Here is a 55817-nt window from a genome sequence, read left to right on the forward strand (position 1 = left end):
GACCGTCCCGGTCAGCTTCAGCGAATTGGCCTTGGGGTCAACGCTTTCGGTTCCGACGCTGGACGGCAAGGTCGGCGTGCGGGTGCCCAAGGGCACCGCCGACGGGCGCATCCTGCGGGTGCGCGGACGCGGTGTGCCCAAGCGCAGCGGCGGCAACGGAGACTTGCTGGTCACCGTGAAAGTCGCTGTGCCACCGAAATTGGAAGGCGCTGCGCAAGAGGCGCTGGAGGTGTATGCAGAGGCCGAGCGCGCCAGTGGGTTCAATCCGCGAGCGGGATGGGCGGGTAACCGCTGATGGCAAAAGACGCCAAGCGAGAGGAAGCCCGCACCTTTTTAATCTCGGTCGCGGCCGAGCTGGCCGGCATGCATGCGCAGACCTTGCGTACCTACGATCGCCTCGGGCTGGTGACACCGAGCCGCACTTCCGGTGGCGGACGGCGTTATTCGCAGCGCGACGTGGATCTGCTGCGCGAGGTGCAACGCCTGTCGCAGGACGAAGGCGTCAACCTGGCCGGCATCAAACGGATCATCGAGCTGACCAACCAGGTCGAGGCGCTGCAGTCGCGGCTGAAAGAAATGGCCGACGAGATAGCCGTGTTGCGGGGCAACCAGCGCCGCGACCTCGCGGTGGTACCCAAGAGCACGGCGCTGGTGGTGTGGCAGCCGCGTAAGGGGCGTTAGTCCGCCGGGAGTTTGTCGAGGGTCTTACGCGCTTCCTTGCGGAAGACTTCGTGTTCGTCGTTCAGGTACGCAGCGACGGCGTCGCGCACCTTGGTGGCTTTCTGGCGGACCAGGGCGCGCATCGCCGGGATTCGCATGCCGGGGTGCGGGAGTTGGCTCACAGCAAGATCTTTGGCTTCTGTGCCGGCTCGACCTCGGGGCGCGCGACTGCTAGACCCGGATGGAGAACACCGAGACCGCCGGCTCGCCGGGGCGCGCGGTGCGGTATCCGCCGCGGCGCAGCGCGTCCGTGGGCGCGGTCATCGGCTCGAAGCAGACCAGGTCTTCGCCGGGTGGGGCGAAGATCTGGGTCGCCGAATACCCCTGCTCGAAGTGCACTTCCAGCCGGCGCCCGCCGCCGGACACCGCGAACACCGCGCCCTCGGCGACCTGGTCGTACGCATCGTCAAAAGCGTTGTCGCCCAACGGCTCTTTCTTGGCGGGCTGCTGCATGAAACCACCGGTGGGCAGGCCGCGCTCGTCGAGACTCAGATGCCGCAACGGCGGTGTCTCGATGATCCACTCGCTGCGCGCCGCGTCGGGCACCCGTAGATACGGGTGAAACCCGAAGCACAACGGGACCGCGGTCTTGCCGGTGGCGGTGACGGTGGTGCGCACCGTCAGCGTCCGCTCGGACAGCCGCAGGGACACCGTCAAAAGGTGCGGATACGGAAAGCCGGCCAGCAGCTGCGGATCGGTTCCGAAGTCGACTTCGGCGGTCAGCTCGTTGGCCGACTCCGCCACCACCCGCCAACCGGGGTAAGCGGCCAGGGTGCCGTGGATCGGCAGGCCGTTCGGATCGGCGCGCACCCGGTTTTCACCCGGTGTAAGCTCGACGGTCACGTTCTCGGCGGTATAGGTGTTGCTGCTCAGCCGATTTGCCCACGGGTACAGAATCGGGATGCCCATCGTCTTACCGGCATCGATGTAGGCATCCAGACCGCGCCGCTGACCGAGCAACTCCACTCCGGAGTCGGTCAGCGAGATGCCGATCATGCCCGCGTCCGGCACGAATTGGGCGGCCACCGATGACGTGGGGTCGCGCAGGGTCACCACATGCACGCGGTCAGCCTAGCGGCGATCGCAAGCGCGGCGCAGCCGGGCGCTGCGGGTCGGCGCCATCGGTCCAGCGGCGATCGCAAGCGCGGCGCAGCCGGGCGCCGCGGGTCGGCGCCATCGGTCTAGCGGCGATCGCAAGCGCGGCGCAGCCGGGCGCTGCGGGTCGGCGCCATCGGTCTAGCGGCTCAGCGGGTCGTGCTGAATACGCTCCGGCGGGGCGCCTTTGGCGATCAGCGCGGCCTTGGTCGCCCGGACCATGGCGGGCCCACCACAGATCAGGATCTGCCGGTCGCCCCAACCGCCGTACTTGGTGACCACCTCGGGGAGTTGACCGATTTGGTGAACATGCAGGCCGCGCGGCGGCGTGACGTCGGGGTAGTCCGCGGCCCAGGCGGGGTCGCGGTTGTATTCCGACACCGGCGAGACCGACAGCCAGGGGTTGTGGGCACAGACCTGCCACAGCGTCGGCAGATCGTAAAGCTCGCAGCGGTAGCGCGCGCCGAAGAACAGGTGCACCCGCGGGTTGTCGGCGTAGCGGGACAGGTCCATGATCAGCGCCCGCAACGGTGCCAATCCGGTGCTGCCGGCCACCATCAGGACGTCGCCGCCGTCGCGATCGACCTGTAAGCCGCCGTGCGGGCTGGACAATCGCCACCGGTCGCCCGGTCGGCTTTCGTTGACGATCGCGGTGCTGACCAGGCCGCCGGGGACCTGGCGGACGTGAAACTCGATCCCGGCATCAGGGTCGACGGGGATGGCTGGACTGAGAAACCGCCACCGCCGCGGGCATTGCGGAACCTGGACGTTGACGTACTGACCCGGGTGATAGTGCATCGGGCGGTCGAGTCGCAGTCGCACCACCGCGAGGTCCCGGGACACCCGGTGATGTTCGATGACGGTGCCGTCCCACCACGCAGGTCCCCCTTCGGCATCGGCGGCCCCGCTCATCACTCCGGTGATCAAGTTCAGTGACTGGTTGGCGGCCTCGTCGACGGCATCCGTCCAAGCCCCGGGGCTATGTTGACCCAAGTGGGCGCGCAGTGTTGTCCGCAACGCGCGCCGCAGCGACTCGTAATGTGCCGGCAGCACACCGTATTTGCGGTGATCCCGGCCGAGCTGGGCGAGGAAGGCCACCGGCTCCTGGGCGCGCTGCTCCACCAGCTCGCCGTAGACCCAGTGCAGTGCGTGGCCGAAAGCGGCTCGCTGAGCGTCCATTTCGGGCGGGAACAGGTCGCGCACCGAGCCGTCGACTGCGAACCAGTGAGTGTAGAAGCGATGGACGAGCTCGCCGCCGGCGCCCGAGTCGTCCGGGGCCAGGGCGTCGCGCAGTACCCGCAACGCATCGGAGTCCTCTAATCCCACGGGGCCCGATTCTAAGCTCGCCCAGGCACGTCAGCCCTGGCCGACGGTGTTCGACGTTCCTGTGTCGGCGACATTCGGTGAGCCCCAATGGTAGGTGACGACGTTGTTCGTGCCCGTCGTGCTGATCGCATCCGTGCTGTCGATCGTGATGCGATTCCCCTTGCCGGCGACGCTCAGGCTGGTGCAGTGGCCCGTTACGGTGATTGTGTTATTCACGCCGCTCACCGAGAGATAGCCGCCGTTGCAGGGGATCGTTTTCGCGGTGCCGGACCCGCTGACCTGCAAGGTGCCGTAGTCCGGGACGTTCGTAGGCAGGCCGTGGTCGGCGAGGTCGGCGCCGGTCCCGGTCGCCGCCAAACCTGCCGCGCCCAGCCAGCCGATCACGATGACAAACCAGCAGACCATCCCCACCCGCACCCGGGTGCGTAGCGTGCCGACCCAGTTGCCAGTCTCGTCGCGGTCGAGGTCGTAGGCGAAAGCGGTCACGCACCGGGCCCGCGCCGGATCGCGCACGTCGGCCAGGATCACCCCGTCGATGTATTCGCGCCCGCGCACCACGAGCTCGTCCCGGTGGCCGTCGAGTGTGTAGGACACCTTGGTCGTGGCGTTGGGACCGCTCCAGCGCTCCCGGACGACGGTCCATCCGTGTGCCATCGGCAGGCGCGCGTTGAAATGTTGTGCGCGCGTGAGCTTTTCAGTACCCGTGACGGTTGCAACTCGGCCCCACTTGAGCAATCCGATTCGCACCCGCGCGCCGAACAGGTGCACGGCATAGATCCCGGCGAGGGCGAGCGCCGCCGCCGCGGCGAAGGCTGCGGGCCGTCGGATCCACAGCACGATCGGTGCGACCGCAACCACCAACAGCGTCCAGACGTACCACCAGCGAAACGGCAGCAGCTCGGCCAGCCGGAAGGCGGCCGGAACCCTGCGTGGGGGCGGCGCGAGGTCCATATACGTCTGATTCATGGACCAAAGACCCCTATCGCATCGAGCAGAAAAAATCTAAACTTGAGCGGAACAGACTCAACCTTGACGACGTTGAACAACGCGACAAGCATTTTCCCTATACCCGAACGGAGGCGTCGTGGACTCTTTTAACCCGACCACCAAGACGCAGGCGGCTCTGACGTCGGCGCTACAGGCGGCCAGCGCCGCCGGTAACCCCGAGATCAGGCCGGCTCACCTGCTGTTGGCGCTGCTGACACAGAACGATGGGATCGCCGCGCCGCTGCTGGAAGCTGTCGGTGTCGAGCCCGCGACCATTCGTGCCGAAGCCGAGCGCCTGCTCGAGCGGCTGCCCCAGGCCAGCGGATCCAGCTCGCAACCGCAACTGTCCCGAGAATCGCTGAGCGCTATCACCACCGCCCAGCACCTGGCCACCGAGATGGACGACGAATACGTCTCCACCGAGCACCTGATGGTGGGCCTGGCCACCGGCGACTCCGACGTCGCCAAGCTGCTGACCGGCCACGGCGCCTCGCCGCAGGCGCTGCGCGAGGCGTTCGTCAAGGTCCGCGGGAGCGCCCGCGTGACCAGTCCCGAGCCGGAGGCGACCTACCAGGCGCTGGAGAAGTACTCCACCGACCTGACCGCCCGCGCCCGCGAGGGCAAGCTCGACCCGGTCATCGGGCGCGACAACGAGATTCGCCGCGTGGTGCAGGTGCTGAGCCGCCGCACCAAGAACAACCCGGTGCTCATCGGCGAGCCCGGCGTCGGCAAGACCGCGATCGTGGAGGGCCTGGCTCAGCGCATCGTGGCCGGCGATGTGCCCGAGAGCCTTCGCGACAAGACCGTCGTCAGCCTGGACATGGGCTCGATGGTGGCCGGCGCCAAGTACCGCGGCGAGTTCGAGGAACGGCTCAAGGCCGTGCTCGACGACATCAAGAACTCCGCCGGGCAGATCATCACGTTCATCGACGAGCTGCACACCATCGTCGGCGCCGGCGCGACCGGCGAGGGCGCGATGGACGCCGGCAACATGATCAAGCCGATGCTGGCCCGCGGCGAACTGCGTCTCGTCGGCGCCACCACGCTCGACGAGTACCGCAAGTACATCGAGAAGGACGCCGCGCTGGAGCGGCGCTTCCAGCAGGTGCTGGTCGGCGAGCCGTCGGTGGAGGACACCGTCGGCATCCTGCGTGGGCTGAAGGACCGCTACGAGGTGCACCACGGTGTGCGCATCACCGACTCCGCACTGGTGGCCGCGGCCACGCTGTCCGACCGCTACATCACCGCCCGCTTCCTGCCGGACAAGGCCATCGACCTGGTCGACGAGGCCGCCAGCCGGCTGAAGATGGAGATCGACTCCCGGCCCGTCGAGATCGACGAGGTCGAGCGCCTGGTGCGCCGCCTGGAGATCGAGGAGATGGCGTTGGCCAAGGAGGAGGACGAGGCCTCCAAGGAGCGCCTGGAGAAGCTGCGCTCCGAGCTGGCCGACCAGAAGGAGAAGCTGGCCGAGCTGACCACCCGCTGGCAGAACGAGAAGAGCGCCATCGACATCGTCCGCGACCTCAAGGAGCAGCTGGAGGCATTGCGCGGGGAGTCCGAGCGCGCCGAGCGCGACGGCGACCTGGCCAAGGCGGCCGAGCTGCGTTACGGGCGCATCCCCGAGGTGGAGAAGAAGCTCGACGCCGCCCTGCCGCACGCCGAGGCCCGCGAGAACGTGATGCTCAAGGAAGAGGTCGGGCCCGACGACATCGCCGACGTGGTGTCGGCGTGGACGGGTATCCCGGCCGGACGCATGCTCGAAGGCGAGACCGCCAAGCTGCTGCGGATGGAAGACGAGCTGGGCAAGCGCGTCATCGGGCAGAAGGCGGCGGTGACCGCGGTCTCCGACGCCGTGCGCCGTTCTCGCGCCGGGGTTGCCGATCCCAACCGGCCGACCGGGTCGTTCATGTTCCTCGGGCCGACCGGTGTCGGTAAGACCGAGCTGGCCAAGGCGCTGGCGGAGTTCCTGTTCGACGACGAACGCGCGATGGTCCGTATCGACATGAGCGAATACGGCGAGAAGCATTCGGTGGCCCGGCTGGTCGGTGCTCCGCCCGGCTACATCGGCTACGACCAGGGCGGTCAGCTGACCGAGGCGGTGCGGCGGCGTCCGTACACGGTGATTCTGTTCGACGAGATCGAGAAGGCGCACCCCGACGTGTTCGACGTGCTGCTGCAGGTGCTCGACGAGGGTCGGCTGACCGACGGGCAGGGCCGCACGGTCGACTTCCGAAACACCATCCTGATCCTGACGTCCAATCTCGGGTCGGGTGGCAGCGAGGAGCAGGTGATGGCCGCGGTGCGCTCGGCGTTCAAGCCGGAGTTCATCAACCGGCTCGACGACGTGATCATCTTCCACGGCCTCGAACCCGGTGAGCTGGTGCAGATCGTCGACATCCAGCTGGCCCAGCTGCAGAAGCGGCTGGCGCAGCGCCGCCTCACTCTGCAGGTGTCGCTGCCGGCCAAGCAGTGGCTGGCCCAGCGCGGGTTCGATCCGGTGTACGGCGCCCGGCCGCTGCGCCGGCTGGTCCAGCAGGCCATCGGCGACCAGCTGGCCAAGCTGTTGCTGGCCGGCGAGGTGCACGACGGCGACACCGTTCCGGTCAACGTCAATCCGGACGGCGACGGCCTGATCCTGGGCTAATTCCCGTATCGCCGAACGTGCTCTCACGGCGAGAATTGGGCGATTATTTCGCCCTCAGAGCACGTTCGGCGGGTTCTTATCGGCGCCGGTCGCCCAGCTCGAAGTCACGGGTCTGGGCGCCGGCGTCGATTACTGCCTGCAGTAGTTGGCGGGCGGCCGGTTGCGCGAGGGTTTCGCGGAGCAGCTGATCCTCGATGCGCAGGCCGGTCGTCAGGTCTGTTGTGGCGGCGTCGGTGGCGGCATCGACCGCGCGCTTCGCGTTCGCAATCGCCACCGCGGGCGACGAGGCGATGCGGGCCGCGAGCTTGTCGACGAATCGCCGCAGCTTGTCGGCCGGCAGCGCGCGGTTTACATAGCCCCAGGCCTCGGCGGTCTCGGCGTCGATGTCCATGCAGCCGAGGATCACTTCCAGGGCGCGCGCCCGACCCACCAGCCGGGGCAGCCGCTGCGTGCCGCCGCCGCCCGGGATGATGCCGACCGCCAACTCGGGATGGCCCAGGACCGTCGCGCCGCGGGCGGCAAACCGCATGTCGAACGCCATCGCGAACTCGCAGCCCCCGCCGCGGCAGACGCCCTCGACGACGGCGATTGTGGCCTTCGGCAGTGCCCGGATCAGCTCCGTGGTCGCGTGGAACAGCGACAGCTCGTCGTGCAGCCCGACGTCCCCTCCAGTCTTGAAGGCAGGCAGATCCAGGATCAGCCCGACGTCGGCGTGGGCGATGAACATCTCCGGGTCGGCCGAATCGACGATCAGCACTCGCACCTCGTCGTCGGCCGCGACCTCGCGCGCCAGCCGGTCGAACTCGTGCAGCAGCGGCACGTCGAGAAGGTTGATCGGGGGGTGGTCGATTGTCGCCCGGCAAACGCCATCGGCCGCTGCGACGCGAATCAGCTGGTAGCCCTCGTAGACCATGGACGGAACCCTACGCGGACCAGCAAACCTTAATGTGGTTGTGACCAGGTCGCATTCTCGCTTCGGGCGGGGTAGCAGATACGCTACTTAGGATGGTCCCCCTTTGGTTCACGCTCTCCGCGCTGTGCTTCGTCGGCGCGGTGGTGTTGCTGTATGTCGACGTCGACCGTCGGCGGGGACGCAGCAGGCGTCGCAAGTCGTGGGCTCGCTCGCACGGCTTCGACTATGAGCGCGAATCGACCGACATTCTCAAGCGCTGGAAGCGCGGCGTGATGTCGACGGTGGGGGACGTTGCGGCCCACAACGTCGTGCTGGGACAGATCCGCGGCGAAGCGGTGTACATCTTCGATCTCGAGGAAGTCGCCACGGTGATCGCGCTGCACCGCAAGGTGGGCACCAACGTCGTCGTCGACCTGCGGCTCAAGGGACTGAAAGAACCGCGTGAGAGCGACATTTGGCTGCTGGGCGCGATCGGCCCGCGGATGGTGTACTCGACCAACTTGGACGCGGCCCGGCGGGCCTGCGACCGGCGGATGGTCACCTTCGCGCACACCGCGCCGGACTGCGCCGAGATCATGTGGAACGAGCAGAACTGGACGCTGGTCGCGATGCCGGTCTCCAGCACGCGCACCCAATGGGACGAGGGCCTGCGCACCGTGCGTCAGTTCAACGACCTGCTGCGGGTGTTGCCGCCGGTGCCTGCGGACAGCGACGAGCCGGCCGGACTGCGCAGCGCGGCGCCGAGCCGTCCGCTGGCCCCGGCCGGCCGGGCGGAATTGCCGCCGCGGCGTTCGGCCCAGGACGTTTCCGGGCTGCTGGGAGATGCGGGGCGCCGTGCCCCGGAGCCCACCCGACGTGACGAGGGCCGTACCGAAGCCATCCGGCGCCCCCCGCCGTCGACCGGGCGCAACGGCCAGCAGGCCAGCAACTTCCAGCGCTGAAAGTTATTGCGCCGCAATATGTCTGACCGCGACGAACTAGCCGAGCTGGTGCGTCGATTGTCGGTGGTGCACGGCCGAGTGACCCTGTCGTCGGGCAAGGAGGCCGACTACTACGTCGACCTGCGCCGGGCCACACTGCACCACCGGGCCTCGGCCCTGATCGGGGTGCTGATGCGCGAACTCACCGCCGACTGGGATTACGCGGTCGTCGGCGGTCTGACGCTGGGCGCCGATCCGGTCGCGACCGCCATCATGCACGCGCCCGGGCGCCCGATCGATGCCTTCGTGGTGCGTAAGTCCGCGAAAGCCCATGGCCTGCAACGCCTTATCGAGGGCTCGGAGGTGTCCGGTCAACGCGTGCTGGTCGTCGAGGACACCAGTACCACCGGTGGCTCGGCGCTGACGGCGGTGCACGCCGTGCAGGACGCGGGAGCCGAAGTCGTCGGCGTGGCCACCGTGGTGGACCGCGCCACCGGCGCCGCGGAGGCCATCCAGGCCGAAGGGCTGCTCTACCGCAGCGTGCTCGGCCTGGCCGATCTGGGGTTGGGCTAGGGCTTCATCGCTGTGCGCCGGTTCCTTGCGATAGCAGTCTGTTTGGCGACCTGCCTGACGGGTTGCTCGGGTTCCAACCGCGCTGTGGCGCCGTACGGAGCGCAGGGCGCGCGGCTCGGTGAATCGCTGGCGCTGCTGGGCTGGAACATGTCCGTGTCGAACCTGCGCTGGGACGGCGACTACGTGTTGGTCGACGTCGACGCCTCACCGACGGATCCCAAAGCGCCGCATGCCAAACCGGAGGACATCCGCTTCGGGCTCTACGGCGCGCTCGCCCACCCGATGGAAGTCGCCGGGCTGGGCAGCTGCGACAAAGCGATGGCCACGGCGAACGACATCCGGACGCCGCTGTCGGCACCCCCGGACCGGCTGACCGGCGCGGTGTGTCTGGGCCCACTGACCGATCGCAGCCAGGTGCGCGGCGTGTACAGCTACTCCGAGCGGGACCGGATCGCCGATACCTCCGCGGCTTACCCCGCGGCATTTCCGGTGGGACTGATGCCGACCAACGTCAACGACACCGGCCTGGTCGTCAAGACCACCAGCCTGTCGGCCTGGCACGGGGACGGTAAACCGGTGACCAATGCGCAACTCGGCGATCCGGGAGCCTTCACCGGCGCCGGCTACATGCTGCTCGGGCTGGAGGCCGAGGCCGTCGCGGCCCGGTACCGCGACGACTCCGCCCGCCGCGGCGGCCCGATGATGCTGCTCGCCTCGCCGACCGTGCCCGGCCGCGGCCTGAACCCGGCCTGCGCCGTGTACGGGTCGTCGGTGCTGATCTTGCCCGACGCCTCGCTGGACGCGGTGCGCGTCGCCGCGTCGTTGTGTACCCAAGGCGAAATCAACCAGGCGTTGCTGTATGCGACGGTCGCGATCGTCGGCACCCACGCCGGGGTATGGACGCCGCGATGAGCGAGCCCGGGCCGGGACCCACCGAATGGGCGGTACCACCGGCCGCCGGTGTCGGGCCCTGGCCGGGCGAGCCGCCCGACGACCCGCGGTACGACCCGATTCTGTTGCGCGACGGGGACACTCGCAATGTCGTCGACGCCTACCGGTATTGGACCCGGGAGGCGATCATCGCCGACATCGACCGTCGCCGGCACCCGCTGCACATCGCGATCGAAAACTTCGGCCACGACGCGAATATCGGTTCGGTGGTGCGCACCGCCAACGCGTTCGCGGTCGACACCGTGCACATCGTCGGGCGCCGCCGCTGGAATCGCCGCGGCGCCATGGTGACCGATCGCTATCAACGGCTGTGCCATCACGACAGCACCGCCGAGTTGCTGGATTTCGCGACGGCCGCCGGACTGAGCGTGGTCGCGGTGGACAACGTGCCGGGCGCCGCGCGCCTGGAGGAAGTCGCGCTGCCGCGGGAATGTCTGCTGGTGTTCGGTCAAGAGGGGCCGGGCATCACCGACGACACCCGGCTGGGCGCGGCGGTCACGGTGTCGATCGCTCAGTTCGGCTCGACCCGCAGCATCAACGCCGGCGTCGCCGCCGGGATCGCGATGCACGCCTGGATCCGGCAGCACGGGGACCTCAGCCGCGCGTGGTAATCACCGCGCCGAGTGTGCGTCCTCGACGTCGTAGCGGCAGCCGCTAGCTCCACAGCGTGACGTGGACCTTCGGGCGAAACCTCGTCACCCCGACACCGGAGCCGCGAATCATCGCCTGGATGCACCGCGGCGTGGTGATGAAGCGGACCAGCTCCGACACCGCGGGCTGACGCGCCGCGGGCGCGAGCGTCGTCGCACACCACTCACCCGAGCGATCCAGGCCCGGGCCGTTCACATGCACCAGCCTGCCCGCGGCGAGGTCCTTGGCGACCGCGAAACCGATCGTCAACGCGACACCGCCGACCCGTTGCACCTCCTCGAGCGCGGCCGCATCGCTCTGGAAGATACGCTGCTGTGACTCAGGAATTGCCAAGTCGCGCAGCATGTTTGCGATTTCGCCGCCCACGCTGCCCGCCGCCGGTCCGAGCATCCACTGCTGCTGGCGAAACAGCCCCGGCGCCGGATTGCCTGCGGCCAGTGGGCTATTCGGTGCGACCACGGTGATGATCTGATATTTGAGGAAGGGCCGCACGAAGATCGACTCGTCGGGTGCGGCGGAACTCTCACTGGCGGGCCCGATCGCAATGTCCACTGCGCGCGACGCGATCAGCTCACGGAAACGGCTCGTCGGATGCACACTCAACTCCACCGACAGGTCGTCGGCCCGCGACGAGAACAACTCGATCAGGCCGGGCGCGGCGTGTTCGGCGAACGCCGACGACGCCGCGATACGCAGCAGCCGGCGCCCGTGCGCCGCCTCGGTGACCTCGATCGCGGTTTGCTGCTGCAGGCCCAGGATTTCGACCGCGCGGCTGGCCAGTCGCAGCCCGCCGGGCGTGAACGCCAGCCCCGCACCGGTTCTGGTGAACAACGGGTCGTCGAGTTCCTTGCGCAGCGCCGCGACATGCATGGAGATTCCGGCGTCGGAAACGCCCAGTTCCGCGGCGGCGGCTCGCACCGAGCCCAACCGAACCACCGCCGAATAGGCCCGAAGTTGAGCCGGAGTCATGGTCATGAGCCTACGTTGGGATTTGTGCGAGACGTGCTTGCCGAGTTAATGAAGGTTTGGCGTGCTGGTGGCACCGCTGGTGTGGGAACCGTGGTGCGCACCTTCCGCTCGGCGCCGCGGTTGCCCGGAGCCTCGATGATGGTCGGGCCGGACGGTTCGGTGAGCGGGTCGGTGTCGGGCGGATGCGTGGAAGGCGCTGTCTACCAAGCGGCCACGGAAGTGACGCAGAGCGGGACACCGCGGCTAGAGCGCTACGGGGTCAGCGACGGCGACGCCTTCGCGGTGGGCCTGACATGCGGCGGCGTCATCGACATCTTCGTCGAGGCGGTGTCGCAGGCAACCTTTCCCGAACTAGCGACGCTCTCCGAGGACGTCGACGCCCAGCGCCCGGTCGCGCTCGCGGTCGTGATCGCCCATCCCGATCCGCAGTGGATTGGCCGGCGGCTCGTTGTCGGTCGTGACTCCGAGGCCGGATCGCTGGGATCGGCGCGCGCCGACGCCGCGGTTGCCGACGACGCGCGCGGACTGCTCGCGGTGGGCCGCAGCGAGGTGCTCAAATACGGGCCCGATGGGCAGCGGCTCGGCGAAGGCATGGAGGTGTTCGTCTCCAGCTACGCCCCGCGGCCGCGGATGCTCGTCTTCGGCGCCATCGACTTCGCCGCCGCCCTCGCCCAGCAGGGTGCCTTCCTCGGCTACCGCGTCACGGTGTGCGACGCGCGTTCCCTGTTCGCCACCCGGGCCCGATTCCCGGCGGCCGAACATGTCGTCGTCGACTGGCCGCACCGCTATCTGGCCGCCCAGGTGCAGGCGGGCGCCGTCGACGAGAGCACCGTGATTTGCGTGCTCACCCACGATCCGAAGTTCGACGTCCCCGTGCTCGAGGTGGCGTTGCGGCTGCCGCAGGTCGGCTACGTGGGAGCGATGGGCTCGCGGCGCACGCACGACGACCGGATGCGGCGGCTGCGGGCGGCCGGGCTGACCGACGCCGAGCTGAGCCGGCTCGCCAGCCCGATCGGGCTGGACCTGGGCGCTCGCACGCCGGAGGAGACCGCGGTCTCGATCGCGGCCGACGTCATCGCCCGACGGTGGGGCGGCGGCGGTTTGCCACTGGCCCAACTGGTCGGCCGGATCCACCACGACGCCCCGGAGCAGCAGGTCGCGGGCGAGTTCGGGGCGACTTCAACGATCCCTTAACTCGCTATTGACGGCCCTGTCGGAGGGGCCGACACTTGGGGTCCCCTTCCAAGTGAGGTGCGTCACATGCAGGTACCCGGGCCCTTCGAATACGAACGTGCAACCAGCGTCGACCACGCCATCGGATTGCTGGATCGGTTGGGGGAGGGGGCACGAGTAGTCGCCGGCGGCCACAGCCTGCTGCCGATGATGAAGCTGCGCATCGCCAACCCCGAATACCTCGTCGACATCAACGACCTGGCGCTCGAACTCGGGTACGTGATCACCGACCCGACCCTGGTCCGCATCGGCGCCATGACCCGTCACCGCGAGCTGCTGGATTCCGATCCGCTGGCCGCCGTATGCCCGATCTTCCGCGACGCCGAACGAGTGATCGCCGACCCCGTGGTGCGCAATCGCGGCACCCTCGGCGGTTCGCTGTGTCAGGCGGATCCGGCCGAGGATCTGTCGACCGTGTGCGAGGCGCTGGACGCGGTGTGCCTGGCCCGGGGGCCGTCGGGCGAACGCGAAATACCGATCGACGACTTCATCGTCGGCCCGTACGAAACCGCGCTTGCCTTCAACGAGATGCTCGTCGAGGTGCGAATCCCGCTGCGGCACAATACGTCCAGTGCTTACGCGAAAGTCGAACGGCGGGTGGGCGATTGGGCTGTCACGGCGGCGGGTGCGGCGCTCACCCTCGACGGTGCCGTCGTCGCCAGCGCGCGGCTGGGCCTGACCGCCGTCAATGCCGACCGCAGCGCGCTAGCCGAGGTCGCGGCTGGGCTGGCCGGCCGGCCCGCTACCGACGAGGTGTTCGCCGGCGCGGGACAGCGGGCGGCGCTGGCCTGTGACCCGGTGACCGATGTGCGCGGCACCGCCGAGTACAAGCGGCATCTGGCCGCCGAGCTGACCACTCGCACCTTGCGCACCGCCGCCGAACGAGTACGTGCAGGAGGGAATTAGTCATGCAGGTGAATATGACCGTCAACGGCGAGCAGGTGAGCGCCGACGTCGAGCCCCGGATGCTGCTCGTGCATTTCCTGCGAGACCACCTGCGGCTCACCGGGACTCATTGGGGCTGCGACACCAGCAACTGCGGAACCTGCGTGGTCGACGTCGACGGCGTGCCGGTGAAATCCTGCACGATGCTCGCCGTGATGGCCTCGGGCCACAGCGTGCGCACCGTCGAGGGCCTCGCGACCGACGGCCGGCTGGACACGGTGCAGGAAGGCTTCATGCGCTGCCACGGCCTGCAATGCGGCTTCTGCACGCCGGGCATGATGATCACCGCCCGCGCCCTGCTCGACCGCGACCCGGACCCCGACGAAGAGACCATCCGGGAAGCGATTTCGGGGCAGATCTGCCGCTGCACCGGATACACCACGATCGTACGGTCCATCCAATGGGCCGCGTCGCACTCAGCGCCCGTGGAGGCCGGCTCATGACCACCTTTAAAGGAGCATCTCGCCCGCCGTCACCGGAAGACCTGGCCGACAACGACCAGAAGCCCTGCGGCTACGGCCGGATGATGCGCAAGGAAGATCCCCGATTCATCCGGGGCCACGGCAATTACGTCGACGACGTCGTGTTGCCGGGCATGCTGCACCTGGCGATCCTGCGCTCGCCGTACGCGCACGCGCGCATCGTCGGCATCGATGTGACTGCCGCACAAGCGCATCCGAAGGTCAAGGCGGTGGTCACCGGTGCCGACCTGGCCGAGAAGGGCCTGGCCTGGATGCCGACGCTGTCCAACGATGTGCAAGCGGTGCTGGCCACCGACAAGGTGCGCTTCCAGGGTCAGGAGGTGGCGTTCGTCGTTGCCGAGGACCGTTATTCGGCACGCGACGCGCTGGAGCTCATCGACGTCGAGTACGACCCGCTCGATCCCGTGGTCGACGTACGCACCGCGCTCGATCCGTCCGCGGCGGTGATCCGCACCGATCTGGACGGCAAGACCGACAACCATTGCTTCGATTGGGAGACGGGTGACGCGGCCGCCACCGAAGCCGTGTTCGCCAAGGCCGACGTGGTCGTCAAACAGGAGATCGTCTACCCCCGGGTACACCCGGCACCGATGGAAACCTGTGGTGCGGTAGCCGATTTGGACCCGATCACCGGAAAGCTGAGGCTGTGGTCCACCAGCCAGGCGCCGCACGCACACCGCACGCTGTACGCGTTGGTCGCCGGGCTGCCCGAGCACAAGATCCAGGTAATCTCGCCGGACATCGGCGGGGGATTCGGCAACAAGGTGCCGATCTATCCCGGTTACGTGTGCGCGATCGTCGGCTCGCTGCTGCTGGGCAAGCCGGTCAAGTGGATGGAGGACCGCAGCGAGAACCTCACCTCGACGGGTTTCGCCCGCGACTACATCATGGTCGGCGAGATCGCGGCCACCAACGAGGGAAAGATCCTGGCGATCCGCTCCACCGTGCTGGCCGACCACGGTGCCTTCAACGGCACGGCGGCCCCGGTGAAGTACCCGGCGGGCTTTTTCGGGGTGTTCACCGGGAGCTACGACATCGAGGCCGCCTACTGCCACATGACCGCGGTGTACACCAACAAGGCGCCCGGCGGCGTCGCGTACGCATGTTCGTTCCGGATCACCGAGGCGGTGTATTTCGTTGAGCGGCTGGTCGATTGCCTGGCGTTTGACCTGAAGATGGACCCGGCCGAGCTGCGGCTGCGAAACCTGCTGCGGCCCGAGCAGTTCCCGTACCGGAGCAAGACCGGCTGGGTGTACGACTCCGGCGACTACGAGACCACGATGCGCAAGGCCATGGACATGATCGGCTACGACGCGCTGCGGGCCGAGCAGAAGGCGAAGCGGGAGCGTGGCGAGCTGATGGGCATCGGCATGTCCTTCTTCACCGAGGCGGTCGGCGCCGGCCCGCGCAAGGATATGGACATCCTCGGCCTCGGCATGGCCGACGGCTGCGAGCTGCGGGTGCACCCCACCGGCAAAGCGGTGGTGCGGCTCTCGGTGCAGACGCAGGGGCAGGGCCACGAGACGACGTTCGCCCAGATCGTCGCCGAGGAGCTTGGAATCCCGCCCGACGACATCGACGTGGTGCACGGCGACACCGACCAGACGCCGTTCGGGCTGGGCACCTACGGCAGCCGGTCCACGCCGGTGTCCGGGGCGGCCGCCGCGTTGGTGGCCCGCAAGGTCCGTGACAAGGCGAAGATCATCGCGTCGGGCATGCTCGAGGTTTCGGTCGCCGACTTGGATTGGGAGAAAGGCAAATTCCACGTCAAGGGCGACCCGTCGGCAGCGGTCACGATCCAGGACATCGCGATGCGCGCACACGGCGCCGGTGATCTGCCCGAGGGTATCGAGGGTGGGCTGGACGCGCAGATCTGCTACAACCCGGAGAACCTGACCTACCCCTACGGCGCCTATTTCTGTGTGGTGGATATCGATCCGGGCACCGCGGTGGTCAAGGTGCGGCGCTTCCTCGCCGTCGACGACTGCGGTACCCAGATCAACCCGATGATCATCGAGGGCCAGGTCCACGGCGGCATCGTCGACGGCATCGGGATGGCCCTGATGGAGATGATCGCCTTCGACGAGGAGGGCAATTGCCTGGGCGGGTCCCTGATGGACTACCTGATCCCGACCGCGGTCGAGGTGCCGCATCTGGAGACCGGCCACACCGTGACGCCGTCACCGCATCACCCGATCGGCGCGAAGGGCATCGGCGAATCGGCGACGGTGGGTTCACCACCCGCGGTGGTCAACGCGGTGGTGGATGCGTTGGCGCCGTTCGGAGTTCGACACGCCGACATGCCGCTGACGCCGTCGCGGGTCTGGGAGGCCATGCAGGGTAGGGCGAGGCCACCGATTTAGGCGTCGCGACGATGCAGAGCGAGGAACGAGCGATGAGGAGGCACCTCCCGCGTGCGGGGGAGAGAAGCGGCGCAATCGAGCAGATGAAAATCAGCGAGCGGGCTCAGGAACTGCTGGCGGCGCGTACACCGTTCGTGCACGCCACGGTGGTGCGTGCCCAGCCGCCCACGTCGGCGTATCCGGGTGACGAGGCAATCCTGTTGGCGGATGGAACAATTGAGGGGTTCGTCGGCGGGCAGTGCGCGCAGAACTCGGTGCGCAAAGCCGCCCTGGGTGCGTTGCAGGCAGGAGAAAGTGTGCTACTGCGCGTGCTTCCCGACGGCGATGTGCACTTTCCCGAGGCCGCCGGCTCCTGCGTGGTGGTCAACCCGTGCCTGTCGGGCGGCGCGCTGGAGATCTTCCTGACGCCGCAGCTGCCGGCTCCGCTGATCCGGATCTACGGCGCCACCCCGATCGCCGACGCGCTGATCGACGTGTGCGGCGTACTCGGCTACGACGCCCTTCGAGAAGTCCCCAACGACACCGATCTGTCCGACACCACCGCGGTGGTGATCGCCAGCCACGGCGGGCCGGAAGCCGAAATCATCCGTGCTGCACTGGATAACGGCGTCGGCTATATCGGCCTGGTGGCCAGCAAGGTCCGTGGCGAGTCGATCCTCAACGATCTCGAACTCTGCGAGGCGCAGCGGGCCCGCATCCATACCCCGGTCGGACTGCGGATCGGCGCCAAGACCCCCGCGGAGATCGCGGTGTCGATCGCGGCCGAGCTGATCGCCGCCGTGCGCGAGGGCGGCCTCACCCGGCTGACCGTCCCGGTGACCAGCGCACCGGCCGAGGCCGTCGACCCGGTGTGCGGGATGACCGTGCCGATCGGCCCCGATGCCCAACACCTGGAGCTGGAGGGCACCGACTACTGGTTCTGTTGCCCGGGATGCCGATCGGCATTCGCCGCCGGCAAGGGTGCCCAGTGACGTTCACCAGCCCCGACGACGTGGTGCGCCAGTTCGACGCCAATAACTATCTGCTCGACACCGGCACCGCGTCGGCGATCTATCTGGCCATCACCCTCGGTCGGCCACTACTGCTCGAGGGTGAGCCCGGCGTCGGCAAGACCACGGCCGCGAAAACCCTTGCGGCGGTGCTTAACACGCCCATGGTACGGCTGCAATGTTACGAAGGTCTGACCGCGAACGAGGCGCTCTACGACTGGAACTACCAACGCCAGCTGCTGTCCATCCGACTGGCCGAGGCGCGTGGTACCGGCATCGAGGAGGCCGATCTCTACACCGAGACCTATTTGGTGGACCGGCCCATCCTGCAGTGCGTGCGCCACCGCGGTCCGACCTCCCCGGTGCTGCTGATCGACGAAATCGACCGGGCTGACGATGAATTCGAGGCGCTGCTGCTGGAATTCCTCGGCGAGTCCGCGGTGACCGTCCCCGAGCTCGGGACCTTTGTCGCCGAGCGCCCGCCGATCGCGGTGCTGACCTCCAACCGCAGCCGCGACCTGCACGACGCGCTGCGCCGGCGCTGCCTGTACCACTGGATCGACTACCCCGAGCCGGCTCGGGCGGCCGCGATCGTACGACGCACGGTGCCCGGCGCGACCGCGCCGCTGATCGAACGCGCCACCCAGTTCGTCGGCAGCGCACGCGATCTCGACCTGGACAAGCCACCCGGGGTGGCCGAGACCATCGACTGGGTCGCCGCCCTGGTGTCGCTGGGGGTCGCCGACCTCGTCGACGATTCCGCCGCCATGAGCCTGGGGGCGCTGGCCAAGACGCCGGACGACCGTACGCTGATTCGCGACGCCTACGAAGCCTTTACCGAATGCAGCCGCACCTGAGAGGACTCGCAGCATGAAGATCGCCAACCAGTTCACCGTCAGCGCACCCATCGACCGGGCCTGGGATGTGCTGTGCGACCTGGAACAGGTGATCCCGCTGATGCCGGGCGCCCAGCTGACCGGCCATGAGGGTGAGGACTACCTCGGCAAGGTCAAGGTCAAAGTCGGGCCGGTCACCAGCGAGTTCAGCGGCAAGGTGCGCTTTGTCGAACAGGACCGCGAGCAGTATCGCGCGGTCATCGATGGCAAGGGCAAGGAAGCCCGCGGCACCGGCAACGCGGCCGCCACCGTCACCGCGCAGCTGCGGGCGGACGGTGAAAAGACCAGTGTCACCGTCGACACCGACCTGAAGATCGTCGGCAAGCTGGCCCAATTCGGCAGCGGCATGCTGCAGCAGGTGTCGGAGAAACTGCTGGGCCAGTTCGTGGAATCGCTGGAAGCCAAGTTGGCCGCCGAGCAGACCGGCGCCGCTGCGACAGCCGAGACGAACGGCGCCGTGGCGACGGCCGAGCCGACGTCGGAGGAGTCGATTCCAGCCTGGCCGGCGAATCCGGTCCCGGGGACGCAGCAGGCACCCGCCGCCGAGCCCGAGCCGATCGACCTGCTGCAGCTCGCCGGTGGCGACCAGCTCAAGAAGTACGCCGTCCCGGCGCTGGCAGCGCTCGTCGTGCTGGTGCTGATCTGGGTGCTGCTGCGGCGGCGTTAACGGCTCGTGGACACCCCCTTGTTGCTGCGGGGCGCCGACCGCGCCGCGCTTGCTTCAGCACTGGTCGCCCGGCTGCGCGGCGTCGGGGTGTTGGTCTCGGCCAGCGGCCCGGCCAGTTTTGTGCAGGCGCTGCGAAAGCTGGCCCCGGACAACACATCCGCGCTGTACTGGGCGGCCAGGCTGACATTGGTCAACCGGATGGAGGATCTGGGCGCCTTCGACGAGGTCTTCGCGGCGGTGTTCGGTGCGGCCGAACTCGACGGCACCGGCGGCCCCGAGTCGCCCCTGCCGTTGCCGGGGCCCAGGACGCCGGCCGCCGGTACGGTGCGCACGGGCGGCAGCGGGTCCGGGTCTACCGAAAAGCTGCCCTGGGTGACGCGGGGCATCGCCACCGCGGACGACTCGGCGAGCGCGAGTCTGCTGCTGCCCGACGTGCTGCCCAGCCGGATCGCCATGCTGGCCGACGAGCCGTTCGACCGTTTCGACCCCGACGACCTTCGCCTGCTTGGCATTTGGCTGGAGGAGACCGTCGCGCGCTGGCCGCGCCGCCGCAGCCTTCGATTCGAGTCCAGCCCCGCGGGCAAGCGGATCGACCTGCGGGCCACCATGAACGCCGCACGGTCAACCGGCTGGGAATCGATGGTGCTGGCGCGTACCCGGCCGCGCCGGCGGCCACGGCGGGTCGTGCTGCTCTGCGATGTCAGCCGTTCGATGCAGCCGTATGCCGCGGTCTATCTGCATTTGATGCGAGCGGTGTTGCGCCAGCAGGGAACTCGGCCGGAGGTGTTCGCCTTCTCGACGTCGTTGACCCGGCTCACCTCGGTGCTGTCGCACCGATCGGCCGAGGTGGCGCTGCAGCGGGCCAACGCCAAGGTCACCGACCGTTACGGCGGCACGTTCATCGGCCGCAGTGTGGCCGGCCTGCTCGCGCCGCCGCACGGCAACACGCTGCGCGGCGCCGTGGTGATCATCGCCTCCGACGGCTGGGACAGCGATGCGCCCGATGCGCTGGAGCACGCGATGGCCCGGCTGCGTCGTCGCGCCCAGCTGCTGGTCTGGCTCAATCCGCGAGCGGCGCAGCGTGAATTCGAGCCGCTGGCCGGCTCGATGGCCGCCGCCCTGCCCTATTGCGACCTCTTTCTGCCGGCGCACTCGCTGACGGGGCTGCGCCGATTGCTACAGGCGTTGGCAGGCGTGTCCGCGGCATCGGGTCAGGTGCGCGATCGGGGCGAACGCCTTCGCGATCGTGGCCGTCGATGATCAGCCGGGCTTGTAGCGCGGATTTAACAGTAGGACACCTTCGGTTCAGCAGCAGGAACTCCGCCGTAGGTCCTGGGTTTCGGGCGTCCGTGGCGGCGACACGCCGAGCCACGCCGCCGCCACCGCACATTGAAATGCCCGAGCGCACAGTCGACGACCCGAGGGGGCAGGATCGGTAGGTATGGACCAGCTATGGGCCAACCGGGCAGCCAGCTCCGAAGCCGCCGTCACGCAGCGCCACCTGAAACGGTTGTGGGGCTTACCGGGAACGCAGCTGGGAGTGGTGGCGTGGCCCGCGACGCGGCGGACCCGGTTGTTCGGCACCTGGCACTACTGGTGGCAGGCGCACCTGCTGGATTGCCTGGTCGACGCGGAGCTGCGTGACCCACGGCCGCACCGGCGCGCGGCGATCAACCGCCAGGTTCGCTCGCACCGGCTGCGCAACAACTTTCGCTGGACCAACAGCTATTACGACGACATGGCGTGGCTGGCGATCGCACTGGAACGCGCCGCCCGGATCGCCGGCGTCGAGCGCGGCCGCGCGCTGCCGAAACTCGCCGACCAGTTCATGAAGGCGTGGGTGCCCGAGGACGGCGGCGGCATCCCGTGGCGCAAGCAGGACCAGTTCTTCAACGCCCCGGCCAACGGACCGGCGGGAATCTTTCTGGCCCGCTACGGCGCCCGGCTCAAGCGCGCCGCGCAGATGGGCGACTGGATCGACCAAACGCTGATCGACCCCGAGACCCATCTGGTGTTCGACGGCATCAAGGCGGGCTCGCTGGTGCGCGCGCAGTACACCTACTGCCAGGGCGTGGTGCTCGGTCTGGAGACCGAGCTGGCGAACCGCACCGGCGCCGAGGCTCGGGGCCGGCACGCGGCCCGGGTGCACCGGCTGGTGGCCGCCGTCAACGAACACATGGCGCCGTCGGGCGTGCTGAAAGGTTCCGGCGGCGGCGACGGCGGGCTGTTCGCCGGCATCACCGCCCGTTATCTCGCGCTGGTCGCCACCGCACTGCCGGGTGACTCGGCCGACGACGCAGTGGCCCGCGACACCGCGCGCACCATCGTGCTGTCGAGCGCGAAATCGGCCTGGGACTACCGGCAAACGGTGGACGGACTGCCGCTGTTCGGGGCGTTCTGGGACCGCGACGCGACGTTGCCGACGACGGCCGGTGCGCAGGCACAGTTCGTCGAGGGTGCGGTGAACGCCTCCGAGACTGCCGAGCGCGACCTTTCGGTGCAGCTGTCGGGGTGGATGCTGATGGAGGCCGCATGTAACGTCACGGCCGAATCGTCGCATTAGAAGGAGCACGCCGTGAGTAAAGTCCGCCCCGACGCCGAGACGGCGCTGCAAGACCTGCTGAAGGACGGAATCACCATTGCCGCAGGCGGTTTCGGCCTGTGCGGTATTCCGGAGAATCTGATCCTGGCGCTCGTGGACAGCGGCGTCAAAGAGCTCACGATCGTCGGAAACAACGCCGGGGTCGACGATTTCGGCATGGGTCTGTTGCTCAAGGGGCGTCAGGTCAAGAAAGTTATTGCCTCCTACGTAGGAGAGAACAAGGAATTCGAGCGCCAGGTGCTGGCCGGTGAGCTGGACCTGTCGCTCACCCCGCAGGGCACCCTGGCCGAGAAGTTACGCGCCGGCGGCGCGGGGATTCCGGGTTTCTACACCCGCACCGCGTTCGGCACCCAACTCGCCGAAGGCAAGGACATGCGCGTCTTCGACGGCACCGAATACGTGCTGGAGGAAGGCATCCAGGCCGACGTCGCGATCGTCAAGGCGTGGAAGGGCGACACCGCCGGCAACCTGATCTATCGGAAGACGGCGCGCAACTTCAACCCGATGATCGCCACCTGCGGCAAGGTGACGGTGGCCGAGGTCGAGGAACTGGTCGAGGTCGGCGAGCTGGATCCCGATCAGATCCACACCCCCGGCATCTATGTGGACCGCATCATCCAGGGCGCCAGCTACCAGAAGCGAATCGAATTCCGTACCACCAGCGGTGCCGCCGCGGCCAAACACGAGAGCCCCATCCGCGAGATTATGGCCAAGCGCGCCGCGAAGGAACTGCGCGACGGTTACTACGTGAACCTGGGCATCGGCATCCCGACGCTGGTCGCCAACTACATCCCCGACGGCATCAACGTGACCCTGCAGTCCGAGAACGGCCTGCTTGGTATCGGGGCATATCCGGCCGACGACGAGGTGGATCCCGACCTGATCAACGCCGGGAAACAGACCATCACCACGATCGGCGGCTCCAGCTTCTTCAACAGCGCCGACTCGTTCGCGATGATCCGCGGCGGGCACATCGACCTGTCCATCCTCGGCGGCCTGGAGGTGGCCGAGAACGGCGACCTGGCCAACTGGATGGTTCCCGGCAAGATGGTCAAGGGCCCGGGCGGTGCGATGGATCTGGTGTCCGGGGTCAAGCGGGTGATCGTCGTGATGGATCACACGGCCAAGGACGGCAGCCCCAAGATCCTCAAGCAATGCACGCTCCCCCTGACCGGCAAGGGCGTGGTGGACATGATCATCACCGACCTGTGCGTGTTCGACGTCGACCCGGAACGCGGGCTCACGCTGACCGAACTACACCCCGGGGTGACGGTCGACGACGTCCGTGCCAAGACCGGTTGCGATTTCGTGGTCGCCTGAACCCAATTTGGCGGCACGCCGTCGCGCCAGGTAGCCGCGCGTGGCGGCGATGAATGCCGGCAACATCGAGACGAACAGGATGACCAGGATGATTTTTTCCAGGTTCTGGTGCACGAACGGCACGTTGCCCAGGAAGTAGCCGGCCACCGTCACGCCGCCGCCCCACAGCACGCCCCCGACGATGTCGAACGCCAAGTACACCGGATAGCGCATGTAGGACACTCCGGCGACGACCGGCGTGAACGTTCGGATGAACGGCATGAAGCGGGCCAGGATGATGGCCGCGGGTCCGTACTTTTCGAAGAAGGCGTGCGAATCGGTGACGTAGTGCTGCTTGAAGAAGCGGGAATCTTCCTTCTTGAACAGCGCGGGCCCGATGCGGCGGCCGATGAAGTATCCGGTCTGGTCGCCCAGCACCGCCACCACGGCGACTGCCGGCGCCAGCACCCAGATGTTCAGCGTTCCGTGCGCGGCCAGCAAACCGCCCGTGAACAGCAGTGATTCACCGGGGAGCAGCGGAAACAGCAGGCCGGTCTCGACGAAGACGATGACCAGGATGGTCGGTAACACCGCGGAGGCGAACAGGCCCTGGGGTCCGATCCAGAACATCGGATCGATGATGTCGGGCATCAAAACCACTCAGCCGTTACGGCGGCGCTCATGGTGCCTCAACATACCGGCCCCGAGGTGGGTGCCCGCCGTCAACGTCGGGTTGCGATACTGAGGCAACTGAAGTCTTCAGGAGGAACCCATGCCCATCGCAACCCCCGAGGTCTACGCCGAGATGCTGGGACGCGCCAAGGAGAACGCGTACGCCTTCCCGGCCATCAACTGCACCTCGTCGGAGACCGTCAACGCCGCCATCAAGGGCTTCGCCGACGCCGGCAGCGACGGCATCATCCAGTTCTCCACGGGCGGTGCGGAGTTCGCCTCCGGCCTCGGCGTCAAGGACATGGTCACCGGTGCCGTCGCGCTGGCCAAGTTCACCCGCGTCATCGCGGCCAAGTACCCGATCAACGTCGCGCTGCACACCGACCACTGCCCCAAGGACAAGCTGGACACTTACGTGCGCCCGCTGCTGGCCATCTCGGCCGAACGGGTGGCGGCCGGCAAGAATCCGCTGTTCCAGTCGCACATGTGGGACGGTTCGGCGGTGCCGATCGACGAAAACCTCTCCATCGCCAAGGAACTGCTCAAGACCGCGGCGGCGGCCAAGATCATCCTCGAGGTCGAGATCGGCGTCGTCGGCGGCGAGGAGGACGGCGTCGAGGGCGCGATCGACGACAAGCTCTACACCACCCCGGAGGACTTCGAGAAGACCATCGACGCGCTGGGCCACGGTGAGCACGGCAAGTACCTGCTGGCCGCCACGTTCGGCAACGTGCACGGCGTCTACAAGCCCGGCAACGTCAAGCTGCGCCCCGACATCCTGGATCAGGGCCAGAAGGTCGCGTCGGCCAAGCTCGGTCTGCCCGACGGGTCCAAGCCGTTCGACTTCGTCTTCCACGGCGGTTCGGGCTCGCTGAAGTCGGAGATCGAAGAGGCGCTGCGCTACGGCGTGGTGAAGATGAACGTCGACACCGACACCCAGTACGCGTTCACCCGCCCGCTGGCCGGCCACATGTTCACTAACTACGACGGTGTGCTCAAGGTCGACGGCGAGGTCGGCAACAAGAAGGTCTACGACCCGCGCAGCTACCTCAAGAAGGCCGAAGCGTCGATGACCGAGCGCGTGATCGAGGCCTGCAACGACCTGCACTGCGCCGGAAAGTCAGTCAGCGCCTGAGTTTCTGTGCCGAGCGTGAAGTTAGCTTGACGCTCGGCGCCCAACGTGAAACTGGTTTCACACTCGCGAGACGCTAGCCGCTGGGGGCGCTAGCCGCTGGGGGATTGGCAGATCTTCCACTGGTCGTCGCGGTACTGCAGGTCGAGGCTGCGCGTCGAGCGGACCTGCGGGTCGTAGGCCATGAACGTGGTGACGTTGGCTTCGGCGTGCTGGCCGTTGACGACGATCTGGTCGATGCTGGCGATGACCGGATACTGCTTGGCCGCCGAAACCCGTTGGTAGGTCTCGTTCCACGAGCGCTCGTCGTAGTCGACGTAGCCGTCGCGGGTAGTGCCGCAGGTGATGCTGCGCAGCTGGGTCAGGTCGCCGCGCTGCACCGCCGTGTCGAAGGCGTGGATGGATTGGCGCACCATGTCTTCCTGCGAGACGTGTGAGTGCTTGCCGCGGGTCAACAGCACGGTGCCCAGGATGGCGATCGCCGCCAGTGCCAACACGATCACCGTGATCGCCAGCACCCAGCCCCAGTTGAAACTCCTGCCTGCCGGCCGCGCCTTCGCGCCGTCGCGGCCCGGAATAGATTGCGGCACAGCAGATTTGGGAGGCATCGGCGGTTGCCCGGGCAGTGGCGGCTGCCCCGGCGGCCCGGGCTGCCCCGGGGACGTCGAGAACACTTCCGTCGCGGGCTCCGCGGCGGTTTGGATGATCGCCGTTTCCTTCGCGTCGAAGCCCGGCGCGGTGAAGCGGCGTTCGGGCTGCTGGTCGTCCGGATTGGCCGCGGGGCCGTTGCCGGGATCGGGCTTGTCGATCACCACGGTCTCGGTCTCGGGGTCGGGGGGAAGCAGCGGACGGGCCTCGGTTGCGTCGTCGGCCTGCTCCGCGGTCGGGTCCTCACCCGGCGGGGTGCCGCGGTCGGGCTCCGGTGGGTTAGGCATGAGTTGGAGCTTAGTCACCCGCGGCGGGACGGCAGAATAGAACGTATGACACCAATGGGTGATCTCCTGGGACCTGATCCGATCCTGCTGCCCGGCGACAGCGAAGCCGAAGCCGAGCTGCTCGCCGGCGAGAATCCGGGCATCGTCGCGGCGGCGCACCCGTCGGCGTCGGTGGCCTGGGCGGCGCTGGCCGAGGAGGCGCTGGCCGACGACCGGGCCATCACCGCGTACGCGTATGCCCGGACCGGCTACCACCGCGGTCTGGACCAATTGCGCCGCAACGGCTGGAAGGGATTCGGCCCGGTGCCCTATTCGCACGAGCCCAACCGCGGCTTCCTGCGCTGTGTGGCCGCGTTGGCCAAGGCCGCCGACGCGATCGGCGAGACCGACGAGCTGAACCGCTGCCTCGACCTGCTCGACGACTGCGACCCGGTGGCCCGCAAAGAGCTGGGGCTCTAGTAGTTCTCCGAGCAGTCGCTGTCGCGGTTCTCGACCTGCACGGTGGCGTGCTCGAGCCCGCGCTCGTGCAGCACCTCACGCGCGTCGCTGAACACCCTGGTCGAGTCGTTGGAGCTGATCAGGTGCACCGTGCACATGTCCTTACCCGGCGACAGCGTCCAGACGTGCAGGTCGTGCACTTCGGTCACGCCGTCGACGGCGCCCAGGGCCGACCGCAGCTCCTCGACGTCGATGTGGGCCGGCGACGCCTCGGACAGAATCCGCAGCGCGGCCCGCGCCAGCGAGAACGCGCGAGGCAGCACCCAGAGGGCCACCAGCACGGCGACCACGACGTCGGCGTAAGGCCAATGCGTCGTGACGGTCACGACACCGGCGATCAGCACGCCCAGGCTGCCGACGGTGTCGGCGATCACCTCCATGTAGGCGCCCTTGACGGCCAGGCTGCCCTCGGAGTGTGACCGCAGCAGCATCGCGACCACGAAGTTGGCGATCAGCCCGGCCAGCGCCACCACGATCATCGGTATGCCGGGAACGTCTGCTCCCGTACCGAGCCGCTCGATGGCCTCGTAGAGGATGAAGGTCGCCACGCCGACCAACAGCACCGCGTTGGCCACCGCGGTGAAAACCTCGGCGCGGTGCCAGCCGTAGGTTCGATCCGGCGACGTGCTGCCGCGCTTGGCCAGCACCACAGCCCCCAGCCCCATGAACACCGCGACGACGTCGGTCAGCATGTGCCCGGCGTCTGCCAGCAGCGCAAGGGAATTGATCAGCAGCGAGGTGGTCAGCTCGATTACGAAGAACGTCGCCAAAATCCCGGCGGCCATGATCATGCGGGGGATCATCCGAGACGCGTCGGCCTCGGCGGGGGTGTGACTGTGTCCTGCGCCCATGGCCAACAATATATGCGTGCAATCGCATATATTGCAATATCTAGAACCAGCGGCTCCAGAAGCGGGTCAGCGAGTTTCCGGCGCTGGCCAGCAGGTGCGGCACCCCGGAGAAGTCGAAAAGCCAGTCCACCACCCCGAATAGCCACTGGTTGACCACCGGCGCCAGCAGCAGGAACAGCAGAATGAACACGCCGTACTGTTTGGCCGGCGCGACGGCGCGCTGCGTCTCCGGGCTCAGATGCGGTTCCAGGGCGTCATAGCCGTCCAGCCCGGGGACGGGCAGCAGGTTCAGCACCACGGCCATGATCTGCAGGAGACCCAGAAACGCCACGCCCGCCCACAGCACCCAATGCTCCGGGTCAAAGAACAGCCGGGTCAGCGTCAGCAGCAACACCGCCAGCAGTAGATTGGCGGCCGGTCCGGCCAGGCTGACCAGCGTGCGGCGCGTCGGCGACATGAACCAGGTGCGCACATACACCGCGGCACCGGGCAGGCCGATCCCGCCGAGCGCGATGAACACCATCGGCAGCAGCAACGACAACCCGGGATGGGCATAGCGCCGCGGATCCAGCGTCAGGTAGCCGCGGACCTCCTCGTCGTGGTCGCCGAATCGCCACGCGGTCGCCGCGTGGCCGAATTCGTGCAGGCATAACGAAACCAGCCAGCCGGCGACCACGAAGATGAACACCCCGGCATAGGACATCGGCCGCACGGTCGTCCCGGCCAGCCAGGCGAGCACACCGCCGACCGCCGTCAATGCGATCAGTGCCAAGAAGATTGGGCTGGGTCGCACCGACGCGTGCCCCTTGGAGTCCACCGGTCGAAACTACCGGACCAGCAACCAGCCTTCGACGTGGCGGTAGAACGTCGATCGCCTGGCCGGGCGGGGCGCGGCGATACCGTCGCGCACCACGACCACGCCGGTGCTGCCCAACTGGACGGCGCGCCCGGTCACCCAGCGGCGCCAGCGTCCGTGCACCGCGGCGCGCAGCCCCGGCACGGCGAGCGTCGGCTCGATGTCCGCGCCGGTGACGTTGCCGTCGAACAGCTGCGTGTCGTCGACGACGGCCTCGCCGTGCAGCAGCTCCTGGTTTTCGGGTGGCAGCCAGCGGGCGCGGCCGACGATCACCGCGCCGGTCTCGTCGCGCACCAGGGTGACCCGCCCGGGCGTGCCGCGCCGGGCCCGACGGGCTGCGCGCCATCCCGCCGGCACGCGGTAGACGCGGGTCGCGCGGGTGCGGCGGGGCGGCACGTAGGCCACTTCGACGTCGAGTCGCTCGGCGCGCAGCAGCCGGCCCAGCACGGCTGCCAGCTCGGCGTCGGCGCCGAGCACGACCAGCCGTCGGTACGGCCCGATCGCGGCGTCGATGTCGGCCGGGCTCTGCACCCGGTGGACGGGCGGGCCGCCGAGCGGCCCAGGCAGTCGCCGGTCGCCGAAGCACAACACCGCCACGTTGGCCGTGTCCGCGGCGATATTCATGGGCTCCTCGCGACCTGCTGGGCTCGAGCAAATTTGCCCGGTTCCTCGGCGGTCCGCAAGACGCCCGCATCGTCACCGGACTAAGGTGGGTCCCCGGCTGGACCACAATAAGCAGGCGAGACCAGGCGGGAGCATGTCATGCCGGCAATCGTCCTCATCGGCGCCCAGTGGGGCGACGAGGGCAAAGGTAAGGCCACTGACCTGCTCGGTGGGCGCGTGCAGTGGGTGGTGCGTTACCAGGGTGGCAACAACGCCGGGCACACCGTCGTCTTGCCCACCGGGGAAAACTTCGCGTTGCATCTGATCCCGTCGGGGGTGCTGACCCCCGGCGTCACCAACGTCATCGGCAATGGCGTGGTGATCGATCCCGGCGTGCTGCTCGACGAGCTGAAGGGCCTGGCTGATCGTGGTGTCGACACCTCGAGGCTGCTGATCTCCGCCGACGCGCATCTGCTGCTGCCCTACCACGTGGCCATCGATAAGGTCACCGAGCGCTACATGGGCAACAAGAAGATCGGCACCACCGGCCGCGGCATCGGACCGTGCTACCAGGACAAGATCGCCCGTCAGGGCATCCGGGTCGCCGATGTGCTCGACCCCGAGCAGCTGGCCCACAAGATCGAAGGTGCGCTGGAACTCAAAAACCAGATCCTGGTCAAGATCTACAACCGCAAGGCGCTGGATCCCAACCTGGTGGTCGACGCCCTGCTGAAGCAGGCCGACGGCTTCAAGCACCGCATCGCCGATACCCGGCTGCTGCTCAACGCCGCGCTGGAAGCCGGCGAGACCGTACTGCTGGAGGGCTCGCAGGGCACGCTGCTCGACGTCGACCACGGCACGTATCCCTATGTGACGTCCTCGAATCCGACTGCGGGCGGCGCGGCCGTGGGGTCCGGCATCGGCCCGACCCGGATCACCACCGTGCTCGGAATCCTCAAGGCCTACACCACCCGGGTGGGCTCGGGCCCGTTCCCGACCGAATTGTTCGACGAGAACGGTGAATACCTGTCCAAGACCGGCGGCGAGTTCGGCGTCACGACAGGGCGCCGCCGCCGCTGCGGCTGGTTCGACGCCGTCGTCGCGCGCTATGCCACCCGGGTCAACGGCATCACCGACTACTTCCTGACCAAGCTGGACGTGCTGTCCAGTCTGGAAACCGTGCCGGTGTGCGTCGGCTACCGCGTCGACGGCGTGCAGACCGACGAAATGCCGATGACGCAAAGCGATTTGCACCGTGCCGAGCCGATCTACGAAGAGCTGCCCGGCTGGTGGGAGGACATCTCGGCGGCCCGCGAGTTCGACGACCTGCCCGCCAAGGCGCGTGACTATGTGCTGCGTCTGGAAGAGCTTGCCGGAGCACATGTTTCGTGCATCGGAGTCGGGCCGGGCCGCGATCAGACCATCGTGCGCCGCGATATCCTGGCGGCGCGCTAGTGAGCGATCCTGATCCCAAAGAACTCGATCCCGAATACGAACACCACGGCGGCTTTCCCGAATACGGCCCGGCCACCCCGGGCCCGGGATTCGGACGGTTCGTGGCGGCCATGCGCCGGCTGCAGGACCTCGCCGTCTCCGCCGACCCGTCCGACGACGTCTGGGACGACGCGGCCGCCCGTGTGGTGGCGCTGACGGAGTTGCTGGGGCCGTTTCAGGCCCAGGTGGAAGGTCAGGCGCCGGCGGGCCGCACGCCCGATCTGCCCGGCATGGGCAGCTTGCTGCTGCCGCCGTGGACGTTGACCCGTTACGCGCCCGACGGCGTCGAAATGACGGGCCATTTCACCCGTTTCCACGTCGGCGGCAACTACGCGGTGCACGGCGGTGTGCTGCCGCTGCTGTTTGACCACATGTTCGGGATGATCTCCCACGCCGCGGGACGCCCGATCAGTCGCACGGCCTTCCTGCATGTCGACTATCGCAAGGTCACGCCGACCGACGTGCCGTTGCTGGTGCGCGGTCGAGTCACCAGCACCGAGGGCCGCAAGGCGTTCGTCTGTGCCGAATTGGTCGACGGTGACCAGACGCTGCTGGCCGAGGCCAACGGCTTGATGGTGCGGTTATTGCCCGGTCAGCCCTGACGCGCGCCCGTAGCATTCACTTGTGACCGAAGGACAATGCGAGACCGCAGGCGCGCCCCGAGTGTTGTTGCTGGGTACCGGCGAGCTCAGCCGCGAACTGGCAAACGCCCTGCGTCGCCTCGGCGCGGAGGTTCACGAGCACTCCGACCTGGACACCGTGTCGGGGGTGATCGACCGGCTACAACCCGACTTCGTGGTGACCGCCGGCGCGGTCTCCGGCCCGGCAATCGAGGCGCTCGCGGCGCGCTGCGACAATGCCGGCGTCGAACTGGTGCCTAACATGCGCACCGTCCGGTTGACCAACGACCGCGAGGGCCTGCGCCGGCTGGCCGCCGATCAGCTGGGTCTGCCCACCGCGCCGTTCTGGTTCGTCGGCTCGCTCGACGAGCTCAAGGCGGTGGCCGCACACGGCGGCTATCCGTTGCTGGTCGAGGCGTTGGGCGGGACGTTCGGGCGCTCGATGGTTTCCGGGCCCGACGACGTCGAGTCCGCGTGGCGGCGGGCGGCGGGCCGGGCCGAGCGGGTGTTGGCCGAAACGGTGGTCGAGGTCGAGTTTTACGTCACGCTGCTGGCAATCCGCAGCGAGCGTCGCAACGGGCCGGTGATCGAGTTCTGCTCGCCGATCGGGCATCGTCGCGCCGAACCTGACGTGCTGGAATCCTGGCAGCCCCAGAATTTGAGCCCGGCGGCCCTCGACGCCGCCAAGTCGATCGCCGCGCGCATCGTCAAGGCGCTCGGCGGCCGTGGCGTATTCGGAGTCGAATTAATGATCAACGGCGACGAGGTGTACTTCTCCGACGTGAGCACCGTTCTGCCGCAAAGCGTTTGGGTGACTTTGCGCAGTCAGCGGATTTCGGCGTTCGAGTTGCAGGCCCGGGCGATTCTCGGCCTGCCGGTCGACGTCCTGATGATTTCGCCGGCTGCCGCGCGCACGAGTCACCCGGCGCCCACCGCCGAGGCACTGACCGCGGCGCTGGCCGTGCCGGAAAGCGACCTCCGCATATTCGATGCGGGGCCGGGCCCGCGGCGTGGGGTCGCACTGGCCACCGCGCCGGATGTGGCAGCCGCGCGCGACCGGGCCCGCGACGTGGCCGCCGCGGTGTCCCAGGGCCATTAACTAGACTCGCGAGAATGAGCTACGCAGGAGATATCACGCCGCTTGAGGCATGGAAGTTGCTCAGCGACAACCCGCAGGCGGTCTTGGTCGACGTGCGCACCGACGCCGAATGGCGGTTCGTCGGGGTGCCGGACTTGTCGAGTCTTGGCCGCGATGCGGTCTTCATCGAGTGGAACACCGCGACCGGGCACAACGAGAACTTCCTGGCCGAACTGAAGGACAAGCTCCCCGCCCAGTCGGGACCGGTGGTGTTCCTGTGTCGCTCCGGCAACCGCTCGATCGGTGCCGCCGAGACCGCGACCGAGGCGGGCATCGAGCCGTCCTACAACATCCTGGATGGTTTTGAGGGCAACCTCGACGCCCAGGGGCATCGTGGTGAAACCGGTTGGCGGGCAGTCGGACTGCCCTGGAAGCAGCAATGACCCGCGTCGACGACGATGATGCCGGCGCAGCCGGGATCGAGGAGCGGCGCCAATGACTGACAGTCCGTCGGTCCGCATTCCGAAGGCATTGCCCGACGGCGTCGGCCAAGCCACCATCGGCGTGCGCGGAGGGCTGTTGCGGTCCGAGTTCGACGAGACCGCCGAGGGGCTGTTTTTGACCTCGGGCTACGTCTACCCGTCGGCCGCGGCGGCCGAGCAGGCGTTCTCCGGCGAGCTGGACCGCTTTGTCTATTCGCGCTACGGCAACCCGACCGTGTCGATGTTCGAGGAACGGCTGCGGCTGATCGAGGGCGCGCCGGCGGCGTTCGCGACGGCCAGTGGCATGGCCGCGGTATTTACCTCGCTCGGCGCGCTGCTGGGCGCCGGCGACCGATTGGTGGCCGCGCGCAGCCTGTTCGGATCGTGCTTCGTGGTGTGCAACGAGATCCTGCCGCGCTGGGGTGTGGAGACCGTCTTAGTCGACGGCGACGACCTCGCCCAGTGGGAACAGGCGCTATCGGTGCCCACCCAGGCGGTGTTCTTCGAGACGCCGTCGAACCCGATGCAGTCGCTGGTGGATATCGCCGCGGTGACCGAGCTGGCGCATGCTGCGGGGGCAAAAGTGGTGCTGGACAACGTCTTTGCCACACCGCTTCTGCAGCAAGGGTTTCCGCTCGGGGTTGACGTGGTGGTGTACTCCGGCACCAAGCACATCGACGGGCAGGGCCGGGTGCTCGGTGGTGCCATCCTCGGCGATCAGGAATACATCGACGGCCCGGTGCAGAAGCTGATGCGGCACACCGGCCCGGCTATGAGCGCATTCAACGCCTGGGTGCTACTGAAAGGCCTTGAGACACTGTCGGTTCGGGTGGACTACAGCAATGCCTCGGCGCAGCGGATCGCGGAGTTCCTCCAAGGCCATCCGGCGGTGAGTTGGGTGCGCTACCCGTTCCTGACGTCGCACCCGCAGTACGACCTGGCCAAGCGTCAGATGTCCGGCGGCGGAACGGTGCTCACCTTCGAGCTCAACGCCCCCGGCGGCGCCAAGGAGCGGGCCTTCGAGGTGCTGGACAAGCTGCGACTGATCGACATCTCGAACAACCTCGGTGACGCCAAATCGCTTGTCACACACCCGGCGACGACGACACACCGGGCGATGGGGCCGGAAGGGCGCGCCGCGATCGGTCTCGGTGACGGCGTCGTCCGCATCTCGGTCGGCCTGGAGAACACCGACGATCTGATCGCCGATATCGACCAAGCCCTGAGCTAGCCGGCTCTCTGCTCGGCGGTCTGGCGTTCGGCTTCCGACGTCGCGTCTTGCGTTTGCGCTTCCACCCAATTAGTCACCACTCGGGCGTACATCATCTGGTTGGTGATGGCCATCTGACTGCGCCCGTCGCCCAAGAAGGTGATGAACCAGGCGATCACGGTGGTGAACCGGTTCTTGAAGCCGACGAGGTAGAGCAGGTGCAACCCCAGCCATGCCAGCCAGGCGATGAAGCCGCCGAACTCGAGCTTGCCGACCTGCGCGACGGCACTGAATCGCGAGATGGTGGCCATGCTGCCCTTGTCAAAGTAGTTGAAGGGCTTGCGGTTTGCGGGATCGTCGGTGCCCTTGACCATGTGCTTGATCAATGTCGCTGCGTAATGGGCGCCCTGAATCGCGCCCTGAGCCATCCCGGGCACATTGGGTACCGACATCAGGTCCCCGACGACGAAGACGTTCGGGTGACCCTTGACGGTCAGGTCGGGCTCGACGACCACTCGCCCGGCCCGGTCGACCTCGGTGCCCTCGGACTGGTCGGCGAGGAGCTTGCCCAGTGAGCTGGCCTGGACGCCCGCCGCCCAGACCTTGCACGCGCATTCGATGCGGCGCTTGGTGCCGTCCTTCTCCTTGATCGTGAGGCCCATGTAGTCCACGTCGTCGACCATCGCGTTGAGCTGAACCTCGACCCCCATCTTTTCCAGCCGCTGCTGTGCTTTGAGGCCCAGCTTCTCGCCCATCGGCGGCAGCACCGCGGGCGCGGCGTCGAGCAGGATGACGTGGCAATCGCGGGGCTCGATGGTCCGGAACGCGTCCTTGAGGGTTCGGTGGGCGAGTTCCTTGATCTGGCCTGCCACCTCGACGCCGGTGGGTCCTGCGCCGACGACGACGAAGGTCAGGCGGCGTTGCCGCTCGGCGGGATCGTCGGTGAACTCGGCGGCCTCGAACGCGCTGAGGATCCGGCCGCGCAGCTCGAGGGCGTCGTCGATGGTTTTCATGCCGGGCGCGTACGTCGCGAATTGGTCGTTGCCGAAGTAGGACTGCTGGGCACCGGCCGCCACGATCAGGCTGTCGAACGGTGTCACCGTCTCCATGCCCATCAGCTTCGACGTCACGGTGCCGGCCGTCAGGTTGATGTCGTAGACCTCGCCCAGCAGCACCTGCACGTTTTTCTGCCTCTGCAGGATCAGTCGGGTCGCCGGCGCGATCTCGCCTTCGGACAAGATGCCGGTGGCCACCTGATACAGCAGCGGCTGGAACAGGTGGGTGGTTGTCTTGGAGATCAGGGTGACGTCGACGTCGGCGCGCTTGAGCGCCTTGGCCGCATTCAGCCCTCCGAACCCGCTTCCGATGACGACGACGCGATGGCGCGACATGATTCTCCTTCAGGTCCTTTGATCCGTCTGGCTCCTACAGTCTCCGCAGCGCATCTCCACCGTACGACTTCAGCGAGATGAACGCTCTGTGTTGCCAGGGCGGCGCTGGTGACAGCGCCGTCGAGCCGGCCGCCCCCTAAAGACCGGTTCGGACGTTGATCCGTTGCCTGACGCTGCCGTCGGCCAGGGCTGCGGTGCCCGCACGGCAAGAAAACAAGGGCCCACCCGCTACCGATCCCAGGGACCCGCGGCACGCGAGAAATCCGCGTGATCGCCAATGCCGAGTCCTGGCCCGTGAACCGAGTAGTGTCCGTTCCAGCGGCGTCCTGTTCAGGAGAGATCAATGAAGCAATTTGTCTTGGGCGCAACGGTTGTCGCGCTGTCGATCGGCGCGCTGATCGCCTCGGCGCCACCGGCCGGCGCGGGCTGTCAGTTGGGCGGCGTCGTGATCAGCAAGTGCGACGGACCCGTCCAGCCCGACGGCACCTGGCAACGCTGTGTCGTGTTTCCCCCGGCCGGCGGGCGGGACGGCTCTCCCGTTTACGTCACCAACACGAACTGCCAGATGTTGGGTCCCGACCAGCATCCGTGGGGCGTCGCGTTCAATGACCCGCCGACGCACATCGACGACTAGGCCCTGTTCAGTCGGCTGCGGAGGGGATTCCGCTCAAGAGCTGGCCGGCGTCAACCTGGGGTTGGATCGCCGCGGTGCCGGCCAGGCCCGGTGAGCTGGTCAAGGCGCTGACCGGGGGCAGTACCGATGACGATGTCGGGGCGGCGGCGCCCGCGCCGGGGCCGAGCCCGCTGGCACCGGGGGCGATGTTGAAGATTTCGTAGAAGGACCCGGAGAAGTTGCCGGTAACGGCGCCGTCGGTGAAGGCGACGTTACCGGGCCCGATCGTGACGACGCCCGGGCCGGTGAACAAGGCGCTGTTCGTCATCGTCGTCGGCGAGGTTATCTCGACGGTGCCGCCTGCGCCGACGTAGATTGCACTGCTCGTGAGGGTCACGGCGGAGCCGTTCGAGACTTCGAAGGTGCTGCCGGAGTAGACGCCCAGGTCGCTGTCGGGGCCAAGGCTCAGTAAGCCGTAGACGTAGACGGCGCCGCCGGAGTCGACGTAGATCGAGCTACCGGGACCGATGGTGATGGAGCCATCGACGTAAACGCCGCCTCCGGACTGAAGGATCAGGGATCCACCCGACTCGATGGTGATGGGGTAGCCGTTGGGCGTGTAGTAGGTGCCGGGCCCGTAGTTGCCGGGAAGCAGCGAGGTGAGCAGCGGCGGGTTCGTGGCGCCGCCGACGCGCCGGTTGGCTTGGGCGTCCCGTCCTGATTCGTCGGTGGTTTGTGGTGACCCGTCGAAGTGCTTGAGGGTGCTGGCGATTTCGGAGTCGGCGGCGTAGATGCACATCGCGGTGGCGTCTTGGATCCACATCGCCATGTACTCGGCTTCGCATGCCGCGATGGCCGGGGTGTTTTGACCGAAGAAGTTGGTGGCGATCAGTGCCAGCAGCCGGGCCCGGTTGGCGGCGATGACCGGCGGGGGCACGGTCATCGCGAACGCCGCTTCGTAGGCGGCCGCGGCGGCGTAGGCCTGGGCGGAGGTTTGGGCGGCTTGGCCGGCGGTGGCGTGCAGCCAGGCCGCGTAGGGTGCGGCCGCACCGGCCATCGCCCGGGCCGAGGGGCCGAACCATAGTCCGGTCAGGGCGGTGATTTCGGCGACGTAACCGGCGGCGGTGATCTCGAGTTGGGTCGCGACAGCGTCCCAGGCTGCCGCGGCGGCGAGCAGTGAGCCGGCTCCGGGGCCGGTGTACATCAGTCCGGAATTGACCTCCGGTGGGCGCAACGCAAAATCCATGACCAGACTCCTTCTTGTATTGCGTTAGATGCGTTGGTATTTCACGACGCTGCTTTTTCGGGCATGGGCCTGCGGGGACGATTGCCGAGCACGGCCTCGGTCCATTTCCGCTGCTCGATGTAGAGCGGCTTGTCCTCCGACTGCACGCGTTTGGCCTTGCCCGCGCTCTGTTGTCCCTGACCGCCGGGCGTGGTGGGTGCCATGCCGCCCGTGCCGCCGCCCATCGCGGCGCCCGAGCCGGGCATGCCACGACCCGCGCCCGCGGCGGGCGTTGGTGACATCGCTGCCGGCCCCGCGGCCGCGCCGGTGCCGGGCACGGCCTGCAACGGCGTCGACGACTGCAACGGCGTCGAGGGCAGCGGCGGTATCCGAACGCCGGCACCACCGACCGACGCCGGCCTTACCCCCGCGCCGCCGGCCCCTTTCACGTCCTTCAAGGCCTGGCTCAGCTCCGCGGTGTCCGCTGCCGTCGGCGTGGACGGCATGCCCGGGTTGGGAACGGACGGCAAAGGCGGAAAACCGGGTGCGCCCGTCCACGGCAGGTTGGCACCGGCCGACGGATCCTTCAGGCCGTAAGGGTTGTTCGGGTCGTCGGGGTTTGGGTCGAACGGGTTCTTGCCGCCGTCGGTGTGCTCGCCGTCGCCGAGGTTGGGGACCTCAAAACCCCAGGCCGAGGGCGCCCGCTCCGGAATGACCGGCGGCAGCGGTAATTGCGCATTTCTGACATAGCGGGCTAACGACTCTTCCGATTGGCGCTGCAGGTTCTGGTACCACAGGATTGCGTCATCGGCGTTGTAGTTATTCGTGACGTAGTACTTGTACCAATGATCACAGAGCGCTATTTCTTTGGTCGTGGGGTGCTCGTCGTCTTGGGCAAAATCATGGGTGACGAAGGCGGCTTTTTTATGGGCGTTCGCGACCTTGTTCGCCTGGCTGGCAAGTTCGCTGCACAACGCGACCATCGAATTCACCCATCGCCGCTGTTGGTCGAAGTTCGCTTCAACGGCGTTGCGCGCCTCGCCCGTCCAGGAAAGAAATGGCCGGAAGCGGTAAAGCGTCTCCTGCTGAAGCGCCCGCTGGAACGCATCCCAGTCCCGCGCGAAGGCCCGGAATGCGACACCCTGGTCGCCGGCCTCGATCTCCTTCGCTGCCTGCTTGACCGGGTAGTAGGGGTATTCGAAGGGCGGCGGTTCCGGCGGAAAGATCAGGTGGGCGTCCGGGAATTCCTGGTTCGGATCGCACATGGCAGACATCACGCGATCCGCGCCGGAATCCGACGTCTCCGCCGAATCGGACAACTCTTTGTCGAGGGCCGCAGCAGAATCGGTGTCGACTTCCTCGTACGCTTTGGCCGCGTCCCGCAGCGATTTCGCCAGACGCTGCCATTCCCGTTCGGACGATGTGAGGTAAAGCCGCATCGTGTCGGCGTTCAGGGCGAGCTGAGTGGCGGCATCCTTGACAAAAGAAATCTCGCAGGGCGGCGATGGGTTGGTCGGCGGAATCGGCGGCAGCGGTTGCGCGATTTCATCGGCGCGTGCCATCAGTTCCTGGTATTCCACGTTCAATGTCTGCATCATTTCGGCCCTTCTCCTTGTGCTCAAGCCATTGGTCGGTCGGTCGCTGTAAAACGCTGACGGTCCGAAGTGGCGATGCGCGCAGGGCGGGCCGGAGGGGTCCTCTCGCGTGTCTGTGCCACTGTTGCTTCTCCGCGGGGGTGGGGAAGCTGTCGTAGCCGTCTCCCCGATTTTCACGGGTCGTTGAAACTAATCTCACGCTACGTTGAAACAAGTCTCAACGCAAGAGGAAATTCACGCTACAATGAAACTTATGCCGAAGAAATCGCTAACACCGGGGCCCCGAGATGAACGCGGAGTGCTCGCGGCGCGCATCACCGCCGCCGCCCGCGACGAGTTCGCCCAACACGGCTGGGCGGGCACCACGATCCGCGCGGTCGCGCGGGGGGCCGACGTCGATCCCGCGCTGGTCTACCACTACTTCGGATCCAAGGAAGGCCTGTTGGACGCGGCGACCAACCCGCCGCAGAAGTTCCTGGACAACGTGGCCAAGGTGTGGACCACGCCCATCGATCGGCTTGGCGCGGCGCTGATCACCGTCCTGCTGGAAGCGTGGGCCGACGAAGAGGTGGCGCCCACCTTGCGGGCCATCCTGCAGACCGCCGCGCACGAGCCGGCCACTCGCGAGAAGCTGCGGCGGATCGTCGAGGGCAGCCTGATGGGGGTATCACACCTCGGGGTCGACGAACGGGACCGGCTGGTCCGCAGCGGGCTTGTCTCGTCGCAGATGTTGGGATTCGCGCTGATGCGCTATGTCTGGAAGATCGAGCCGATCGCATCGATGACCGACGACGAGGCGATCGCCGCGGTCGCCCCCAATCTGCAGCACTACGTCGAGGGTGACCTGACGTCGTAACGCGCCGACCGCTCTCACGACCCTCAGAACTACCTCATAACCCATTCACGCCTGTTGCTGCGATCGTCTGAGCATGAAGAACGTTGCGCCGCATCGACCTCAACGGGTGCAGCGGCTGGTGAGCACCCGGTTCACGGCCACGCGGCCGCGGTGGTCTTGTAGTTCCCGTTGAGCGCGGTGCAGAAGTCGGAGTTCGTGCCGGCGAGCAACACGATGTAGTCGCCGCCTTTGTCGTTGAATGTCGGTGGGGGATAAGCCCATCCGCTGTTGCACATCGATGTGGGGCTGCCCATCGAAGGCCGGCGCCAGTTCGACATCTCGCACGCCTTCATCCCGGCGGCATCCGGATACGCGCTCTTCGCGATGACCAGCATGGCGCCGCCCCACTTCCCGTCATTGCGACGGTAGGCACGGGCCCCGAATCCGGCATTGTTCTTCTGGCATCCCAGCGCGCGCTGCAGCGCCATGAAGGGCAGGGCGAGGTCGCGATCGCTGATACCGGCTGCGGCAGCGATGAATTGCGCCGCGTCGGGGCCGTCGACCTCTTGCACGTTCGGATCGCCCAGGCTCTTGAGCTGCTGCGACATCTGCGACGGGGCGCCCCCGCCGCCGATGATCGGCCCGCCATTGGTGGCGGTCATGGGCGGCAGCGTGCCGGTGGGATCGGCGACGGCCGTCGGCAGCCCGAGCGCACCCAGTGCCAGCGTGCACGCGGCCATAGCGAGAATCCGCATACCTCACACTCCTTCGCTCATCTCCCCGGTGGCATCGGTGGGGCCGCGTTCGGGGCCATCACCGCGCCGATCTTGCGGAACAGTATGTCGGCCTGATTACTGTAGTTGCCCTGGTCGTCGAATGCTTCCGGGGCGTAGGTGACGACGACGGCGATCGCGATCTTGCGGGCCGGCAGATAGGCCTCGACACCCGCGCACCCGGAGAACAACGGGTTCTGCATCAGCCAATCGCCGGAGACGATGATGCCCAGGCCATAGGTGTAGCCCTCGCTTTGGTCGAAGCAGGTCGGGCAGCCCGGTTGGGCGTGTGTCTTGCCGCGCAGCGCCGTCGACACCATCCTTTGGTACGAGTCGCCCGAGAGCAGCTTGCCCGAACCGATCCCGACGGCAGTGGCTTCCATGTCGTCGATGTTGGTGGTCTCAATGGCGCCATGGGTAATCGTCCAGGACGGATTCCAGTAGGTGGACTCTTCGTAAAACGGTTTTCCCGCAGGGATTTTCAGTGATTGGCGCCGCTCTGAGCTGAACGTGTGCAAGACGGGCCACGGAATTTCGGCCGTTTCGGAGTTCGCGGTGTGCTTGAGGCCGAGCGGGCCCAGCACCTCGTTGGCCAGCAGTGTCGGCATGTCCTGACCGGTGGCGCGCTCCAGGGCGAGCCCCAGCAACACGTAATTGGTGTGCGCGTAATTCCAGTTGGTACCCGGCTCATAGAGCAGCGGCCGCCCGGAGATCTGGGCGAGGATGTCTTGAGTTGTCCACTGCTGGAACGGGTTTGCGTATGACTCGTTGGCGAATTGCTCGTTGCCGATGACGTAATCCGGGTACCCCGATGTCATCTGCGCCAGTTGGCCCAGGGTGACTCGTCCGGAATTGGGGAATTCGGGCAGCCATTTCGACAACCGATCCTCAAGGCTCAGCTTCTTCTGGTCGACCAGCTTGAGCAGCAACGTCGACACGTAGGAGATCGCGACCGCGCCGTTGCGGAAGTGCATGTCGGTGGTGGCCGGCACCCCGGTCATCGAATCGCCGACGGCCCGGGTGACCACCTCTTTGCCGTCCACGGTGACGCGGACGATCACGGCCTTCAGGTGCGTCTGCGTCATGAAGTTTCCGACCACCCGCATCACGGCATCGGCCTTGGCCTGGTCCGCGGAGTCGGCGTGCGGGGGTGTCGATGGCGACGTGGGCCCACAACCCGTCACCACCAGGCAAGCGAGCACCAGCCAGGTGACAGCGCGCAGCTTGCGCGGGCCCATCAGCGGAAGGCGTCGCTACCGGTGAATGCCTGGCCGAGCACCAGCTGGTGCATCTCGGGCGTGCCTTCGTAGGTCAGTACCGACTCCAGGTTGACCATGTGCCGGATCACCGGGAATTCCAGTGATATTCCGTTGCCGCCCAAGATGGTTCGGGCCGTCCGGCAGATCTTGATGGCCTCACGGGTGTTGTTCAGCTTGCCGAAGCTGACCTGTTCGGGGCGCAACCCGACGCTGTCCTTGAGCCGGCCCAGGTGCAGCGAGAGCAGCTGTCCCTTGTGCAATTCGACGGCCATGTCGACGAGTTTGGCCTGGGTCAACTGGAATCCCGCGATCGGCCGGCCGAACTGGGTGCGGTGGGTGGCGTATTCGAGCGCGGCCTGCCACGCCGTGCGCGCCGCGCCCATCGACCCCCAGATGATGCCGTAGCGCGCCTCGGACAGGCAGGACAGCGGCCCGCGCAACCCCTTGGCGTCGGGCAGCATCGCGTCGGCGGGCAGCCGCACGTCGTCGAGCACCAGCTCGCTGGTGATCGAGGCCCGCAGCGACAGCTTGTGATGAATCGTGTTGGCGGTGAAGCCCGCGGTGCGGGTGGGCACCAGGAATCCCCGAATGCCGCGGCGGCCGTCGTCGTCAGTGTTGGCCCACACCACCGCGACGTCGGCGACCGAACCGTTGGTGATCCACATCTTGCGACCGTTGAGCACCCAGTCCGAACCATCCCGTCGCGCACGGGTTTTCATCGCCGCTGGATCGGATCCGGCATCGGGTTCGGTGAGCCCGAAGCAGCCGAGCAGCTCACCGGCGGCCATACCGGGAAGCCACTGCTGCTTTTGTTCCTCGGAGCCGAAGTTCCAGATCGCGAACATCGCCAGCGATCCCTGCACCGAGACCATCGACCGCACCCCGGAGTCGGCGGCCTCCAGCTCGGTACACGCCAGGCCGTAGTGCACCGACGAGGAACCGCCGCATCCGTAGCCCTCCAAGTGCATACCGAGCAGCCCGAGCTCGCCGAACTGCTTGCCTAGTTGGCGCACCGGCAGGTCGCCGATCTCAAACCACTCCGCGATGTACGGGATGACATGCTCGGCGCAGAATTTCGCGACCGTGTCGCGCACCGCGATCTCATCGCTGGATAGCGACGCGTCCAGGCCCAGCGGGTCTTCTCGGTCGAACGCGGGAGGCGCAGGAGTTTTGTGTGTGCTCATAGCAGTCAGCCTGCCACCGCGTCCGACGCAAAGAACAGCCTCCGGTTCAGCCCGGTAGTCTCGCTCTATGCAGCGGCTGGGGTGGCTGGCCTACCTTTTGTCAGACGTGGTGGGCGTTTTGGTGTTCTGCGCCGTGGGACGCCGCAGTCACGACGAGGGGCTCAATCTGGCCGGCATCGCGACCACGGCCTGGCCGTTTCTGAGCGGCACCCTGATCGGGTGGTTGGTGTCCCGGGGGTGGCACCGGCCCACCGCCGTCGCACCTACCGGGGTGATCGTCTGGGCCTGCACCGTGGCGATCGGCATGGTGTTGCGCAAAGCCAGCTCAGCCGGCGTGGCCGCCAGTTTCGTCGTGGTCGCGGCGACAGTCACCGCGCTGCTGTTGCTCGGTTGGCGAGCGGCGGTCGGACTAGCGTTGCGGCGCCGCTCCGACGTCTGATGGCACGGACCGACGACGACACGTGGGGTCCCGACAGCGGGGTCGGAATCACCGCGACGTTCGGTGCGGTCGCGCGCGCACTGGCCACCACGAAGGGTCTGGTCAACGACCCGTTCGCCGAGCCGTTGGTGCGCGCCGCGGGGGTGCAGTACTTCACCCGGATGCTCGACGATCAGCGGTACGTCGAAGACGGCGGCGACAACGCGATCATGACCGGGCTCATCACCCTGCTGGGCGCGCACACCCGATTCCTGGATGAATTCCTCGCCGAGGCCGGACGGGCGGGCATTGCCCAGGTCGTGATCCTGGGCTCGGGCCTGGACACCCGGCCGTATCGGCTCTGGTGGCCACCCGGGACCACGGTGTACGAGATCGATCAGCCCGACGTCATCGACTTCAAGACAGCCGTGCTGCGCCGGCTGGATGCCGAATTGACCGCGCACCGCAGGGCGGTCGGCGTCGACCTGCGTGGCGACTGGCTGACGGCGCTGCACCGGTCGGGGTTCGATGCCGCCCGACCCACCGCGTGGATCGCCGAGACGTTGCTGATCGGGTTCCTGCCTCCCGACGGGCAGAGCCGGTTGCTCGACGATGTCTGCGCCGTCAGTGCGCCCGGCAGCCGCTTCGCCGGCGACCACCTGCCCACCTGGTCCTCCTTCCAGCTGGAGGCCGCACAGACGTTCGTCGACACCTGGCGACAATTCGGCCTCGACGTCGAGCTGGCCGCACTGGCCTACCCCGGCGAATATCGCGCAGTCCCGCAGTATCTGGCCGACCAAGGCTGGCAGACACGAAATGTCGCCGATTTGTTCAGTGCGATTGGAATGGGCACCCGCTGGCGCGGCACCCCCGATGACAACGCGATTACGCCTCGATACGTCACCGCCACACGATTAGCCGGGACCGGGACAAGACGGGCCTGGAATGCATCGGCCTGATAGGCGTTAGAGGTGAGGTGATGTCGAAGACCCAGCTTCGGTTTGTGCCGGCCGCGTTGGACGACGCGTTGGCGCAGCCACTGCTGGCCGAGCTGGCCGTCGAATACGCGCAGCGCTACGACAGCACACCACCAACGGTGTTGGCGTGGCTCAAGGACAACCCCGCCGACGAGTTCGCGCCACCGGACGGGGGTATGTTGATCGGCCTATTGGATGGTCGCCCGGTGACCGGCGGCGGGTTTCGCCGGTTCGACGCCGAGACGGCCGAGCTCAAGAGAATCTGGACCGACCGCGAGCATCGCCGCCGCGGCTACGCGATGGCGCTGCTGGCCGAGCTGGAAGCCGCGATCGCCGGGCGCGGCTACCGAAGGGTCTATCTGATGACCGGCAACCGTCAGCCCGAGGCCGAGGAGCTGTATCAGGCCACCGGATACGTCCGGTTGGACGAGCCGTTGCCGTCCGAAGGTCCGGTCTTCCCGATCGCTTTCGAGAAGTGGCTGACATGAGCGGCCCGCTGCATCTGGGCGTCGCGCTGGACGGATACGGCTGGGACCCGCAGGCATGGCGGGCCACTTTGACGGCTGACCCCAACACCGCGTCGCAGCTGAGCGGACGATACTGGGCCGGGCTTGCGGCCACCGCCGAGCGCGGACTGCTCGACTTCCTCACCATCGACGACACCTTGATGCCGCAGCCGGGCCGCGGCGAGCGGATCCGTGCGGAGCGGCTCGCGGGCCGCGGCGACGCCGTGCTGGTCGCGGCGCGGATCGCACCGGTGACGCGGCACATCGGCCTGATCCCGGTCGCGACGGTGACGCATACGGAGCCGTTCCACATCTCCAAATCCATTGCCACGCTTGACTATGTCTCGCACGGCCGAGCCGGCTGGCAGCCTCGCGTCAGCTCCACCGCGCACGAGGCGGCACTGTTCGGCCGCCGTACTGTCCCCCTGGACGGCTTGTCGGATCTTTTTCCAGAGGCCGCGGACTATGTCGAGGTGGTGCGCCGGTTGTGGGACAGCTGGGAGGACGACGCGATGATCCGCGACGTGTCGACCGGCCGCTACGTCGACATCGACAAGCTGCACTACATCGACTTCAGTGGAAAGTTCTTCTCGGTCAAGGGGCCGTCGATCACGCCCCGCCCGCCACAGGGCCAGCCGGTCGTGGCGGTGCTGGCCCACCAGGGACCGGTCTACGAATTCGCTTCTACTAGTGGTGATCTCGTGTTCATCACGCCAAAGGACGAGGCATCGCTGCGCGGCATCCTGAACGAGGTGGCCGCCGCCGACGGCGCGCGGCTGAAGGTCTATGCCGACGTCCTGGTGTCCTTTGGCGGTGCGGGCGACCCCCGCTCGGATGCGCTCAACTTCACCGGCAGCCCAACGGAATTGGTGGACCTGCTGCTCGATTGGCAGCGCCTCGGCATCGACGGCGCGCGGTTGCGACCCGCCGTCAACTCCACCGATTTGCCGGTGATCGTCGACGAGGTGGTTCCGTTGTTGCAGCGTGCCGGCCGCTTCCGGGAGACCTATCAGGACGGCGAAACGCTGCGAGCCCGGCTCGGCCTGCCGGTCGCGCCCAACCGGTACACGGCGGTCCGGCCATGAACGTTGCGCTGTCCATCCTCGACCTCTCGCCGATCAGCGCCGGAAGCGACGCGGCGACGGCGCTGCACAACACCATCGAACTGGCCCAACGTGCCGAAGCGTGGGGCTTTCGCCGCTACTGGGTGGCCGAACATCACTTCGTCGGTGTCGCCAGTGCGGCACCCGCTGTGTTGATCGGGCAAATTGCGGCTGCTACCAACAGCATTCGGGTTGGCGCCGCGGCAGTGCAATTGGGCTATACCACCGCCGTCGCGGTGGTGGAAAGCTTCGGCATGCTGGAAGCCTTTTATCCCGGACGCATCGATCTCGGTATCGGCCGGTCCGGACAGCGCCGCTTGAAAGGCCAGCAGCCGAAGAAGCCGAAGGAACCCCGTCCGCCGCGGGTGTGGCACGAGGTGGATGGCGTCGTCGTTCCGACCCCCTTCGACCTGCGGGGGTTGCTCGACCTCGAACAGTTGCAAGCCACGATGGGGATCCTGCAGCAGCCGCAGGCCCTATCCCCGGACTTCGCCGAACAGGTGGACGACATTCTCGCCCTGCTCGAAGGCACCTACCACGTCGGTAAGTTCGACGTGCATGCCGTGCCCGGCGAACGAAGCGGATTGCGGCCGTGGGTCTTCGGCAGCACCCGGGGACAAAGCGCACGGGTGGCAGGTGCCCGGGGGCTGCCGTTCGTCGCGAGCTATCACATCACGCCGGCCACCGCGCTGGAGGCGATCGAGGCCTACCGCGACACGTTCGTGCCGTCGGCGGCGTTGGAGAATCCGTACGTGGTGGTGTCGGCAGACGTCGTGGTGGCCGACGACTCCGATACCGCCCGGCACCTGGCCGCCGACTACGGCCATTGGGTGTACTCGATCCGCAGCGGCGTAGGTGCCATGCCTTATCCCGAGCCCGGCAGCTACCCACCCCTGACCGAGGAACAGTTTGACCTCGTAAAGGACCGATTGGCAACGCAATTCGTCGGAAACCCGGACGAAGTGGCGGAGCGGCTGGAGGCGCTGCAACGGGTCACCGGCGCTGACGAACTCGTGATCACCTCGGTGACGCACCGGCACGAGGACCGGCTGCGATCACACGAGCTGATCGCCAAACGCTGGGGTCTGACGGAATGAATATCAGAAACGGTAAGCACCGCAAGCCGATTCATCTGGCCGCCCATTTCCCGGGCGTCAACAACACCACGGTGTGGACAGATCCCACCGCGGGCAGCCAAATCGAATTCGAGTCGTTCGTGCACCTCGCCCGCACCGCCGAGCGTGGGTTGTTCGACTTCTTCTTCCTGGCCGAGGGGCTGCGGCTGCGGGAACACCGCGGCCGGATCTACGACCTCGACGTCGTCGGTCGCCCGGACACCTTCGCGGTGCTGGCCGCGCTGGCCGGTGTCACCGACCGGATCGGGCTGACCGGTACGATCAACACCACCTTCAACGAACCATTCGAGGTAGCAAGGCAATTCGCTACCCTCGATCATCTGTCGGAGGGCCGCGCCGGCTGGAACATCGTCACCTCGTCGGACGCCTTCACCGGTGCGAACTTTCGCCGCGGCGGCTTCCTGAAGCGCGCCGACCGGTACCGGCGGGCCGAAGAGTTCCTCACCGTCGCACGCCTGTTCTGGGACAGCTGGGATGCCGAGGCGGTGCTGGCCGACGTCGAAAGCGGAACGTATGTCGACCCTTCCGGCATTCACGCCGTCGAGCATCAAGGCCCAGAGTTCGACGTTCGCGGTTTTCCGACTCTGCCGGTCGGGAAGCAGGGTCATCCGATCCTGCTGCAGGCCGGCGACTCCGACGAGGGCCGGGCGTTCGGCTCCCGGTACGCCGACGCATTCTTCACCCTGCACGGCTCCCTGCAGGACGGTCAGCGCTACTACGCCGACGTGAAGGGCAGAGCTGCAGCGTGGGGTCGAGATCCCAACCAGCTCAAGGTGTTTCCGGCAGCGACCTTCGTTCTCGGTGACAGCGACGCCGAGGCGCAGGACAAGGCTCGCCATGTCCGCTATCAACAGGTCAGCGGGGCCACGGCGATCGCGATGCTCGAGCAGGTGTGGGGCCGTGAGCTCTCCGACTTCGACCCGGACGGGCCGCTGCCCGAATTCGATCCCGTCGTCGACAGCGACATCACCCAGGGCCGGGTTCGCCACGTCGACCCGGTCGCGGTAGCGGGCAAGTGGCGCGAACGCGCCGAAGCCGAGAAACTGTCGATCCGTGAGCTGATCATCGCGGTCACCACCCGGGAGCAATTCGTCGGCACCGCCGCCCGGATCGCCGACGAGATCGACACCTACATCCAGGCCGACGCCTGCGACGGGTTCATCCTGGTGCCGCATCTGACGCCGCACGGCCTCGACGAATTCGTCGACCGGGTGGTGCCGCTACTGCAGGAGCGTGGTGCGTTTCGCACCGAGTACAGCGGCAAGACGCTACGAGATCACTTGGGGCTCAGCGAGTTCGCGGCGCATACATGATGATGGCCACGCCCAGTAGGCAGATCACCGCGCCAGCGACATCCCACCGATCGGGTCGAAACCCGTCAAAACCCATGCCCCACAACAGCGATCCGGCCACGAAGATGCCACCGTACGCGGCGAGGATACGCCCGAAGTGGGCCCCGGAACTAAGCGAAGGCTGCAGGGTGGCGACAAAGCCGTAGGCGCCCAGCGCCATCACGCCCCAGCCCACCCACATCCAGCCGCGGTGTTCGCGCACTCCCTGCCATACCAGCCAGGCGCCGCCGATCTCGAACAGCGCCGCCAGCGCGAACAACGCGATCGACTTGGCAACCGTCACAGCGCGCCCGCTTTTTCCAGCGCCGCGTTGGTCGCATCGCGGATCGGGCCGCGCCACAGCGGACCGTGCCCCGGCGCCAGCACCTCGGTTTCCAACAGGGCCAGCGCCGAAAGCGTTCGGATGCAGTCTTCTTGGCTGTGGCTGAAGATCGCCGGCAGCAGTTGTGGCCCGTCGTCCCGTATCAGCGGGTGCCCGGTGATCAGCGCGTCGCCGCTGGCCAGCACATCGTCGACCAGGTAGGAGCAGTGGCCGCCGGTGTGGCCGGGGCTGAAAACGGGTCTGGGGTGGCCCGGCAGCGCCGCGGCGATTTCGGGCGTCAGCGCCTGGGTGGTCGGAATCCCGTCGCGGATCAGGCCGCCGCTGCGGACCACATGCGCGGTCCACACCGCCCAGCGGGGCCGCCAGACGCGCAGCGCCAGATCGATCACCGAGACCTGTTCGAGGTACTCGCGCTTGGCGTGGCCGACTTCGTCGGCGTGGCAGTAGACCGGGATGCCGTGCTCGGCGGCGAACCAGATCGCCGAGCCCAGATGGTCGATGTGGGCGTGGGTCAGCAGGATCGCGCGTACGTCGGCGACGCCGTAGCCGAGCGCTTTGAGCGAGACCAGTACCGCCTCCCGGTCACCCGGATAACCGGCGTCGATCAGCATTACGCCAGTGTCGTCGGTGACCAGCGTCCAGTTGACGGCCTCTCCCTGGGCGAGGTGCACGGTATCGGTGACTTGAACAAGTGTTGGCGCTGGTGCCATGCCCAACACTGTAGGAGCGATCGCAAGCGCGACGAAGTCGGGCGCGGCGGGTCGCGACCGACACATTTGGAGTAGAAAGAACCTGTGGCTGAACTGAAACTTGGATACAAAGCGTCTGCTGAACAATTCGCACCACGCGAGCTCGTCGAACTGGCTGTGGCCGCCGAAGCACACGGTATGGACAGCGCCACCGTCAGTGACCACTTCCAGCCGTGGCGGCACAAGGGTGGACACGCCCCGTTCTCACTGGCCTGGATGACCGCGGTCGGCGAGCGCACCGAGCGGCTGGTGCTGGGCACGTCGGTGCTCACCCCGACATTCCGGTACAACCCGGCCGTCATCGCCCAGGCCTTCGCCACGATGGGTTGCCTGTACCCGAACCGCATCTTCCTCGGCGTCGGAACCGGCGAGGCGCTCAACGAGATCGCCACCGGGTACGAGGGCGAGTGGCCGGAGTTCAAGGAGCGCTACGCGCGGCTGCGCGAGTCGGTGAAACTGATGCGCGAACTGTGGCTCGGTGACCGGGTCGACTTCGAGGGCGAGTTCTACAAAACCAAGGGCGCCTCAATCTACGACGTGCCCGAGGGCGGTATCCCGATCTACATCGCCGCGGGCGGACCGCAGGTGGCCAAGTACGCCGGGCGCGCCGGCGACGGATTCATCTGCACGTCCGGCAAGGGTGAGGAGCTCTACAAGGACAAGCTGATCCCCGCGATGCGCGAGGGCGCCGAAGCGGCGGGCAAGAACCCGGACGACATCGACCGGATGATCGAGATCAAGATCTCGTACGACACCGACCCCGAACTTGCCCGGGAGAACACCCGGTTCTGGGCGCCGCTGTCGCTGACGGCTGAGCAGAAGCACTCCATCGACGACCCGATCGAGATGGAGAAGGCCGCCGACGCGCTGCCGATCGAACAGATCACCAAGCGCTGGATCGTGGCGTCGGATCCCGACGAGGCAGTCGCCAAGGTCAAGGACTACGTCGACTGGGGCCTCAACCACCTGGTGTTCCACGCGCCCGGCCATGACCAGCGCCGGTTCCTGGAGCTGTTCGAAAAGGACCTTGCGCCCAGGCTGCGGCGACTTGGCTGATACCGCTCGACCCGCTTCGGGGATTTACATCGCGGCGCCTGAGCCCGAGACCGGCAAGTCGACGATCGCGCTCGGGCTGCTTAACCGACTGACGGCCACGGTTGCCAAAGTCGGTGTGTTCCGGCCGATCACCCGGCTCGGCGAAGATCGCGACTACATCCTGGAGCTGCTGCTGACGCGTGCCAACGCGGGCCTGCCCTACGAGGAATGTGTGGGCACCACCTACCAGGAGATCCATGCCGACACCGACGCGGCGATCGCCGGCATCGTTGACGCGTATCACGCGATGGCGCAGGCATGTGACGCGGTGGTGATCGTCGGCAGCGACTACACGGATATCGCCGGTCCCGCCGAACTGTCGGTCAATGCCCGCGTCGCGGTCAATCTCGGTGCGCCGGTGCTATTGGCGGTGCGAGCCAAGGACCGCACCGCCGATCAGGTCGCCGGGGTCGTCGAGGTGTGTCTGGCCGAGCTCGCCGCGCAGCGCGCCCACACCGCGGCGGTCGTCGCCAACCGGTGTGATCCGGCCGAATTGGGGGCCGTTGCCGAAGCGTTGCACCGGTTCGCGTCACCCAGTTATGTGCTGCCGGAAGATCCGTTGCTCTCCGCGCCGACGGTCGAGGAGTTGCGGCAGGCCCTGGACGGGACGTTGATCAGCGGTGACGCCGAACTGGTTCGGCGCGAGGTGATGGACGTGCTGGTGGCCGGGATGACGGCCGACCACGTGCTGGAGCGATTACGCGACGGCATGGCGGTAATCACTCCCGGCGACCGGTCCGACGTCGTGTTGGCCGCCGCCAGCGCTCATGCGGCCGAGGGGTTTCCGTCGCTGTCCTGCATTGTGCTCAACGGCGGGTTCCAACTGCATCCGTGGATTGCGGCACTGGTCGCCGGGCTGCGCCTGCGGCTGCCGATCATCGGGAACGACCTGGGGACCTACGAAACGGCCAGGGCGGCAGCCTTGGCCCGCGGCCGGGTCACGGCGACCTCGCAACGTAAGATCGACACCGCGGTGGGGCTGATGGAGCGCCACGTCGATATCGCGGATCTGATTGCACAGCTGGCTATTCCGATCCCGACCGTCACCACGCCGCAGATGTTCACCCATCAGCTCACGCAACAGGCCCGTGCCGATCGAAAGCACATCGTGCTGCCCGAAGGCAACGACGACCGGATCCTCAAGGCCGCCGGCCGGGTGCTGAAACGCTGTGTCGCCGACCTGACGATCCTGGGTGACGAATCCCAAATCCGCTCGCGCTCGGCCGAACTCGGAGTCGACCTGCACGACGCCACGATCATCGACCCGTCCGACGACGAACTGTGTGACCAGTTCGCGGCGCAGTACGCCGAGCTGCGCAAGGCGAAGGGAGTCACCGTCGAGCAGGCCCACGAGATCATGCACGACGTCTCCTATTTCGGGACCATGCTGGTGCACAACGGCATGGTCGATGGCATGGTGTCCGGCGCAGCGCATACCACCGCACACACGGTTCGGCCGGCGCTCGAGATCATCAGGACCGTCCCGGACGTCTCGACGGTGTCCAGCATCTTCCTGATGTGCATGCCCGATCGGGTGCTGGCCTTCGGCGACTGCGCGATCGTTCCGGACCCCACGCCCGAACAGCTCGCCGACATCGCGATCAGTTCGGCGCGCACCGCCGCGCAGTTCGGCATCGATCCGAAGGTGGCGATGCTGTCCTACTCCACCGGCGATTCCGGAACGGGAGTCGACGTCGACAAGGTCAGGAAGGCAACGGAATTGGTGCGCGCCCGCGATCCGCAGCTGTTGGTCGAAGGGCCGATCCAGTACGACGCCGCGATCGAGCCCTCGGTGGCCGCCACCAAGCTGCGCGACTCCGTGGTGGCCGGTCACGCCACCGTGCTGATCTTCCCCGACCTCAACACCGGAAACAACACGTATAAGGCGGTGCAGCGCAGCGCCGGGGCCATCGCGATCGGTCCGGTGCTGCAGGGGTTACGCAAGCCGGTCAATGACCTGTCTCGCGGCGCGCTCGTCGAAGACATCGTCAATACCATTGCGATCACCGCGATCCAAGCGCAGGGCGTCGGGCATGGCTGAGCGCGCCGTGCTTGTTATCAACTCGGGCTCGTCGTCACTGAAATTCCAGCTGGTGCAACCTGATTCGGGTATCACTCGGGCCGGCGGCGTGATTGGCGAAATCGGCGAGCCGTCCGGGCGGGCCGCCGATCACGAGGAGGCGCTGCGGCTGGCGTTTCACCAGCTGGCCGAGGATGGCATCGACCTGAAATCGAGCGGCCTGTTGGCGGTCGGACACCGGGTCGTGCACGGGGGCAGCGATTTTTATCGCCCGACGCTGCTCGACGACGAGCGGATCGCGGAGCTGGAGAAGCTGTCGGAGCTTGCGCCGCTGCACAATCCGCCGGCGCTGCGGGGCATCAAGGTGGCACGCAAGCTGTTGCCGGCCGTCGCGCATGTCGCCGTGTTCGATACGGCTTTCTTCCACCATCTACCGGCCGCGGCGGCGACGTATGCGATGAATCGGGAGCTTGCCGAGCGATACCGGATACGCCGTTACGGATTTCACGGCACGTCGCATCGTTACGTGAGCGAGCAGGCCGCCGCGTTCCTGGGCAGGCCGCTGGACAGCCTGAACCAAATCGTGCTGCATCTGGGCAATGGCGCTTCGGCCTCGGCGATCGCGGGCGGCCGGCCGGTCGACACGTCGATGGGCCTGACCCCGCTGGAGGGTCTGGTGATGGGCACCCGCAGCGGCGATATCGACCCCGGTGTCATCAGTTACCTGTGGCGCACCGCGAAGATGGATGTGGAGGCGATCGAGTCCATGCTCAACAACCGGTCGGGTGTCTGGGGCCTGGCCGGTGAGCGCGACTTCCGCCGGCTGCACGCGATGATCGAATCGGGGGACAGCTCAGCACAATTGGGGTACGACGTATTCATCCACCGGCTGCGTAAGTACATCGGCGCCTACCTGGCGGTGCTGGGGCACACCGACGTGCTGACTTTCACCGCCGGCATCGGCGAGAACGACGCGTTGGTGCGTCGTGATGCCGTGAGCGGGCTGGAGGCGTTGGGCATCGCTCTCGACGAGACTCGCAACCGGTCCACAGACAAGGGTGCACAGCGGATTTCGGCCGACGATTCCCCGATCACGGTGCTCGTCGTACCGACCAACGAAGAACTCGCGATCGCACGCGATTGCGCGGACCTGCTGGCGAGCTAGCTCGACGCCCGTCGCTGCCCGTCGGTTTCGCATCGAATGTGCGCCCACGGAGTTGAGTGTGCACCCGGGGCGAGAATGTCGCCGAAATCCCGCCCAGGACGCGCACTCTGGCCGGCTAGAGGAAGCCTAAGCTGGTGCGGCCAGATCCCACCGACGGCGTCGGGTCCGTCCCGACTGTTTTCGCGAGCAGCTCGTGGTACACATCGCGAAAGTCGGTGGTGAACTTGAGATCTCCGTGGTCGAGATCGGTGAGGCTGGGCTCCTCGCCGTAATAGCCCCCCCTGACGGGCACGCCCGCGATGAAGACCGGACCCGCGGTGCCGTGATCGGTTCCGTGTGACGCGTTGGCCGCCACCCGTCGTCCGAACTCCGAGTAGGCCATCAAGACCACGTTGCGGCCGTGGCGATCCGCGGCCATGTCCCGCAGGAACGGCGTCACCGCCTCGTCGAGCCTTTGCAGCAGACGCTGTTGGGTATCGCGTTCGTTGGCGTGGGTATCGAAGCCGCCCAGCGCAACCGTGTAGACCCGGGTCGGAACGCCGGCGCGTACCGCGGCGGCAACCATATTCAGCTGTGTTGCCAGCGAATTATCCTCTTTAGCAGCAGAAGTGATCGCCCCGAACGTCTTGCTGGTAGTGCGGCTGGCTCGATAGGCCTTACGCACCGCCGCCATCGCCGGGGTGTCGGCGGGGTCGTCGTCGCCGAGCGCGCTGACGATGGTGTCGAAGCGCTCCGCCTGCGAACCCGCCGCTCGCGTCGGTGAAAGCGCTGCCGCCGTGTACTTGTCGCCCACTGCCAGCGGAGGCAGCACGGGCCCGATGTTCACCGCGCGCAACGGGTCGTCGCCGGTGACGTCGAGCCAGCGACCGATCCACCCGGTCGAGACCGGTTCGGCGGGCGACGCCGTCTGCCAGATGTCCATCGACCGGAAGTGACTGTGGTCGGGCCGCGGATAGCTCACACCACGCACGATGGCGAGCTGGCGCTGGCTCCACAACTGGGCCATGCCCTTCATCGCAGGGTTGAGCCCAAGCTGGGAATCCAGGTGCAACACCTCACCCGGGGCGTAGGCAAGCTCGGGGCGAGAATCGTGGTAAGCGTTGTCGGAGTAGGGGATTAGCGTGTTGATGCCGTCGTTGCCGCCGTAGAGCGTGACGATCACCAGCACGCCGGCACCGTCGGCGAGCGGTCGGTCCTCGGCCGCGCGCATCAGGTCGGGCCAGCCGACCGCGACCGCCCCGGAGAGCAGGCCCGCCGCGCCCACGCCGGCGCTGGCGATCAGGAATCTGCGGCGATTGATCTCGGGCATGGCTCTCGTTACGAAGTCAGGTATTCGGGCGTGTTGACGGCGGCGGCCACCAGCTGCGGCGGCTTGCGCACCAGGGGATCGAGCGCGTCGGCGGATCGGTCCGACCAGGAGCCGATGCCGAGCCAATAGCCGACCGCCTCGATGCGGTCGGCGGGGGCCACGCTTTCGATGCCCGACAGGTCGCCGAGGTGTGCCAGCCGGACGGCGGCGCGCAGCCGCGCCTCGGCGCTTGCGGTCGACAGCCATACCTGGCCGTGCGGCCAGCCGCCGACGCTCGGCGGGTAAAAGGGCCGCTGCCCAAGGGCTTTCAACGTCGTGTCGGCCATCTTCAGGACCTCCGGCTTGTCGACGGGAACGCGCAGCGCTCGCATCACACCAACCAGCCACTCGATCGGAGTGTTGACCACGGCGGCGCGGTTGGCGGTGAACTCCTCGTCGGTGAGGATGGCGCGAGTCAGCGCACGGAGATCGCGCCCGGGGCCGTAGGCGGAGACCAGGCGGCTCAGCACCTCGGGTGCGGCTGGTTCGTCGGAGGCCAACTGTCGCCACAGGCGTCCGGCGACATATTCCGCCGACTTCGGTTGCGCCAGAACGGTATCGCAGAATCCGGCGGCGTCGAAATCGCGGGTGAGGCCGAACAGTGTCTTGCCGCCCGAGTCATGTCGTTTGGGGGTCAGCGATGTTTGGCCGTCGGCGTCGATCACCCAACCTGTCAAAGCCCTGGCGCCGGCGCGAACGTCGTCCTCGGTGTAACCGTTGCCATGGCCCAGCGCGAACAGCTCCATGAATTCGCGGGCGAGGTTTTCGTTGGGAGCCTTGGCGGTATTGCTCTGCCCGTCCAGCCAGCGCAACATCGCGGCGTCGGTCAGCATCGCGAAGGCAAGTGCCCGAAAATCCCCCAGCGACAGGGTGCGCAGCTTCTCGTTCTGTGCAGCCATGTGTGCGGCGGACCGGACCTTCTGCGCGGAGGTCGCAAAGTGGTTGTGCCACAGCAGGGTCAGCTTCTCGTGCACCGGCTGCCCGACGGTCACCATGCGTCGCAGCCACCAGCTCGACAGTATGCCCTCTTGTTCGGCGACTTGGTGGTTGAACTCCTTGCGGGCCGCCGGGGTCGCGCCCTTGCCGGGGGGGCGC

At 67.3% G+C, this 55817-nt stretch carries 55 protein-coding genes and 1 pseudogene (2 of these 56 running past the window's edge); 35 read left to right on the forward strand and 21 right to left on the reverse strand.

Going from position 1 to position 55817, the window contains the following annotated elements; all coding sequences use genetic code 11:
- Together dnaJ and MJO58_RS02990 are read left to right on the forward strand one after the other, a co-directional pair.
- A protein-coding gene (dnaJ, locus tag MJO58_RS02985) for a molecular chaperone DnaJ (protein WP_090599215.1) crosses the window boundary here: on the forward strand, positions 1–295 show its 3' portion. It extends 884 nt beyond the left edge of the window; the window shows 295 of its 1179 coding nt (coding positions 885–1179); its start codon lies off the left edge, out of view; its stop codon occupies positions 293–295.
- Positions 295–681, forward strand: a complete 387-nt coding sequence (locus MJO58_RS02990) for a heat shock protein transcriptional repressor HspR (RefSeq protein ID WP_090599219.1) — start codon at positions 295–297, stop codon at positions 679–681. Before dnaJ ends, MJO58_RS02990 begins: the two co-directional genes overlap by 1 nt.
- On the opposite strand, the gene MJO58_RS02995 is transcribed toward MJO58_RS02990, so the two are convergent.
- The 4 genes from MJO58_RS02995 to MJO58_RS03010 form a co-directional block, all read right to left on the reverse strand.
- Positions 678–842, reverse strand: a complete 165-nt coding sequence (locus MJO58_RS02995) for a hypothetical protein (RefSeq protein WP_239721968.1) — start codon at positions 840–842, stop codon at positions 678–680. The two genes, MJO58_RS02990 and MJO58_RS02995, sit on opposite strands and share 4 nt — an antisense overlap.
- A gap of 49 nt (positions 843–891) precedes the next feature.
- Positions 892–1782: an aldose 1-epimerase gene (locus MJO58_RS03000; RefSeq protein WP_239721969.1), complete on the reverse strand. Its 891-nt coding sequence runs from the start codon at positions 1780–1782 to the stop codon at positions 892–894.
- Positions 1783–1956: 174 nt separating this feature from the next.
- On the reverse strand, positions 1957–3141 hold the full coding sequence (locus MJO58_RS03005) for an FAD-binding oxidoreductase (RefSeq protein WP_239721970.1): 1185 nt from the start codon (positions 3139–3141) through the stop codon (positions 1957–1959).
- A gap of 30 nt (positions 3142–3171) precedes the next feature.
- Entirely contained in the window at positions 3172–4107 is a 936-nt protein-coding gene (locus MJO58_RS03010; RefSeq protein WP_239721971.1) for a DUF3060 domain-containing protein, read from the reverse strand.
- A 118-nt stretch (positions 4108–4225) separates the two neighbouring features.
- Here MJO58_RS03010 and clpB point away from each other — a divergent pair, with 118 nt between their 5' ends.
- The gene (gene clpB, locus MJO58_RS03015; protein ID WP_090599256.1) at positions 4226–6772 is read left to right on the forward strand and encodes an ATP-dependent chaperone ClpB; all 2547 of its coding nucleotides are present in this window, start codon (positions 4226–4228) and stop codon (positions 6770–6772) included.
- A gap of 76 nt (positions 6773–6848) precedes the next feature.
- Here the strand turns inward: clpB and MJO58_RS03020 are convergent, their stop codons facing one another.
- Complete coding sequence (locus MJO58_RS03020) at positions 6849–7685, reverse strand: enoyl-CoA hydratase/isomerase family protein (protein WP_090599259.1); 837 nt, start codon at positions 7683–7685, stop codon at positions 6849–6851.
- Between the two features lie 92 nt (positions 7686–7777).
- Between MJO58_RS03020 and ttfA the strand changes: the two genes are divergently transcribed.
- Genes ttfA through MJO58_RS03040 form a run of 4 tightly spaced genes read left to right on the forward strand, consistent with a single transcriptional unit; the run spans position 7778 to position 10740 of the window.
- On the forward strand, positions 7778–8626 hold the full coding sequence (gene ttfA / locus MJO58_RS03025) for a trehalose monomycolate transport factor TtfA (RefSeq protein WP_090599263.1): 849 nt from the start codon (positions 7778–7780) through the stop codon (positions 8624–8626).
- An 18-nt stretch (positions 8627–8644) separates the two neighbouring features.
- Positions 8645–9178, forward strand: coding sequence for an orotate phosphoribosyltransferase (gene pyrE / locus MJO58_RS03030; RefSeq protein ID WP_085222631.1), 534 nt, complete (start codon positions 8645–8647; stop codon positions 9176–9178).
- Between the two features lie 30 nt (positions 9179–9208).
- Positions 9209–10090, forward strand: a complete 882-nt coding sequence (locus MJO58_RS03035; RefSeq protein WP_420845401.1) for a hypothetical protein — start codon at positions 9209–9211, stop codon at positions 10088–10090.
- Positions 10087–10740, forward strand: coding sequence for a TrmH family RNA methyltransferase (locus tag MJO58_RS03040; protein WP_239721972.1), 654 nt, complete (start codon positions 10087–10089; stop codon positions 10738–10740). Before MJO58_RS03035 ends, MJO58_RS03040 begins: the two co-directional genes overlap by 4 nt.
- 43 nt (positions 10741–10783) lie before the next feature.
- Here the strand turns inward: MJO58_RS03040 and MJO58_RS03045 are convergent, their stop codons facing one another.
- Positions 10784–11749 (reverse strand): LysR family transcriptional regulator, encoded by a 966-nt coding sequence (locus MJO58_RS03045; protein ID WP_090608394.1) that lies wholly within the window; start codon positions 11747–11749, stop codon positions 10784–10786.
- A 24-nt stretch (positions 11750–11773) separates the two neighbouring features.
- Here MJO58_RS03045 and MJO58_RS03050 point away from each other — a divergent pair, with 24 nt between their 5' ends.
- The 10 genes and pseudogenes from MJO58_RS03050 to MJO58_RS28710 all read left to right on the forward strand — a co-directional run bounded on the left by MJO58_RS03050 (position 11774) and on the right by MJO58_RS28710 (position 23246).
- Positions 11774–12943, forward strand: coding sequence for an XdhC family protein (locus MJO58_RS03050; protein ID WP_239721973.1), 1170 nt, complete (start codon positions 11774–11776; stop codon positions 12941–12943).
- 66 nt (positions 12944–13009) lie between these two features.
- The gene (locus tag MJO58_RS03055) at positions 13010–13888 is read left to right on the forward strand and encodes an FAD binding domain-containing protein (RefSeq protein WP_239721974.1); all 879 of its coding nucleotides are present in this window, start codon (positions 13010–13012) and stop codon (positions 13886–13888) included.
- Between the two features lie 2 nt (positions 13889–13890).
- On the forward strand, positions 13891–14370 hold the full coding sequence (locus MJO58_RS03060) for a (2Fe-2S)-binding protein (protein ID WP_239721975.1): 480 nt from the start codon (positions 13891–13893) through the stop codon (positions 14368–14370).
- Complete coding sequence (locus MJO58_RS03065) at positions 14367–16772, forward strand: aerobic carbon-monoxide dehydrogenase large subunit (protein ID WP_239721976.1); 2406 nt, start codon at positions 14367–14369, stop codon at positions 16770–16772. The genes MJO58_RS03060 and MJO58_RS03065 overlap by 4 nt, the downstream gene beginning before the upstream one ends.
- 83 nt (positions 16773–16855) lie before the next feature.
- Positions 16856–17566: pseudogene (locus MJO58_RS03070) on the forward strand (XdhC family protein); the annotation flags it as partial.
- Positions 17567–17739: 173 nt separating this feature from the next.
- Positions 17740–18618, forward strand: a complete 879-nt coding sequence (locus tag MJO58_RS03075; RefSeq protein ID WP_239721978.1) for an AAA family ATPase — start codon at positions 17740–17742, stop codon at positions 18616–18618.
- Between the two features lie 13 nt (positions 18619–18631).
- Positions 18632–19324 carry an SRPBCC family protein gene (locus MJO58_RS03080; protein ID WP_239721979.1) on the forward strand — a complete coding sequence of 231 codons (693 nt, stop codon included), beginning with the start codon at positions 18632–18634 and terminating at the stop codon, positions 19322–19324.
- 6 nt (positions 19325–19330) lie between these two features.
- Positions 19331–20584, forward strand: coding sequence for a vWA domain-containing protein (locus tag MJO58_RS03085; RefSeq protein ID WP_239721980.1), 1254 nt, complete (start codon positions 19331–19333; stop codon positions 20582–20584).
- Between the two features lie 181 nt (positions 20585–20765).
- Positions 20766–21887: a glycoside hydrolase family 76 protein gene (locus MJO58_RS03090; RefSeq protein ID WP_239721981.1), complete on the forward strand. Its 1122-nt coding sequence runs from the start codon at positions 20766–20768 to the stop codon at positions 21885–21887.
- 12 nt (positions 21888–21899) lie between these two features.
- The gene (locus MJO58_RS28710) at positions 21900–23246 is read left to right on the forward strand and encodes a 3-oxoacid CoA-transferase subunit B (RefSeq protein WP_276553186.1); all 1347 of its coding nucleotides are present in this window, start codon (positions 21900–21902) and stop codon (positions 23244–23246) included.
- On the opposite strand, the gene MJO58_RS03105 is transcribed toward MJO58_RS28710, so the two are convergent.
- A complete protein-coding gene (locus MJO58_RS03105) occupies positions 23181–23876 on the reverse strand; it encodes a DedA family protein (protein WP_239721982.1) in 696 nt (231 codons plus the stop codon). The genes MJO58_RS28710 and MJO58_RS03105 overlap by 66 nt on opposite strands.
- 121 nt (positions 23877–23997) lie before the next feature.
- Between MJO58_RS03105 and fbaA the strand changes: the two genes are divergently transcribed.
- Positions 23998–25032 (forward strand): class II fructose-bisphosphate aldolase, encoded by a 1035-nt coding sequence (gene fbaA, locus MJO58_RS03110; protein ID WP_090599313.1) that lies wholly within the window; start codon positions 23998–24000, stop codon positions 25030–25032.
- 89 nt (positions 25033–25121) lie between these two features.
- Here the strand turns inward: fbaA and MJO58_RS03115 are convergent, their stop codons facing one another.
- Entirely contained in the window at positions 25122–25964 is an 843-nt protein-coding gene (locus tag MJO58_RS03115) for an Rv0361 family membrane protein (protein ID WP_239721983.1), read from the reverse strand.
- A 45-nt stretch (positions 25965–26009) separates the two neighbouring features.
- Here MJO58_RS03115 and MJO58_RS03120 point away from each other — a divergent pair, with 45 nt between their 5' ends.
- Complete coding sequence (locus MJO58_RS03120; protein WP_239721984.1) at positions 26010–26423, forward strand: DUF3151 domain-containing protein; 414 nt, start codon at positions 26010–26012, stop codon at positions 26421–26423.
- Here the strand turns inward: MJO58_RS03120 and MJO58_RS03125 are convergent.
- From MJO58_RS03125 to MJO58_RS03135, 3 genes are read right to left on the reverse strand one after another with little or no spacing between them, the layout of a single operon-like run.
- The gene (locus tag MJO58_RS03125; protein WP_239721985.1) at positions 26420–27313 is read right to left on the reverse strand and encodes a cation diffusion facilitator family transporter; all 894 of its coding nucleotides are present in this window, start codon (positions 27311–27313) and stop codon (positions 26420–26422) included. The two genes, MJO58_RS03120 and MJO58_RS03125, sit on opposite strands and share 4 nt — an antisense overlap.
- 40 nt (positions 27314–27353) lie before the next feature.
- Entirely contained in the window at positions 27354–28130 is a 777-nt protein-coding gene (locus MJO58_RS03130) for a site-2 protease family protein (RefSeq protein ID WP_090599324.1), read from the reverse strand.
- A gap of 9 nt (positions 28131–28139) precedes the next feature.
- On the reverse strand, positions 28140–28793 hold the full coding sequence (locus tag MJO58_RS03135) for a peptidase M50 (protein ID WP_239721986.1): 654 nt from the start codon (positions 28791–28793) through the stop codon (positions 28140–28142).
- A gap of 138 nt (positions 28794–28931) precedes the next feature.
- Here MJO58_RS03135 and MJO58_RS03140 point away from each other — a divergent pair, with 138 nt between their 5' ends.
- The 5 genes from MJO58_RS03140 to MJO58_RS03160 are packed head-to-tail and all read left to right on the forward strand — an operon-like array spanning position 28932 to position 33677.
- Positions 28932–30227: an adenylosuccinate synthase gene (locus tag MJO58_RS03140; RefSeq protein ID WP_239721987.1), complete on the forward strand. Its 1296-nt coding sequence runs from the start codon at positions 28932–28934 to the stop codon at positions 30225–30227.
- On the forward strand, positions 30227–30868 hold the full coding sequence (locus MJO58_RS03145) for a PaaI family thioesterase (RefSeq protein ID WP_239721988.1): 642 nt from the start codon (positions 30227–30229) through the stop codon (positions 30866–30868). Before MJO58_RS03140 ends, MJO58_RS03145 begins: the two co-directional genes overlap by 1 nt.
- Before the next feature lie 22 nt (positions 30869–30890).
- Positions 30891–31985, forward strand: coding sequence for an ATP-grasp domain-containing protein (locus MJO58_RS03150; protein WP_239721989.1), 1095 nt, complete (start codon positions 30891–30893; stop codon positions 31983–31985).
- 14 nt (positions 31986–31999) lie between these two features.
- A complete protein-coding gene (locus tag MJO58_RS03155) occupies positions 32000–32407 on the forward strand; it encodes a rhodanese-like domain-containing protein (protein WP_090599338.1) in 408 nt (135 codons plus the stop codon).
- 52 nt (positions 32408–32459) lie between these two features.
- Positions 32460–33677: an O-succinylhomoserine sulfhydrylase gene (locus MJO58_RS03160; protein WP_090599341.1), complete on the forward strand. Its 1218-nt coding sequence runs from the start codon at positions 32460–32462 to the stop codon at positions 33675–33677.
- Here the strand turns inward: MJO58_RS03160 and MJO58_RS03165 are convergent.
- Positions 33674–35047, reverse strand: coding sequence for an NAD(P)/FAD-dependent oxidoreductase (locus MJO58_RS03165; RefSeq protein WP_239721990.1), 1374 nt, complete (start codon positions 35045–35047; stop codon positions 33674–33676). The genes MJO58_RS03160 and MJO58_RS03165 overlap by 4 nt on opposite strands.
- Before the next feature lie 343 nt (positions 35048–35390).
- Here MJO58_RS03165 and MJO58_RS03170 point away from each other — a divergent pair, with 343 nt between their 5' ends.
- Positions 35391–35681: a CDGP domain-containing protein gene (locus MJO58_RS03170; protein ID WP_239721991.1), complete on the forward strand. Its 291-nt coding sequence runs from the start codon at positions 35391–35393 to the stop codon at positions 35679–35681.
- A gap of 7 nt (positions 35682–35688) precedes the next feature.
- Here MJO58_RS03170 and MJO58_RS03175 read toward each other — a convergent pair whose 3' ends face one another.
- Together MJO58_RS03175 and espB are read right to left on the reverse strand one after the other, a co-directional pair.
- Positions 35689–36906, reverse strand: a complete 1218-nt coding sequence (locus tag MJO58_RS03175) for a PPE family protein (protein ID WP_239721992.1) — start codon at positions 36904–36906, stop codon at positions 35689–35691.
- A 41-nt stretch (positions 36907–36947) separates the two neighbouring features.
- Positions 36948–38657 carry an EspB family ESX-1 secretion system-associated protein gene (gene espB / locus MJO58_RS03180; RefSeq protein WP_239721993.1) on the reverse strand — a complete coding sequence of 570 codons (1710 nt, stop codon included), beginning with the start codon at positions 38655–38657 and terminating at the stop codon, positions 36948–36950.
- Positions 38658–38733: 76 nt separating this feature from the next.
- On the opposite strand from espB, the gene MJO58_RS03185 reads away from it, so the two are divergent.
- Positions 38734–39336 (forward strand): TetR/AcrR family transcriptional regulator, encoded by a 603-nt coding sequence (locus MJO58_RS03185; RefSeq protein ID WP_175364340.1) that lies wholly within the window; start codon positions 38734–38736, stop codon positions 39334–39336.
- 131 nt (positions 39337–39467) lie between these two features.
- Here MJO58_RS03185 and MJO58_RS03190 read toward each other — a convergent pair whose 3' ends face one another.
- Genes MJO58_RS03190 through MJO58_RS03200 form a run of 3 tightly spaced genes read right to left on the reverse strand, consistent with a single transcriptional unit; the run spans position 39468 to position 42531 of the window.
- The gene (locus tag MJO58_RS03190) at positions 39468–40070 is read right to left on the reverse strand and encodes a hypothetical protein (RefSeq protein WP_434086298.1); all 603 of its coding nucleotides are present in this window, start codon (positions 40068–40070) and stop codon (positions 39468–39470) included.
- 17 nt (positions 40071–40087) lie between these two features.
- Positions 40088–41326: a serine hydrolase domain-containing protein gene (locus MJO58_RS03195; RefSeq protein WP_090599362.1), complete on the reverse strand. Its 1239-nt coding sequence runs from the start codon at positions 41324–41326 to the stop codon at positions 40088–40090.
- On the reverse strand, positions 41326–42531 hold the full coding sequence (locus MJO58_RS03200; protein ID WP_239721994.1) for an acyl-CoA dehydrogenase: 1206 nt from the start codon (positions 42529–42531) through the stop codon (positions 41326–41328). Before MJO58_RS03200 ends, MJO58_RS03195 begins: the two co-directional genes overlap by 1 nt.
- A 67-nt stretch (positions 42532–42598) precedes the next feature.
- On the opposite strand from MJO58_RS03200, the gene MJO58_RS03205 reads away from it, so the two are divergent.
- From MJO58_RS03205 to MJO58_RS03230, 6 genes are read left to right on the forward strand one after another with little or no spacing between them, the layout of a single operon-like run.
- Positions 42599–42970 carry a DUF3054 domain-containing protein gene (locus MJO58_RS03205; protein WP_090599368.1) on the forward strand — a complete coding sequence of 124 codons (372 nt, stop codon included), beginning with the start codon at positions 42599–42601 and terminating at the stop codon, positions 42968–42970.
- Complete coding sequence (locus tag MJO58_RS03210; RefSeq protein WP_259608740.1) at positions 42970–43908, forward strand: class I SAM-dependent methyltransferase; 939 nt, start codon at positions 42970–42972, stop codon at positions 43906–43908. Before MJO58_RS03205 ends, MJO58_RS03210 begins: the two co-directional genes overlap by 1 nt.
- Positions 43909–43928: 20 nt before the next feature.
- Positions 43929–44414, forward strand: coding sequence for a GNAT family N-acetyltransferase (locus tag MJO58_RS03215; RefSeq protein WP_090599375.1), 486 nt, complete (start codon positions 43929–43931; stop codon positions 44412–44414).
- A complete protein-coding gene (locus tag MJO58_RS03220) occupies positions 44411–45517 on the forward strand; it encodes an LLM class flavin-dependent oxidoreductase (protein WP_239721996.1) in 1107 nt (368 codons plus the stop codon). Before MJO58_RS03215 ends, MJO58_RS03220 begins: the two co-directional genes overlap by 4 nt.
- The gene (locus MJO58_RS03225) at positions 45514–46632 is read left to right on the forward strand and encodes an LLM class flavin-dependent oxidoreductase (protein WP_239721997.1); all 1119 of its coding nucleotides are present in this window, start codon (positions 45514–45516) and stop codon (positions 46630–46632) included. Before MJO58_RS03220 ends, MJO58_RS03225 begins: the two co-directional genes overlap by 4 nt.
- Entirely contained in the window at positions 46629–47984 is a 1356-nt protein-coding gene (locus tag MJO58_RS03230; protein ID WP_239721998.1) for an NtaA/DmoA family FMN-dependent monooxygenase, read from the forward strand. Before MJO58_RS03225 ends, MJO58_RS03230 begins: the two co-directional genes overlap by 4 nt.
- On the opposite strand, the gene MJO58_RS03235 is transcribed toward MJO58_RS03230, so the two are convergent.
- Together MJO58_RS03235 and MJO58_RS03240 are read right to left on the reverse strand one after the other, a co-directional pair.
- Positions 47959–48306, reverse strand: a complete 348-nt coding sequence (locus tag MJO58_RS03235; RefSeq protein ID WP_090599389.1) for a YnfA family protein — start codon at positions 48304–48306, stop codon at positions 47959–47961. The two genes, MJO58_RS03230 and MJO58_RS03235, sit on opposite strands and share 26 nt — an antisense overlap.
- Positions 48303–49055 (reverse strand): MBL fold metallo-hydrolase, encoded by a 753-nt coding sequence (locus MJO58_RS03240; protein WP_239721999.1) that lies wholly within the window; start codon positions 49053–49055, stop codon positions 48303–48305. The genes MJO58_RS03235 and MJO58_RS03240 overlap by 4 nt, the downstream gene beginning before the upstream one ends.
- 84 nt (positions 49056–49139) lie before the next feature.
- On the opposite strand from MJO58_RS03240, the gene fgd reads away from it, so the two are divergent.
- The 3 genes from fgd to MJO58_RS03255 are packed head-to-tail and all read left to right on the forward strand — an operon-like array spanning position 49140 to position 53374.
- Positions 49140–50150, forward strand: coding sequence for a glucose-6-phosphate dehydrogenase (coenzyme-F420) (fgd, locus tag MJO58_RS03245; protein WP_090599396.1), 1011 nt, complete (start codon positions 49140–49142; stop codon positions 50148–50150).
- Positions 50143–52230 carry a phosphate acetyltransferase gene (pta, locus tag MJO58_RS03250; protein WP_239722000.1) on the forward strand — a complete coding sequence of 696 codons (2088 nt, stop codon included), beginning with the start codon at positions 50143–50145 and terminating at the stop codon, positions 52228–52230. The genes fgd and pta overlap by 8 nt, the downstream gene beginning before the upstream one ends.
- Positions 52223–53374, forward strand: a complete 1152-nt coding sequence (locus MJO58_RS03255) for an acetate kinase (protein WP_239722001.1) — start codon at positions 52223–52225, stop codon at positions 53372–53374. Before pta ends, MJO58_RS03255 begins: the two co-directional genes overlap by 8 nt.
- 115 nt (positions 53375–53489) lie before the next feature.
- Here MJO58_RS03255 and MJO58_RS03260 read toward each other — a convergent pair whose 3' ends face one another.
- Positions 53490–54683: a DUF1501 domain-containing protein gene (locus MJO58_RS03260; protein WP_239722002.1), complete on the reverse strand. Its 1194-nt coding sequence runs from the start codon at positions 54681–54683 to the stop codon at positions 53490–53492.
- 8 nt (positions 54684–54691) lie between these two features.
- A protein-coding gene (locus MJO58_RS03265) for a DUF1800 domain-containing protein (RefSeq protein ID WP_239722003.1) crosses the window boundary here: on the reverse strand, positions 54692–55817 show its 3' portion. The gene runs 188 nt beyond the window's last position; the window shows 1126 of its 1314 coding nt (coding positions 189–1314); its start codon lies beyond the right edge, outside the window — the gene reads right to left on this strand; it ends in the stop codon at positions 54692–54694.

Origin of the sequence: Mycobacterium lentiflavum, from assembly GCF_022374895.2 — a bacterium.
Lineage (GTDB): Bacteria > Actinomycetota > Actinomycetes > Mycobacteriales > Mycobacteriaceae > Mycobacterium > Mycobacterium lentiflavum.

What these genes read in the sequence shown, in the direction of transcription:
- MJO58_RS03195 (WP_090599362.1), bottom strand. Translation starts at nt 41,326, where the DNA reads ATGGGCCCGCGCAAGCTGCGCGCTGTCACCTGGCTGGTGCTCGCTTGC.
- MJO58_RS03175 (WP_239721992.1), bottom strand. Translation starts at nt 36,906, where the DNA reads ATGGATTTTGCGTTGCGCCCACCGGAGGTCAATTCCGGACTGATGTAC.
- MJO58_RS02990 (WP_090599219.1), top strand. Translation starts at nt 295, where the DNA reads ATGGCAAAAGACGCCAAGCGAGAGGAAGCCCGCACCTTTTTAATCTCG.
- MJO58_RS03190 (WP_434086298.1), bottom strand. Translation starts at nt 40,070, where the DNA reads ATGCGGATTCTCGCTATGGCCGCGTGCACGCTGGCACTGGGTGCGCTC.
- MJO58_RS03210 (WP_259608740.1), top strand. Translation starts at nt 42,970, where the DNA reads ATGGCACGGACCGACGACGACACGTGGGGTCCCGACAGCGGGGTCGGA.
- MJO58_RS03045 (WP_090608394.1), bottom strand. Translation starts at nt 11,749, where the DNA reads ATGACTCCGGCTCAACTTCGGGCCTATTCGGCGGTGGTTCGGTTGGGC.
- MJO58_RS03260 (WP_239722002.1), bottom strand. Translation starts at nt 54,683, where the DNA reads ATGCCCGAGATCAATCGCCGCAGATTCCTGATCGCCAGCGCCGGCGTG.
- MJO58_RS03220 (WP_239721996.1), top strand. Translation starts at nt 44,411, where the DNA reads ATGAGCGGCCCGCTGCATCTGGGCGTCGCGCTGGACGGATACGGCTGG.
- MJO58_RS03225 (WP_239721997.1), top strand. Translation starts at nt 45,514, where the DNA reads ATGAACGTTGCGCTGTCCATCCTCGACCTCTCGCCGATCAGCGCCGGA.
- MJO58_RS03140 (WP_239721987.1), top strand. Translation starts at nt 28,932, where the DNA reads ATGCCGGCAATCGTCCTCATCGGCGCCCAGTGGGGCGACGAGGGCAAA.
- MJO58_RS03060 (WP_239721975.1), top strand. Translation starts at nt 13,891, where the DNA reads ATGCAGGTGAATATGACCGTCAACGGCGAGCAGGTGAGCGCCGACGTC.
- MJO58_RS03230 (WP_239721998.1), top strand. Translation starts at nt 46,629, where the DNA reads ATGAATATCAGAAACGGTAAGCACCGCAAGCCGATTCATCTGGCCGCC.
- MJO58_RS03240 (WP_239721999.1), bottom strand. Translation starts at nt 49,055, where the DNA reads ATGGCACCAGCGCCAACACTTGTTCAAGTCACCGATACCGTGCACCTC.
- MJO58_RS03205 (WP_090599368.1), top strand. Translation starts at nt 42,599, where the DNA reads ATGCAGCGGCTGGGGTGGCTGGCCTACCTTTTGTCAGACGTGGTGGGC.
- MJO58_RS03200 (WP_239721994.1), bottom strand. Translation starts at nt 42,531, where the DNA reads ATGAGCACACACAAAACTCCTGCGCCTCCCGCGTTCGACCGAGAAGAC.
- MJO58_RS03165 (WP_239721990.1), bottom strand. Translation starts at nt 35,047, where the DNA reads ATGTCGCGCCATCGCGTCGTCGTCATCGGAAGCGGGTTCGGAGGGCTG.
- MJO58_RS03185 (WP_175364340.1), top strand. Translation starts at nt 38,734, where the DNA reads ATGCCGAAGAAATCGCTAACACCGGGGCCCCGAGATGAACGCGGAGTG.
- MJO58_RS03080 (WP_239721979.1), top strand. Translation starts at nt 18,632, where the DNA reads ATGAAGATCGCCAACCAGTTCACCGTCAGCGCACCCATCGACCGGGCC.
- MJO58_RS03065 (WP_239721976.1), top strand. Translation starts at nt 14,367, where the DNA reads ATGACCACCTTTAAAGGAGCATCTCGCCCGCCGTCACCGGAAGACCTG.
- MJO58_RS03155 (WP_090599338.1), top strand. Translation starts at nt 32,000, where the DNA reads ATGAGCTACGCAGGAGATATCACGCCGCTTGAGGCATGGAAGTTGCTC.
- ttfA (WP_090599263.1), top strand. Translation starts at nt 7,778, where the DNA reads ATGGTCCCCCTTTGGTTCACGCTCTCCGCGCTGTGCTTCGTCGGCGCG.
- MJO58_RS03125 (WP_239721985.1), bottom strand. Translation starts at nt 27,313, where the DNA reads ATGGGCGCAGGACACAGTCACACCCCCGCCGAGGCCGACGCGTCTCGG.
- MJO58_RS03215 (WP_090599375.1), top strand. Translation starts at nt 43,929, where the DNA reads ATGTCGAAGACCCAGCTTCGGTTTGTGCCGGCCGCGTTGGACGACGCG.
- MJO58_RS03020 (WP_090599259.1), bottom strand. Translation starts at nt 7,685, where the DNA reads ATGGTCTACGAGGGCTACCAGCTGATTCGCGTCGCAGCGGCCGATGGC.
- MJO58_RS03055 (WP_239721974.1), top strand. Translation starts at nt 13,010, where the DNA reads ATGCAGGTACCCGGGCCCTTCGAATACGAACGTGCAACCAGCGTCGAC.
- MJO58_RS03105 (WP_239721982.1), bottom strand. Translation starts at nt 23,876, where the DNA reads ATGCCCGACATCATCGATCCGATGTTCTGGATCGGACCCCAGGGCCTG.
- MJO58_RS03040 (WP_239721972.1), top strand. Translation starts at nt 10,087, where the DNA reads ATGAGCGAGCCCGGGCCGGGACCCACCGAATGGGCGGTACCACCGGCC.
- MJO58_RS03170 (WP_239721991.1), top strand. Translation starts at nt 35,391, where the DNA reads ATGAAGCAATTTGTCTTGGGCGCAACGGTTGTCGCGCTGTCGATCGGC.
- MJO58_RS03115 (WP_239721983.1), bottom strand. Translation starts at nt 25,964, where the DNA reads ATGCCTAACCCACCGGAGCCCGACCGCGGCACCCCGCCGGGTGAGGAC.
- MJO58_RS03090 (WP_239721981.1), top strand. Translation starts at nt 20,766, where the DNA reads ATGGACCAGCTATGGGCCAACCGGGCAGCCAGCTCCGAAGCCGCCGTC.
- pyrE (WP_085222631.1), top strand. Translation starts at nt 8,645, where the DNA reads ATGTCTGACCGCGACGAACTAGCCGAGCTGGTGCGTCGATTGTCGGTG.
- fbaA (WP_090599313.1), top strand. Translation starts at nt 23,998, where the DNA reads ATGCCCATCGCAACCCCCGAGGTCTACGCCGAGATGCTGGGACGCGCC.
- MJO58_RS03160 (WP_090599341.1), top strand. Translation starts at nt 32,460, where the DNA reads ATGACTGACAGTCCGTCGGTCCGCATTCCGAAGGCATTGCCCGACGGC.
- MJO58_RS03010 (WP_239721971.1), bottom strand. Translation starts at nt 4,107, where the DNA reads ATGAATCAGACGTATATGGACCTCGCGCCGCCCCCACGCAGGGTTCCG.
- MJO58_RS03135 (WP_239721986.1), bottom strand. Translation starts at nt 28,793, where the DNA reads ATGAATATCGCCGCGGACACGGCCAACGTGGCGGTGTTGTGCTTCGGC.
- MJO58_RS03255 (WP_239722001.1), top strand. Translation starts at nt 52,223, where the DNA reads ATGGCTGAGCGCGCCGTGCTTGTTATCAACTCGGGCTCGTCGTCACTG.
- MJO58_RS03120 (WP_239721984.1), top strand. Translation starts at nt 26,010, where the DNA reads ATGACACCAATGGGTGATCTCCTGGGACCTGATCCGATCCTGCTGCCC.